Origin of the sequence: Phenylobacterium sp. (assembly GCF_030646615.1) — a bacterium.
GTDB lineage: Bacteria > Pseudomonadota > Alphaproteobacteria > Caulobacterales > Caulobacteraceae > Phenylobacterium.
In genome coordinates this window covers 1-55,616 of record NZ_JAUSLG010000088.1, presented here as the reverse complement: position 1 = coordinate 55,616, position 55,616 = coordinate 1, and the positions used below count along the sequence as shown (strand labels likewise).

Here is a 55,616-nt window from a genome sequence, read left to right as displayed (position 1 = left end):
ACGAAGCGGGCCAGATTGTCCACATGGCCATCGGTGTGGTCATTCTGCAGGCCTTCGCCCAGCCACAGGGTCTTGCGGACCCCCAGCGCCTCGCCAAGCGCGGCCTCGGCGGCGTCGGCGCTCCAGCCGGGATTGCGGTTGGGGTTCAGCAGGCACTGGCCGGTGGTGAGCACCGTGCCGAACCCGTCATGGTCCAGGGCGCCGCCTTCCAGGATGAAGTCGTTGAGCGCCAGTGGGACGCCGACATGATCGGCGATCTGGGCGGCCACGGTCTCGTCGTGGGGATAGACATACTTGCCGCCCCAGCCGTTGAACCGGAACCCGCGGGCGCTGAAGCCGTCCTCCTGGCGGGCGAAGATCGGGCCGGTGTCGCGAAGCCAGATGTCGCCAAAGGCGCCGGCGACGATCTCGATGCCAGCCACATCGCCCAGCATCCGCCGGGCCGCAGCCTCGCCGTCCGGCGAACCGGTCATCAGGCGGACAGCTTCCCGCCCCGGGCCGGCCATGGCGCGGGCCAGGGCGGCCACCTCGGCCTGGGCCTGGGCGTAGTCCTCGCCCCAGAGCTCGCCATGGCTGGGAAAGCCCAGCCACATGGCCCGGTGCGGCGCCCATTCGGCAGGAACGACAAGGCTCATCAACGATCCCTTCCAAGGGTCAGGCGCCGATCAGGCGGGACCGGCGCAGATGGGCGCACGCAGCCCGCAGGTCAAGCAGGGCCGCACCCGGGCGGCGCAACAAAAAAGGGGCGGCCCGAGAGCCGCCCCTTCCGTCTGGTCAGAATGATCCGATCAGAACTTGTACTTCACGCCGAACTTGACGCGCCACAGGGAGGCGTCCGGCACGACATAGGGTTCGATGGCCGAGGCGTTGCCCGAATAGAGGTAGGCCGCGTTCGGCGCGCCGCAGCTGGCGGCCGTGGTGGTGCCTGCAGCGACGCAGGACACGGTCGCCACCGGGACCGAGCGGTGGAAGTCGTACTGTTCCAGCACGCCCCACTCGTCGTTCAGCAGGTTGCCGAGGTTTTCGACGTCCATATAGACCTGCAGCTTGGCGCCGCCCGGGAAGAAGGCCGGGAGCTCCTGGCTGAGGCGCAGGTCGACCGTGGTGACGTCCGGGGTGTTGAAGGCGTTCCGCGGGGCGATGCCGCCCGCATAGGCCGACAGGCCGCTGGACTTCACGAAGGCGTCGAAGGCCGAGACATCGAAGCCGGCCGCGTACTGGACGATCGGGTCGCTGGTGGCGGTGATCGAACCGCCGGCCATCTGCGGCACGTAGAACAGGGCGTTCGACGAGGCCTGACGGCCCGAATAGGACGAGACGTTGTAGCCGAAGTCGTTGTCGAAGTTGCCCGTGCGGCTGCCAGCGAAGGTGTAGCTGAAGGGCAGGCCCGTGCGGTTCTGGGCGAACACCTGAACCGAAGTCTCGTTGTCGCCGAAGAACGAGCGGGCATAGCCGAAGTTCATCGTCCAGCGGTCGCGGACTTCATAGTCCGAGGTCGCCGACGCCGGCGCTTGCGGGTTCGACGTGCCGTAGCGGGTATAGCTCGACTGGGCGATGGAGCTGGTCATCGGGTTGGTGTCTTCGGCGTCGGTGTGGGTGTAGCCGACGCTCATCGACAGGCCGTCCCACAGACCTTCGCGCCAGACCTTGTCGACCACGAAGGCGACCGATTCCGAGCTGCCCTTGGAGGTGTTGGTCAGCAGGAAGTCGTTTTCATTGCCCGCGATGGAGCCCGCGGTGGACTGAGAGAAGACCGGACGGCCATCGGGCGCCACGCCGGTCTGGACCGAGCGCAGATTGTACCAGATGAGCGCATTCTCGTTGACCGACTTCAGATAGGCCGCCGTGAAGCGCCAGCTGTCGCCGAAGCGGCCCAGGTCCGCCTCGTAGGTCGCCGTCAGATTGCCCTTCCAGGCGGTCGGGATCTGCAGGGACGGGTCGATGGCGTTCACATTGCCGTTGCCCGGCGTGAAGGTGCAGCCGGCCGGGGCCTGGGTCAGGTCGACATTGGTGTAGGGGCCGGCGGGGCAGATGGCGTTGGTCTGGTTCACGCCGTTGTTGGAATAGGCGTTGGAGATCCAGACGTTCAGGCCGGTGGACGAGAACCGCCCGACGCCGCCCGAGATGGTCAGGTCCGTACGCGGCTCCCAGTTGAAGGAGACCCGCGGCAGAACCGCGTCCTTGCCGTCCAGGGTCGAGGTGTTGCTGAAGCCGTGACGCGAGAAGAAGGCGGCGTTCTCGCTGGGCGTATCGTCCATCGAATAGCGGTCGTAGCGAACGCCGGCCGTCACATCGAGGGTCGGGGTGATCTGCAGGCGGTCTTCACCGTAGAGGCTGGTCAGGCGATAGCCGAAGGTCGCCGCGCCGAGGCGGGCCGTGCCGATGGTCGCCGGGACCGTGCCCGCCGTGGGATCGACGCCGCCCGACAGGCTGAAGCCGCTGGCCCGACGGGCCAGGAAGTCGGCGTAGCTGGCGAAGGTGTAGGAGCCCAGGGAGTTGGAGACGAAGACATTGATGATGTCGTTCTGCTCGGTGCGGGCCCCGAACAGGAAGTCATGGTCGCCGACATTGTAGCGGCCGATGGCCTCGAAGGTCTCGGTCTGCACATTCAGATAGTTGTCGTGCCGGAAGGTGTCGGCGCCGAACTGGATCTGCGGCGTGCCCGAACCGGTGGCGACGCCGGGCAGGTCGCTCACGCCCACGATCACCTGGCCCACCGAGAGGCCGCTGAGCGGCATCTGGGTGGTGTCGGTTTCCTTGTTGGAATAGCGCAGCTCGGTGGAGAAGTTGTCGGTCCAGTCCGAGTTCAGCTGGGCGCTGTAGGTGATCAGCTCCTCGGTCTTGTCGTACTGGTTCGAGGCCAGGCCGACCCGCGGCTGGGTCGTGGAGTTGCCGTTGGCGAAGACGGAGTTGACCGAACCGTTGAGCGAGTTGCCGGTGGTCTGCTGGTAGGTGACCGAGGCGCGGTGATCATCGGTGATGACTAGGTCGAGCTTGGCCAGGTACTTCTCGTCTTCCACCGGGAAAGCCCCGCTCAGATAGGAGCCGGGATCGTAGCCATAGAGCGACTGGGTCGCCTGGCGGAAGGTCTCCACCGCATCGGCGCTGATGCGCGGAATGACCACCGCGGCGCCGGAGCCAACCGGGCCGGTATCGAAGCCGAGCAGGCCTTCGAACTTTTCATAGGCGCCGAAGAAGAACAGGCGATCCTTGATGATCGGGCCGCCCAGGGTCGCGCCCCAGGTCTTTTCCTCGAAGACCGTGCTGTAGTCGACGCCGTTGGCGGTGTCGCCGCGCAGGTCGTTGTCGGAATACTCGTAGAAGACCGAACCGGAGAAGGTGTTGCCGCCCGACTTGGTGACCGCATTGATCTGGCCGCCGAGGAAGCCGTTGTTGATCACGCTGTAGGGGGCCGAGGAGACGTTGACCGCCTCGATCGCGTCGATCGAGATCGGCGAGCGCTGGGTCGGGTAGCCGTTGTTGTTCAGGCCGAAATCGTCGTTCTGGCGGATGCCGTCGACGGTCAACTGGTTGAAGCGGGTGTTCACGCCGCCGAACGAGATGGCGTCCGAATTGGTCGGGTCGATGGTCGCGAACGGGTCGAGGCGGGCCACGTCCTTCAGGTCGCGGCTGATCGAGGGCAGCGAGTCGATGTCGGCGGAGGTGAAGTTCGAGGAGGGGCCGCCCTGGCTGGGGGCGCCGGCCGCGGCGGTCACGACCAGCTCGGCCACCTGGGCGTCGCCGGTGCGGCCGAGGCGGACGTCCACCTGGGCGGCGTCGCCCACGCCGACGGCCTGCAGGGTCGAGGCGCCGGCCTCGAACTGCGGGGCGGTGGCGGCGATGCGGTACGGGCCGCCGACCCGAAGGCCACGGGCCGAATAGATGCCGTCCATACCGGTGACGGAGGTGCTGGTGGCGCCGGTCGGGACGTGGGTGATGGTGACCGTCGCGCCGGCCACCGGAGCGCCCTGCGTGTCGACGATCTGACCGCGGATTGCGGCCGTGGTTTCCTGCGCGTAGACGGCGCTGCTCATGGCGCAGACGAGCGCCGTAAGAGCCGCGCCGCTGGCGAGCCGCTTCATAGACGTCATTGTGAGATTCCCCTCTCGATCGAGAATCGGAGCGGGCGAACGCACAAGCGCTCCGAAGTCCGGCGGTCTATACAGGCAACTTTCGGGCTTGTTGGTGATGGATTTATGACGAGGGCAACCTGTTGTTGTGGCGCCACACCCATAGGCGTCACGCCCTTTACATCGCCTGCTGGGGAAGCAACGTTCCCCAGCCGTTCCGGAGACTCCCTTGACTGACCCCGCCGCGCCCTCCGCCCTCGCCGCCTGGCGCATGGCCCTGTGGATCACCGTGGCCCTGACCGCCGTGCGCCTGGCGGCCATCTTCATTACGCCGCTCGAGCTCTATCCGGACGAGGCCCAGTACTGGCTTTGGTCCAGAACGCTGGATTTCGGTTATTATTCAAAGCCGCCCATGGTCGCCTGGAGCATCTGGGCGACCACCTTAGGCGGCGACAGCGAGCCGATGGTGCGGCTCTCGGCGCCGCTTTTTCAGGCAATCACGGCGCTTGGCGTTTTTGTGCTGGCCCGGCGGCTCTATGGCGCGCAGATCGCCCTGGCCGCCAGCGCCCTCTATCATGTGATGCCGGGAGTGCAGCTGTCGTCGGCGGTGGTGGCGACCGATGCGCCGCTGCTGGCCTGCCTGGCCTGGGGGCTGGCCCTCTACGTTTATCTTCCGCAGGCGGAGGGTCGGCGACGTTTGGTCGCGGCCGCCGGGGCCGGGGCGCTTCTCGGCCTGGCCTTCCTCTCGAAGTATGCGGCGCTCTACGCCCTGATGGGGGTGGCGCTTCATCTGGTCCTCGACCGGGACGCCCGCCGGATCTGGTCGCCGCCCATGATCACGGCGGCCCTGGGCGCCATGCTGCTGGTGCTGGCGCCCAATCTGATCTGGAACGCCGCCCATGGCTTCGCCACCGTTGCGCACACCGCGGCCAACGCCAACTGGAGCCCGAGCGATCTCTTTCATCCCGGCGAGATGCTGGACTTCATCGGCTCACAGTTCGGGGTGTTTGGTCCGATCCCCTTCGTGGTGCTGGTGGTCGGCGGGGGGCTCCTGGCCTGGCGTCGGCGACTCACCCCAGCCGACCTGCTGCTGCTCTGCTTCACGGCGCCGGTCTTCCTGATCGTCACGTTCCAGGCCTTGATCAGCCGGGCCAACGCCAACTGGACGGCGGCGGGTTATGTCACGGGGGTGATCCTGGTCGCGGCCTGGCTGCTGCGCTGGCGGGCCAAGGGTTGGTACATCGCCGCCCTGGCGACCCAAGGGGCGGTCGCGGCGCTGTTCCTGTCCTTCGTCATCTCGCCGGATCTGGCCGAGCAGGCGGGCATGGCCAATGGGTTCAAGCGCGCCAAGGGCTGGTCGCAGCTGACCGAGGCCATGACCGATCGCGCCATGCACGATCTGCGGGTCTCGGCCATCGCCGTCGATGACCGCTTCATGTTCAACGCGGCGGCCTATTACGGCCGGGACTACTTCGCCCGGCCCGACGCGGCGCCCCTGCGCATGTGGGTCCGCACCGCCCATCCGCAGAACCAGGCCGAGGCCACCGATCCCCTCACAACCGCCGAGGGCGAGCGGGTGCTGGCCATGAGCCTGGAGCCAGACTTCACGCCAGAGATGAAGGCCGACTTCGTCCGCACCGGCGAGACCGAGTTCGTCAATGTCTGGCTGGACGGCGAGCGCAGCCGCCGGGCCGAGATGTTCACCGGCGAGGATTTTCAGCCCCGGCCGAGAGATCCGCTCACCGGCCTGCCCACACCGCCTTGAGCGCCCGCTCGCGCCCGCAGCCGACCTTGTAGGCCTGGTAGCGACCGGGATTCTTCTCGGCGTAGTCCTGGTGGTAGGTCTCGCCCATCCAGAAGCGGGCGGCCGGGCGAATCTCGGTCGCCACCGCCTGGCCCAGGGCCTTGGCCACCTGCGCCTTCACCTTCTGGGCGGCGTCCCGCTCCGCCCCGGAGGCGTAGAAGACCGCCGTGCGATAGGACGGCCCCTGGTCGCAGATCTGGCCGTTGGGATCGGTAGGGTCGATGCGGCGGAAGAAGCCCAGGGTCAGCTGCTCATAGCTCAGCCGCGCCGGGTCATAGGTCACCTGCACCGCCTCCAGATGACCGTCATGGTTCCGATAGGTGGGATTGGCCTTGGCGCCCCCCGCATAGCCGACGACCACATCGACCACGCCGGGGATCTGCTCCAGTTCGTGCTCCACCGACCAGAAGCAGCCGCCGGCGAACACCGCCGTGGCCTTCCCCGAAGCTGCCGCAGGCGCCTGGGCCGGCGCTGGCGAGGCGCTGGCCAGAGCCAGGGGCGCCAGCACCATGGCGGCGAGCGTGTGGGTCTTCATCATCATCGCGCGTCCTTCATCCGGGCCATAGCCGCCCCGTCACGCCCCGATGATCCTACGCAGCGGCCGCCTCGAAAGACGCCTCCGTCTTGGCGCGAACCTCGTCCACAGTGACCCCGTCGGCCAACTCGATGAGACGCAGGGGCGCGCGCCCCCGGTTCACCTCGAAGACGGCGAGATCGGTGATCACCAGGTCCACCACCGCCTGCCCGGTCAGCGGGAGCGAGCAGGCCTTGACCAGCTTGGGCGCGCCGGACTTCTCGCTGTGCTCCATGACGATGACCACGCGCTTGACGCCCGCCACCAGGTCCATGGCGCCGCCCATGCCCTTGACCATCTTTCCCGGCACCATCCAGTTGGCCAGGTCGCCATTGGCCGCCACCTGCATCGCGCCCAGGATGGACAGGTCGATATGGCCGCCGCGGATCATGGCGAAGCTGTCGGCCGACGAGAAATAGGAGGACGAGGCCAGCTCGGTGATGGTCTGCTTGCCGGCGTTGATCAGATCGGCGTCCTCTTCCCCCTCGAAGGGGAAAGGGCCCATGCCCAGCATGCCGTTCTCGCTCTGCAGGGTGACCTCGACCCCGGCTGGAATGTAATTGGCCACCAGGGTCGGGATGCCAATGCCCAGGTTCACATAGAAGCCGTCCTGAAGCTCGCGGGCCGCGCGGGCGGCCATCTGGTCCCTTGTCCAGGCCATCAGACTTCCTCCCCGGCGCCGGCGCCCTCGAGCGCCCGCGGCCGCGTGGTCACCCGCTCGATGCGCTTTTCGAAGGCTGCGCCCTTGAAGATGGCGTCCACATAGATGCCCGGCGTGTGGATGTGATCCTTGTCCAGATCCCCAGGCGCCACGAGACGCTCCACCTCGGCCACCGTCTTGGCGGCCGCCGTGGCCATCATCGGATTGAAGTTCCGCGCGGTCTTGCGGAAGACCAGATTGCCGGCGGTGTCGCCCACATCGGCCTTGATGATGGCGAGGTCGGCGGTCAGGCCGCGCTCCATCACATAGGGCTCGCCGTCGAACTCGCGGACCTCCTTGCCCTCGGCCACCAGGGTGCCCACGCCGGTCTTGGTGAAGAAGGCCGGTATGCCCGCGCCGCCGGCCCGGATGCGCTCGGCCAAGGTGCCCTGGGGATTGAATTCCAGCTCCAGCTCACCGGAGAGATAGAGCTGCTCGAACAGCTTGTTCTCCCCCACATAGGAGCTGATCATCTTCCTGATCTGGCGGTTCTCCAGCAGGACGCCGAGGCCGAAGCCGTCGATCCCGCAATTGTTGGAGATCACCGTCAGGTCCTTCGCCCCGTGGGCGCGGATCGCTGCGATCAGATTCTCAGGAATGCCGCAAAGGCCAAAGCCCCCGGCCATGATGGTCATGCCGTCGAACAGGAGACCCTCAAGGGCCTCGGCGGCGTCTTTGCGAACCTTGTCTGCCATGGCCCATACTAGGCCGCAGCGCAGCAAGTGGGAAAGTCCGGAAAACCGGCGGCCCGAAGGCTAGGCCGCCGGTCTCAGGGGTTAAGTCAGATCAGCTGGTCAGGGGACGCAGGACGATCTCGACACGGCGGTTCTGGGCGCGGCCCTCCGGCGTGGCGTTGGTCGCCCGCGGCTCGTTGATCCCGCGGCCTGCGACATAGAGACGGTCGGGCATCACGCGGCCCCGGCTGACCAGATAGTTGGCCACCGAGCCGGCGCGGCGTTCCGACAGGGCCTGATTGTAGGCCGCAGCGCCCGTGGAGTCGGCGTGACCGATCACGTCCACCAGGGTCTGAGGATAGGCGTTGATGGTGCGCGCCACATCGTCCAGCACCGTAAAGAAGCGCGGCTGAATGTCGGACTGATCGACCGCGAAGGTCACGTCGCCGGGCATGTTGAGGATGATATTGTCGCCCTGGCGTATGACGTCCACGCCTGTGCCGGCCAGCTGCTGTCGAAGCTCGGCCTGCTGGCGGTCCATGTAGTTGCCGGCTGCGGCCCCGGCCAGGGCGCCGACGCCTGCGCCGATGAGCGCATTCTTGCGGCCCTCGGAGCTCTTGTTGGTGTTGGTCAGGTAACCCAGGGCGGCGCCGCCCAGGGCGCCAGCCAAGGCGCCGGTGCCGGTGTTGTTCCTCACTTGCTGGCCGGTATAGCCGTCGGTGGTGGTGCAGGCGCCCAGGGCGAACGCCCCGATAAGGCCCACAGAAGCGGCGGTCAGGTGACGCATCTGGTGTCTCCGATGAATTGTTATGACTACGGCAACGCTAGGCCTCCTTACGAAGTTCCGTTATGGCCGATTTAAGGCCCCCGCCCGTCCAACCCTGCGAGATGACCGCCCGTGAATTCTGACTCCATCCTGCCGGTCTCCTTCGGGGCCTATGAGGCGGACTTCGAGGGCTTCGCCCAGGCCCTGGGCGAGTCCTTCACCCGCTATGGCTTCGCGGTGATCAGCGACCATCGGCTTGAACAGGCGCGCATCGACGCAGCGCTTGCTTCGGCCAAGGCCTTCTTCGCCCTGCCGGAAGCCGCCAAGCGCGCCTATGTGGTCGGCCAGGGCGGCCAGCGGGGCTACACCCCGTTCGGCGTCGAAACCGCCAAGGGCGAAGCCCACCACGACCTCAAGGAATTCTGGCATATGGGCCGCGACCTGCCGGCGGGCCACCCGTATGCGCCGGTCATGCCGCCCAATGTCTGGCCAGAGGAAATCCCGGATTTCCACAAGGACGTGGCCTGGCTCTATGGCGCCCTGGACGCCATGGGCCAGAAGGTCCTGGAGGCCCTGGCCGTCTATCTCGACCTGGGCCGCAGCTTCTTTGATCCGACGGTGAACGACGGCAACTCCGTGCTGCGCCTGCTGCACTATCCGCCCACCGCCGGCGACGGCCCCCATATCCGCGCCGCCGCCCATGAAGACATCAATGTGATCACCCTGCTGCTGGGCGCCGAGGAGGCCGGGCTGGAGGTGCTGCGGCGCGACGGCAGCTGGCTGGCGATCAACCCGCCGCCGGGCGCCCTGGTGTGCAATATCGGCGACATGCTGCAGCGGCTGACCAACCACCGGCTGCCGTCCACAACCCACCGCGTGGTCAACCCCGCGCCTGAGCGCCGCGGCGTGGCGCGCTATTCGACGCCCTTCTTCCTGCACTTCAATCCGGACTACGAAATCTCGACCCTGCCCACCTGCGTCGATTCGGCCCATCCCGACCGTTATCCCGAGCCGATCACCGCCGACGGCTACCTTCAGCAGCGCCTGCGCGAGATCAAGCTGCTCTAGGCCCCAGGAAAATTGGCGCCCAGCCACAAAAATTTAACCGTGAGCGAGCGAGGTTGGCCGACAAGCAAAAGGCAGATCACGCGGCCATGGTCGAATATCCCGCCGCCCTCCAGGCCAAGGCCCGCCGGATCGCCGTCATGGGCGCGCTGGACCTGGCGGCGCTCAAACCCACCTTCGAGCGGATCGGAAATCTGGCGCGGTCCCTGATGGGCGGCGGCCTGGGCGATGTGATCCTGATCGATGGCGACCGCACCTGGCACGCCAGCGCCGACGCCGACTTCACCCGCCAGATCGATATCGACACCTCCTTCGCCGGTCTCGCCGCCCAGGCGCAGGATGTCCTGTGGGTCGCCGACGCCAGGCTCGACCCTACCTTGGCCCAGCACCCCTATGTGGCCGGCGCTCCGGCGCTGCGCTTCTTCGCGGGCGCGCCGATCGTGCTGCCCAATGGCATGGCCCTGGGCGCCGTGGCCGTCGCCGGCCCTGAGCCGCGGGACTTCGACGCCGCCCTTGCCGAATCCCTGCGCGACCTCGCCGCCATCGCCGCCCTGGAGTGCAGCCGCCATCAGGCGGTGTCTGATCTCGCCCAGGCGCAGATGCGGGTCGACGCCGCCCACACCCTGATGGCCGCCTTTGTGGAGAGCGCGCCGGTGGCCCTGTGCCTCACCGACACCCACATGCGTGTCGTGCAGGCCAGCCCCCTGTGGCGGCAGGAACGCGACATCCCCGACCCGATCGGCAAGATTCTCTACGACGTGAATCCGGGCGCTAACCGTTGGCGCGCCGCCTATGAGCAGTGCCTCAGGGGTGAGCCGGCCCACTATGACCGGGTGCTGGTGCAGAGGCGCGGGGCCCCCCGCTGGCTGCGGGTTGAGATCGCCCCCTGGCGGGAGGCGAGCGGAGCCGTCGCAGGCCTGCTGATCATGTCGGTGGACATCACCGACTCGGTCGCGGCCCTGGAAGAGGCGCGCCGTTCCGAAGAACGCCTGAAGTTCGCCCTGGAGATCGGCGAGCTGCAGATGTGGGAGATGGACTATCGTCGGGGCACGCTGACGGCGGCCGGGGCGCGCTCGCTCCATTCCGGCGCCACCTTCGATGAGGTCAGCCGCCATATCTGGGATGCGGTCCATCCCATGGACCGGCCGCGGCTGATGGCGGCCTGGGACCGGCATCTCCGCGACGGCGAGACCTTCCACGAGACCTACCGCCTCATGCCGCGGGGAAAGGGCGAGCCCCGCTGGACCACCGCGGCGGCCAGGGCCTTCAAGTCGGGTAAGGGCCGCGTCGAGCGGGTGATCGGCGTCATGCGCGATATCGATCAGCAACGTCAGGCCGAGCTCGAACTGGTGAAGGCCAAGGAGGCGGCCGAGGCCGCCAACCGCGCCAAGAGCGAGTTCCTGGCCAATATGAGCCACGAAATCCGCACGCCCCTCAATGGCGTGATGGGGGTGGCCGGCGCCCTGGCCCGCACCGAATTGGCGCCGCAGCAGGCTGAGATGGTCGCGTTGATCGAAACCTCGGCCCAGACCCTGGAGGCGCTGCTGAGCGACATCCTGGACCTGGCCCGGATCGAAGCCGGCCGCCTGGAGCTTCGCCCCGAACCCTTCGACCTCGCCGCGTCGGTCGACGCCTGCGCCGCCCTGTTCGCCCCGAGCGCCACAGCCAAGGGACTTGATTTCCAGGTCTCGATCGCGCCGGAGGCCTGCGGCGCCTATGAGGGCGACGCCGCGCGCCTGCGCCAGATCCTGTCCAACCTGCTGGGCAATGCGGTGAAGTTCACCAGCCAGGGCGGGGTCCGCCTGAGCGTCAGCGCCGAGCGCGGCGAAACCGGATCACGGCTGGTCTTCCAGGTCGCCGACACCGGCATTGGCTTTGATGCGGCCACGAGACGGCGGTTGTTCAGCCGCTTCGAACAGGCCGACGGCTCGATCACCCGGCGGTTTGGCGGCACGGGTCTGGGCCTGGCCATCTCCCGCTCCCTGGCCGAGGCCATGGGCGGCGCGCTCAGCGCAGCGTCCCAGCACGGCCAAGGCGCCATCTTCACCCTGACCCTCGACCTGCCCCGCTGTGTCGGCGGCGTCGAGATGTGGGACGCCAGCGCCAGGGAGGCGGCCGCCGAGCCGCCCCTGGAGGGCCTTCGGGTCCTGCTGGCCGAGGACCATCCCACCAATCGCCGCGTGGTCGAACTGATCCTCGGCGCCGCCGGGGTGGACCTGACCTGCGTGGAGGACGGCGCCCAGGCGCTGGAAGCCTGGGGCGCCGGCGCCTACGACCTGATCCTGATGGACATGCAGATGCCGGTCATGGACGGCCTGACCGCCATCGCCGAAATCCGCCGCCGCGAGCAGGCGGAGGGGCGCGGACGCACCCACATCCTCACCCTGACGGCCAACGCCATGCCCGAACACGGCCAGGCCTCGTCCGCCGCCGGCGCCGACGGCCACGTGACCAAGCCGGTGACGGCCGAACGCCTGCTGGCCGCAGTGGACGACGTCTGGTCGGAGTTGCGTCGCGAGCCTGCGGCGCCGGCCAGGCTGACCGCCGCCCGGGGCTGACCGGCCAAAGCCTCACGAGGGCGCGCTGGCGAGCGCACCGGCGCCGTCGCCTGCGCCTCTATTTGGTGAGCCGCAGATTGTCGATGGAGCCGGCGATGGCGTCGAAGGCCGCGCCCAGCTGGGACACGTTCTGGACGTCGAAGAACTTTTCGGAGTCGGTGGCGCAGGTCTTCAAAAGCTCGCTGGAGCCGGTCTTCACCTCGACCCGCACCGTATAGAGCACGATGTCCTTGGCCTTGATGTTTTCGCACAGCAGCTTCAGGCGGCCGTTCATCGCATTGGTTCGCGCGCTGCTTGAGCCCGACGTGATCCCAAGCAGGTTCTGCCAGATGTAGCCGATGCCGCTGTACTGGGAATCGTTGTCGTAATTGCCCGTGCTGGCGACGTTGTCGCCGTCGGTCATCAGGATGATGATCTTCCGGTGGTTCTTGGTCCCATAGGCCGCACCGTCCGAGAACGGCGCATTGGGCGACAGGGTGTGCCAGCCCCAGACGAGGCCCATGGGGATGTTGGTGTTCCCCACCGCCTTCATGTCGTCGATGGCCGACTTCAGCTTGGGCATATCGGTCGTCAGGCGCGTGAGGGGCTCAAGGTCGCAATCTCGGTTCGGGCCGCCGTTACTAGGGGTCGCGTCCTTGTACTTGGCGACATTGCCCTGCCGCTCCTTGAAAACGCCGGTGGATTTGTCTGGAATGTAGTTGTTGTAGTAGCGCGTCACCGACCACCAGCTTCCGCTGTCATCCGGTTCGTCTGGCGCGAAGTAGGGCACGAAATAGCTGTCGACCTTGGCCGAATAGGGCGCTGTGTCCTGGATATCGAAGGGCGGGCGCCGGCTCTCCACGCAGCCGCCCCAGACCTGATTGCCCTTCATCGACTTCAGGACGGCGAAGCGGTCGGTATTGATGGTGGTGAAGATATCCACGCCAGCGGCGCCGTGGCCCCGCGCGCGGCTGTCCACCCAGTTGGGGATGCCTGGCCCGGTGCGCGTCGAGGTGTTGTAGTTAGTGACGCTGACATTCTCATAGATCCGCACGGTGCTGGAGAACGGCACCAGGGAGATCTGGATGGGATCTGCGGCCGTGCTGCGCGAACCGGCGGCCTCGAGCTTGTCCACCAGATTCTTGGCGGCGGTCTTCAGGGTCGAGAGCTTGGTGCCGGCCATGGAGCCGGTATTGTCCAGCACCAGGGCCACTTCCAGCCGGTCCATGGCCCGCAGGACCTCGGCCCCGGCCTTGACGTTGGCGTGCTGGAAAAAGCCTGCGGACACGGCCATCGGGGTCATCTCGGCCGATCCGACGACCTTCGGGCCGTCGAGCACGAAGCTGGAGGTGACCAGGGCCGAGCCCGGGAAGGCGGAAAGATTGGCCTGCAGGGCCCGCTGGCCGATCTCGTTGATCTCTTTCTGGGTCTGGGCCGAGGAGCGCGCCGCATAGAGGGCTGCGGCGTCCAAGGCGTCCTGCAGCTTCTGCTTCTGGTTGGCGGCGATATAGAGGTCGAAGACGCCGAGCGTCAGAGGCGCCAACAGGACCAGCGCCACGGCGAAAATAATCGCCGCAGCCCCGCTCTCGTCGCGGGCTCCAGATTTCAGGCGGGCGGTCAGGCCCTTGAGGATAGAGGTTCGCACGTCTGCGCCCCGCTCGGTTCTCTGTGGGTGTCGAGCAGGCATGATGAAGCGTCAGGGTAAACGAACCCCCCGCAGAAGACGGTAAACGAAGGACGACCGCCCAGGGCTTGCGACCTGGGCGGCGGGCGCCTTCAGAGGGGATGCGACGGGGTTCTCACCAGCCGCACTGTTCGCCCTGGTTCTGCGCCGTCAGCCAGGTGTTCAGCGGGGCGAAATAGGCCGCCACGGCGCTGGCGTCGGTCTGCCGCTGGCCGGTAAAGGCTTCCAGCGCATCCGGCCAGGGCCTGGACTGGCCCATCTCCATCATGGCGTTGAACTTCGCCCCCATCTCGGCCTGGTCATAGACCGAGCAGCGATGCAGCGGCCCCTGCCAGCCGGCCTGGGCGCAGGCGGCCTGATGGAACTGGAACTGATAGATGTGGGCCAGGAAGTAGCGCATGTACGGGGTGTTTCCGGGGATGTGGTACTTAGCCCCCGGATCAAAGGCCTCAGCCGGCCGCGGGCCGGGCGGGGTGATCCCCTGGTACTGAGTGCGCAGCGCCCACCAGGCCTCGTTGTAGGTCTGTGGCGTGACCTCGCCCGCGAACACCTGCCAGCGCCACTTGTCGACCATCAGGCCGAACGGCAGGAAGGCGATCTTGTCCAGGGCGGTCTTGAGCAGGAACGGAATATCCTCCGCCTCGCCAGGTGCGGTCTCCAGAAGGCCGATCTGCTGCAGATAGGTCGGCGTCAGGGCGGAGAGCGCGGCGAAATCGCCGATCGCCTCGTGGAAGCCGTCATTGGCCCCGCCCTTGAACAGATAGGGCTGATCGGCATAGGCCCGCTGGTAATAGTTGTGGCCCAGTTCATGGTGAACAGTGAAGAAGTCCTCGCCATTCACCAGGGTGCACATCTTGATCCGGATGTCGTCCTTGCCGTCCAGGTTCCAGGCCGAGGCGTGGCACACCACCTCGCGATCCTCGGGCCTGGTGATCATCGACCGTTCCCAGAAGGTCTGCGGCAGCGGCGCCAGGCCGAGCGAGGAGTAGAAGGCCTCGCCGGTCTTCACCATCCGGGTCGGGTCATAGCCCGCCTTCACCAGCAGGTCGTCCAGGTCATAGCTGGAGCGGACCTCGGCCGGCGCGACCACGTCATAGATATTGCCCCAGCTCTGGGCCCACATATTGCCGGTCAGGTCGGCTCGGATCGGGCCGGTGCGGGGCTGGACGGCGTCGCCATAGCGATCATTCAGCCGGGCGCGCACATAGCAGTGCAGGTTCTTGTAGAAGGGCTCGACTTGGCTCCAGAGGCGGTCGGCCTCGCCGGCGAAGGCGTCGGGATCCATGTCGTACTTGTCGCGCCACAGGGCGCCGGCGTCCTTGTAGCCCAGGCCTTCCGACCCCTCATTGGCCAGGGCCACCAGCTGCGCATAGTCGTCCCGCATGGGCGGCGACACCGTGCGCCAGCCCTCCCAGACCGCCTTCAGCTCGGCCGGATCGCGGGACTCCCGCATGATCTCCTCGGCGTCGTTGAGGGTGATCGGCGCGCCCTTATGGCTGAACTTGCCGGTGGAATAGGCGGAGTCCAGGCGGGATTCCAGGCGGGCCAGCTCGGCCGCCGCCCCGGCCCGATCCGGCGCCGGCAAGGTCAGATAGAGCTTGAGCAGCTTCAGCTTGCGCGCCGTGACCGGATCGACCTGGACCCCGTCATACCGGGCCGCCTGCATGGCGAGCTGGGTGGCCAGCTCCTTTTCCTCGCCCACCGCCTTGGCCTCGAGCCACTGGGTGTCCTCGGTGATGTAGGTGGCCCGCACCCAGGCGGACTTGGCGACATAGAGGCTGAGCGCCTCCAGCCTGGCCTCGGCCTCATCAATGAAGGCCTTGGCCTGGGCCGGCGTGGGTTTCTGGGCCGAGGGCTGAGCCTGGGCCGCGCCGAGCGGGCCAAGCCCGATCAGGGCCACCGCCGTGGCGGCCAGAAGTTGGGTTTTCATGCGAAGAGACGTCCTTGCCATGGGCGCGACGCAGCGCGCCGATTGGCGCCGATGCAAACCCTGGCCGGCGGCGGCGTCAAGCCGCCGGCCCCCCGCCGGCCTTCGTGCGTTTGAAGAAGGCGTATTCCCCGATCCAGGAGACCGTCATGTCCGAACAGACATCCCCCCAGGCGCTGGCCAAGCTGGGCGCCGCCCTCATCATCGAGCAGGCCCTGGTGGACGGCCGCTGGATCTCCGGCTCTGGTGAACCCATCGTCGTGGAGGACCCCTCCGAAGAGACGCGCCTGGGCCAGGTCCCCAGCCTGTCGGGTGAAGAGGTGGAGACGGCGATCGCGGCCGCCGCCCGAGCCTTCCCTGACTGGGCCGCCCGCAAGGGCAAGGCCCGGGGCGAAATCCTCAGCCGCTGGGCCGGTCTCGTCACGGCCAATGAGCACGGCCTCGCCGCCCTGATCTCGCTTGAAAACGGCAAGCCCTGGAAGGAGGCCCTGGGCGAGGTCCGCTACGCCAATTCCTTCATCACCTGGTTCGCCGGCATGGCCGAACGGATGGACGGCCGCGCCATCGAGAGCGCCAAGGACGACGACCTGATCCTGGCCTTCCGCGAGCCCGTGGGTCCGGTGGCGGCGATCACGCCCTGGAACTTCCCTGCCGCCATGATCACCCGCAAGGTGGCCGCGGCCTTCTGCGCCGGGTGCACGGTGGTGCTGAAGCCGGCCTCGGCCACTCCGTTTACGGCGCTCGCCCTGGGCAGGCTCGCCCTGGAGGCCGGGGTCCCCGAAGGCGTTTTCTCGGTGGTCACCGGCGCCAACAGCCAGGTGGGCGCACGGCTGACGGGCTCGAAGCTGATCCGCAAACTCTCCTTCACCGGCTCCACCGAGGTCGGCCGCCAGCTGGCCGCCGACTGCGCGCCGACCCTGAAGCGCCTGTCGATGGAGCTGGGCGGCGCCGCGCCCCTCATCGTCTTCGAGGACGCCGACCTGGACGCCGCGGTGGAGGGCGCCATCGCCGCCAAGTTCCGGGCCGCCGGCCAGACCTGCGTCTGCCCCAACCGCCTCTATGTGCATCAGGCCGTGCAGGAGGCCTTCCTCGAGCGTTTCACCGCCCGGGTGGCCGGTCTGAAGGTCGGCAAGCCCTTCGAGGACGGCGTCGAGATCGGTCCGCTGATCAGCGCCAAGGGTCTGGACAAGGTCGAGGGTCACATCGCCCGCACCAAGGCCAGCGGCGGGCGGGTGCTGACCGGCGGCGGCCGCCACAGGCTGGGTGGCCGGTTCTTCCAGCCCACCGTCCTGGCCGGCGGCGACGATCGCCTGTTCGCCGCCGAGGAGACCTTCGGCCCCGTGGCGCCGGTCTTCGGCTTCCTGACCGAGGAGGAGGCGCTGTCGCGGGCCAACGCCTCGGAATTCGGCCTGGCGGCCTATCTGTTCACCCGAGACCTGGACCGCGCCATGCGGGCCGGACGGGCCCTGGAGGCCGGCATCATCGGGGTGAACACCGGCGTGATCTCCAACGCCGCAAACCCCTTCGGGGGCGTCAAGCAGTCGGGCTATGGCCGCGAGGGCTCGACCTATGGGGTGGACGACTATCTGCAGGTGAAGTCCCTCACCCTGGCCCTGGGCTGAGCCTCACCCGGGGGGTGATTGACGGTGACCCCGGCCTCGGTCTCCTCTAGACCGGCTGTCTAAAGCCATGCCGGGGGGAAGCTGATGACGCCGAGCGACGAGAGGCCAGACGAGGCCGTCACCCCGCCGTCCTCCCCTGAAAACGCCCCTGAAGCCGCCGGGGGCGCCCCGCCCAAGGCCCCCTGGTGGCGCAGGGTCAGGGACCGCATGTCGCACGGCCGGGCGCCGGCGGTGGTCGCCGCGGCTCTGATCGTCGCAGCCTTCGGCGGCGGCTTCCTCACCGCCAAGGGCGTGGACATCCTGAGTATTCCCCGCACCGTCGTGGCCGGCGGCGAGGTGGTTCCCGGCGGCTGGTCGCTGTTTGGCCGCCCCCGCGCCGCCGACGCCCCCCGTCGCGGCGTTCCCATGCCCGAGGGCTTCGCCGTCTGGCGCACCCGCATCGACACCAGCGGCGCCCAGCCCCGGGCCTGCGTGGAGATGAGCCGCCCGCTGGATCCCGAGGCCTCCTATGGCGACTACGTCCTGGTCTCCCCCGACCTGGGCGAAACGCCGGCCATCGCCGTGGAAGGCTCCGAGCTCTGCGTCGCAGGCCTGGGCTTCAATGATCGGCGGGTGACCCTGCTCAAGGGCCTGCCCGCCCGCGGCGGCGAGACCCTGGCGGCCAACGCCGATGTCGACTTCACCTTCGGCGAAAAGCCGCCCTTCGTGGGCTTCGCCGGCGACGGGGTCATCCTGCCGCGCGAGGACTCCGACGGCGTCGGCATCGAGACCGTGAATGTCAGCCGGCTGGCGATCGAGGTCTGGCGCGTGGCCGACCGCAACCTGGTCCGCACCTCGATCAGCGCGCCGGACCCCACCGCCGAGGGGGAGTATGCCTATGACTGGGGCTCCGACAGCCCCGACCAGGAGGGCCAGAAGGTCTGGACCGGCGAGGTCGCCGTCGTGGGCGAGGCCGGCCAGCGGGCCACCACGGTCTTCCCCCTGGGCGCCGTCCTGCGCGAGATGAAGCCCGGCGGATATGTGATCAAGGCCCGCGACGCCTCGGGCGGCCGCAGCCTCGCCGACAGCGACAATAATCCCCCGGCCCAGGCCCGGCGCTGGATCGTCTTCACCGACATGGCGCTCAGCGCCTATGCCGGGGCCGAGGCCACCGATGTGGTCGTGCGATCCCTGAAGAGCGCCCGCACCCTGTCGGGCATCCGCGTGGCCCTGGTGGCCGCCAATGGCGAGGACCTGGCCGAGGCCCGCACCGACGGTCAGGGCCGCGCCCGCTTCGACGCCGCCCTGACCAAGGGCGACGGCGCCCTGCGGGCCAAGATGATCATGGCCTATGGGCCGCAGGGGGATCTGGCCGTCCTCGACCTGGACCGCCCGCCGGCGGACCTGTCGCGCCTGGGGGTCGGCGGGCGCATCGAGGCCGCCGCCGTCAGCACGTCGGGCCGCACCGCAGGCGCGGTGGTGGACGCCTATCTCTACACCGACCGCGGCGTCTATCGCCCGGGCGAGACCGTCCATCTGAACGCCCTGATGCGCGACCGCGAGGCCCGGGCGGTCAAGGACCGCAAAGGCGCCCTCGTGGTGCGTCGCCCGTCTGGGGTGGAATTCCGCCGCTACGCCTTCGATGGCGCGCCCCTGGGATCGGCCGCCGCCAATATCGACCTGCCCCGCAGCGCGCCCCGCGGGCGCTGGCGCGCCACCCTTGAGATCGAAGGGCTGGAGACCCCGGCCGGCGAGGTGACCTTCGCCGTCGAGGACTTCGCCCCCCAACGCCTGGCCGTCACCGTGACCGGCCAGGCCGCGACGCCTGTGGCGGTGGGCCAGAGCCGCAATCTCGATATCAACGCACGCTTCCTCTATGGCGCGCCGGGCTCTGGCCTGCAGGCCGAGGGCGAGGCGCGACTGCGGGTCGATCCCGACCCCTTCCCCGCCTTCGAGGACTATCAGTGGGGCGACCAGCGCGAACCCTTCCAGGAGGTGTTCGTCGACCTTGGCCGTACGGTCACCGACGGCGAGGGCCGGGCGATCATCACCCTGCCGCCCCAGGCCGCCGAAAACGCCCAGCCCCTGGTGGCCGCCACGACGGTGAGCGTTTTCGAGCCGGGCGGCCGGCCGGTGCGGGACTCCCTGGACCTGAAGATCCGTCCCCGCTCGACCTATCTGGGGGTCAAGGTCGATCAGGCCGAGGGCGCCGGCGGCCGCGACCCGACGGTCAGCCTCGACCTCATCGCCGTCAATCCCGCCGGTCAACGCATCGCCGCCCCGGGGGTCACCTGGCGGCTGGTGTCGGAGAACTGGGACTATGACTGGTTCCAGCAGGACGGCCGCTGGCAATGGCGCCGGACGAGCCGCGACGCCCTGGTGGACCAGGGCAGCGTCAATGTCGCCGCCGGCGAGCCGGCCCGTCTTTCGCGTCGCCTGGGCTGGGGGGACTATCGCATCGAGCTGACCGGGCCAGATGGCGCCGCCAGCGTCATCCGCTTCACCTCCGGCTGGGGCGCGCCGGCGCAGGACGCCGAGGCGCCTGACATCGTCCGGGTCAGCGCCGGCGACAAGACCTATGCGCAAGGCGACACCGTCGAGATCACGCTGAAGCCGCCCTATGCCGGCGAGGTCCAGGTGGCGGTGGCCACAGACCGGGTGCTCGACTTCCGCACCCTGACCGTGGGCGAGAATGGCGGAACCGTGCGGTTCCAGACCGACGCCCGCTGGGGCGGCGGCGCCTATGTGATGGTCACGGTGGTCCAGCCCCGCGATCCCGTCCAGACGCCCAAGCCCCGCCGGGCCCTGGGTCTGGTCTATGTTCCCCTCGACCCCAAGGGCCGCAAGCTCGAGGTCGACCTGGGCACGGCGGAAAAGGCCGGCGCCCGCGACGCCCTGTCGGTGCCGATCACGGTCCGCGGCGCAGGCCTTGGCCAGCGGGTGCGCGTCACCCTGGCCGCTGTCGACGAAGGCATCCTGCAACTCACCCGCTTCGACAGTCCCGACCCCGCCAAGTGGTACTTCGGCAAGCGGGCGCTCGGCGTCGATTATCGTGACGATTATGGCCGCCTGCTGGACCCCAATCTCGGGGCGCCGGCCAATGTGAACTTCGGCGGCGACGAGATCGGCGGCGAAGGGCTGACCGTCACCCCGATCAAGACCGTGGCCCTCTGGTCCGGGGTCGTGGAGACCGGCCGGGACGGCAAGGCGACCATCCAGTTGCCGGCGCCGGACTTCAACGGCGAGCTAAGGCTGATGGCCGTGGCCTGGACCGACGACGCCGTCGGCTCGGCCTCCAAGCCCCTGGTGGTGCGCGAGCCGGTGGTGGCCGAACTGGCCCTGCCCCGCTTCCTGGCGCCCGGCGACACCGCCTTCGCCACCCTGGAGCTGCACAATATCGAGGGCCGGGCCGGCGAGTACATCGCCCAGCTCACCGGCGAGGGCGGCATTCTCGCCCCCTTCCGCAAGGCCTATGAGCTGGCCATCGGCCGGCGCCTGGCCGAACGGGTCCCCCTCGAAGCGCCGCGGGTCGCAGGTATCGGCAAGGTGAGCCTGGCCGTGACCGGACCCGGATTCTCCAGCACACGGGACTATCCGTTGCAGACGCGCCTGGGCTGGGGTCGCGAGACCCGCACCACCACGGCCCTGCAACAGCCCGGCGCGGCGTTCACGCCGACGCCGCAGCTGCTGGCCGGCCTGGCGGCGGGCGATGCGACCCTGCAGGTCAGCTATTCGCCCTTCCGCGGCTTCGATCCCGGGCCGATCGCGGTGTCCCTGCTGCGCTATCCCTATGGCTGCACCGAGCAGCTGGTGTCGGCGGCCTATCCGCTGCTCTACGCCAGCAACGTGTCCCAGGACCCCAAGGCTCGCCGCTCCAGCGCCGGTCTCAACCAGGCGGTCAGCCGTCTGCTGGACCGTCAGACCCTGGATGGCGCCTTCGGCCTCTGGCGGGTGGGCGACGGGGAGGCCGACGCCTGGCTCGGCGCCTATGCCACCGACTTCCTGATCGAGGCGCAGCAGGCCGGCGCCCTCGTGCCCGCCTCCGCCCTCGACCGGGCGCTCGGCGCCATGCGCCAGATCTCCCGCCCTGAGGGTTGGGCCAGCGTCTCCTACCGGCTGGAATATCCCGCCTGGTGGGCGGGCTCGCCCCAGGCCTCACAGACCGCCACGGAGTCCATGCGCCGAAGGGCGTCGGCCTATGCCCTCTATGTGCTGGCCAAGGGCGGCCGCGGCGACCTGGCCCGGCTGCGCTGGTGGCACGATGTCCAGATGAAGTCCGAGGCCTCGCCGCTGGCCAAGGCCCATGTGGGCGCGGGCCTGGCCCTGATGGGCGACAAGGCAAGGTCCCGCTCGGCCTTCCGCCAGGCGGTGCGATCGCTCAGCTATCGCGAGGAGGCCGACTGGTACCAGAGCCCGCTCCGCGACCTCGCCGCGGTGATCGCCCTGGCCTATGAGGCCGGGGAGCCCGAGATCGCCCGCGACCTGCAGGGCCGCCTCGAAAACGCCGTCGAGGACCCCGAGGCGCTCAACACCCAGGAACAGGCCCGCCTGCTGCAGGCGGCCCAGGCGATGATGAGCGCCGCAGGGCCCATAAGCATCGAGGCGTCCGGCGCCATCCCCCTGACCGCCGTCGCCGGCGGTCCTCGCTGGGCGGTGGGCCGGCTGGCGGACTCCCGCTTCGTCAATTCGGGCGAAGGCGCCGTGTGGCGGACGGTCACCGTCACCGGCGCGCCCGTCTCGGCGCCCTCGGCGGCCAGCAACGGCCTGACCCTGCAGAAGCGGATGCTCAGCTTCACCGGCGGGCCGGTGGACCCTGCCAGCCTGACCCAGGGCGACCGGGTGATCATCATCGTCTCGGGGCGCGCCCAGCAGGCGCGGTCCATGGCCCTGGTGATTGACGATCCCCTGCCCGCCGGCTTCGAGATCGAGACGGTGCTGGGCCCAGACGACGCCCAGAGCGGGCCGTTCCGCTTCCTGGGCGAGCTGTCCTCGGCCGATGTGCAGGAGGCCCGCGATGATCGCTACGTCGCGGCCATGGACCTGCCCGGCCGCGAGGACTTCGCCTTCGCCTATGTGGCCCGGGCGGTGACGCCCGGCGACTTCCTGCTGCCTGGCGCCCAGGCCCACGACATGTACCGTCCGGCGGTCAACGCCCGCACCAGCGTCGGCCGCACGGTGATCGCGCCCGGCCAGTGACAGGTCTGGCGTCCCTGAAGGCGAGGGCCAGGCGGGCGGCGAGTTCGCCCCTTGTGGTCCGTCGCCTGACCCAGGGCCTGCTGGTGGCCATGGGGCTGCAGGCGGTTGGGCTGGCCCTGGACGCCGCCCTGCCGCCGGACCTGTCGCGGGGCGCCCAGGCCTCGCCCGTGGCGCTCGACCGCCGCGGCGCCTGGCTGCGCGCCCTGCCGGTGGAGGATGGCCGCTGGCGTATCCGGGCCGATTTGACGAGGACCGATGAGACCTTCGTCGAGCGCCTGATCGCCGTGGAGGACGCCCGCTTCTGGCGCCATCCCGGGGTCGATCCCTTGGCCGTGGTCCGCGCTGCGGGTTCGGCGGCGATCACAGGCGAAGTCAGCTCCGGCGCCTCGACGCTCACCATGCAGACCGCGCGGTTGCTGACGCCGCGGCCGCGCACCGTGCCGGCTAAGCTGGTGGAGATGATTCGCGCGGTGCAGATCGAGGCCCGCCTGTCCAAGCGCGAGATCCTCGCCCTCTATCTGACGCTGGCCCCCTATGGCGGCAATCTGGAGGGGGTGCGGGCCGCCAGCCTCTCCTATTTCGGCCATGAGCCCTCGACCCTGACGCCTGGCCAGCAGGCCCTGCTGATCGCCCTGCCCCAGTCCCCTGAGGCCCGGCGGCCCGACCGACGACCCGAAGCCTCCCGCCGCGCGCGGGCCCAGGTGCTGGGCAAGATGGTGCGGGCCGGCGTGCTGAGCCCGGTGGAGGCCGCCGAGGCCGGCGCTGAGCCCATGCCTAGCCGCGCCCCCTTTCCGGCGCTCGCCTGGCACGCGGCCGGCGAACTGGCGCGGGCCGCTCGCGCCGATCAGGCCTCGGTGGTCTCCACCTTGGATGCGGGCCTGCAGGCACAGCTCGAACCCCTGGTGGCCCGCGCCGCCCGCGCCCAGGGGGCGGAGGCCAGCGCGGCGGTGATGGTCGTGGCGCTGGACGGCCGGGCGGTGCGCGCTTCGGTGGGGTCGGCGGGGCTGGACCGGGCCGGCGGCTGGATCGACATGACCCGGGCCCGGCGGTCCCCCGGCTCGGCCCTGAAGCCCTTCATCTACGCCATGGCCTTCGAACAGGGGCTGGCGGCGCCCGACACCCGCATGGCCGATGCGCCGCGGCGCTATGCCGATTACCAGCCGGAGAATTTCGACCGGGTCTTCCACGATCAGGTCACCGCCCGGGAAGCCCTGACCCACTCCCTGAACGTGCCGGCCGTCGACACCCTCGCCCGCCTGGGTCCCGCGGCGTTCGAGGCCCGGCTGGAGGCCGCTGGCGTGCGCCTGTGGCGGCCCAGATCCGAGACCCGCGACGCCGGTCTGGCCATCGCGCTGGGCGGCGTCGGCGTGTCCCTGCGGGATATGGCGGTGCTCTATGGCGCCCTGGGCGACGGGGGCCTGGCGCGGCCTCTGGCCTGGACCGAGGCCGAAGCCCACGATCGGCGAGAACAGCGCGGTGTGCGGCTGGTGAGCCAGACGGCGGCCGACGAGGTCCTGGCCATCCTGCGGGAGACCCCGCCGCCCGCCGGCGTGACCCCCGCGGCTCTGGGCCGAGGCCGGCCGCTGATGGCCTACAAGACCGGCACCTCCTACGGCTTTCGCGACGCCGTGGCCGCAGGCGTCGTCGGCGGCCACGTGATCGTGGTCTGGAGCGGCCGGGCCGATGGCGGCGCCCGGGCCGGCCTGACCGGACGCAACGCCGCCCTGCCCTTGCTGTTCGAGGTCGCCGACCTGCTGCAGAGCCCGCCCGCCGCCCCGCCGCCGCTCGCCCCCCGCAACGCGCCGGTCGCCCTGGACGATCAGACCCGGACCACCGAAGGCCCGCGCCTGATCTTTCCCCCCGACGGGGCGGTGGTGCAGGTGGACGCCTATGGCCCCGGCTCCCGCGGCCTGGTCCTGGCGGCCAGTGGCGAGGAGCTGAACTGGTATGTGGCCGGCCAGCCGCTCAGCCCCGATCCCTTGAGCGGCCAGGTGCTCTGGCGGCCGGAGGGACCGGGCTTCTACGATCTCAATGTGGTCGACGGGCAAGGCCGCGCCGCCCGCGCCCAGGTGCGTATCCGCGGCGGCTGAGAATCTCTAGTAGAGCCGGGCCAGGTCCTCGGGTCCGCTGCAGGTGACGTTCATGTCGTTCACCAGGCCGTTGGACAGGGAATAGACCCAGCCGTGGATGCTGATCGGCTGGTCCCGCAACCAGGCTTCCCGGATGAAGACGTCGGAGGCCACATTGCGCACCTGCCGGATGACGTTCAGCTCGCACAGGCGGTCATGGCGGGCATGCTCGTCCATGGCCTCGAGCTCGGCGCGGTTGGCGGCGTAGACCTCGCGGATCGGATGCAGCCAATGGTCGACGAGCCCCCGGCGCTGGCCATCGATGGCGGCGACCACCCCCCCGCAGCCATAGTGACCGACCACCATGATGTGCTTCACCTTCAGCACGTCCACGGCGAACTGCAGCACCGACAGATAGTTGGCGTCCTGGGGCGGGGCGAGATTGGCCACGTTGCGGTGGACGAACAGCTCGCCGGGATCGAGGCCGACGATCTCATTGGCCGGCACGCGGCTGTCGGCGCAGCCGATCCACAGATATTCGGGGCTCTGCTGGCCGACGAGGCGCTGGAAGAAGCCGGGGTCGACCGCGAGCTTGCCCTGCGCCCAGGCCCGGTTGTTGTCCTTCAGGTGGTCGAGCATCGGTGAGAACCTCCCTGTACGTCGCTTAGGCGCGCCTAACCCCGCGCAGGCGCGTCGGGCTGCTGGTCCGGGTGGGCCGTGGCGAAGGCGGGATGCGCCCGCCCCCGTTCGGCCGCAGCCCTTATGGCCGGATAGGGCGAAAGGTCCACCCCGAAGCGGTCGGCCGAATAGACCTGGGGGACGAGGCAGCAGTCGGCCAGACCGGGCTCGGCCCCATAGGCGAAGCCCTGGCCGTGGCGGGCGATCATCGGCTCCAGGGCGTCGAAACCCTCGGTCATCCAGCGCGCCACCCAGGCCTGCCGGTCGGCCTCGCCGACTCCCAGAGCAGCCAGTTGCTGCTGGATGCGCAGATTGTTGAGCGGGTGAATGTCGCAGGCGATGATCCCGGCCATGGCGCGAACCACCTGGCGGCCGGCGGGATCGGGCGGCAGCAGGGGCGGCGAGGGGTGGGTCTCCTCCAGCCATTCCATCAGCGCCAGGCTCTGGGTCATGGTCGCCTCGCCCTCGACCAGCATCGGGGTCAGGCCCTGGGGATTGCGCGCCAGATAGGCCGCCGTTCGCTGCTCGCCCTTGGGCAGGTTGACCGGGATATAGTCGTAGGCGAGCCCCTTGAGCGCCAGGGCGATGCGCACCCGATAAGGCGCGGTGGCCCGCCAGGAACTGTAGAGGGTCAACGCCATGGTCAGAGCACCCTGAAGCTGAGCTCGCCGACGCCGTCCACGGCGCCCGCCACCTGGTCGCCGCGGGCGAGGGGACCGACGCCCTCAGGCGTCCCGGTGAAGATCAGGTCGCCGGGCGCCAGCGCCCACAGCTTCGAGGCCTGGGCGATGATCTCGGCGACATTCCAGATCATGTCGGACACCAGGGCGTCCTGTCGCGGCTGTCCGTTCACCGTCGCAGCGATGCGGCCCTGGGGCGCGGGGCCGCTCCAGCGGCGGATGGCCGAGATGGGCGCCGACTGGTCGAAGCCCTTGGAGGCGTCCCAGGGGTGGCCCTTGTCCTTGGCGGCGGCCTGCAGGTCACGGCGGGTCAGGTCGAAGCCGACGCCGTAGCCGAAGACGAGGTCGAGCGCCTGGTCCACCGGCACGTCCGCGCCCCCGGCGCCCAGGGCCACCACCAGCTCGATCTCGTGATGCAGGTCGGCCGTGGCCGACGGATAGGCCACGTCGCCGCCCGGGCGCACGAGGGCGTCGGCCGGCTTGGCGAAGAAGAACGGCGGATCGCGGTCGTCCCCGCCCATCTCCCGACGGTGGGCGGCGTAGTTGCGCCCCACGCAGAGAATTCGGCGAACCGGGAACTGCCCGTCCTCGCCAAGGACAGGCACGGCGACGACGGGGGGCGGAGCCAGGACATATGCGGTCATGGTCAAGGCCGTACTCCCACCACCGGCCAAAGAAAAGGCTCCCGCGGGATGCGGGAGCCTGATCTCGATCGGTCGTTGGGTCGGGGCGCCTTAGGTGGCGTTGGCCAGGCGGTCCTGCAGCGCCTTGGCCTGGTCCAGGTGCTGCTGGATGGCCGGCGCGGTGGCCGCGGCGAAGGCCTGCAGACCCGGCATGTCGCCATCGCCGGCATAACGCTGCATCAGGTTGAGCGCCTTCTGGTGAGTCTCCACCTGCAGGTCGATATACGCCTTGTCGAAGTCAGCGGCCGCGGTCTCACGCAGATCGTTGAGTTCATCGGTCACCTCCTGGTCGGCGGTGGTCGGGGGCGTGAGCGGCTGGCCGGTGGCTTCCACGGCCGTCTTCAGATCCCGCGTGGTCTTGGTGTGGGCGTCGACCATCATCTGGGCGAAGGCCTTGACCTCGGCGTTCTGGGCGCGCTCCACGGCCATCTGCGAGGACTGGATCTCCAGCATGTCGTTCTGGGCGGCCAGGCGGACGAAGTCAGGGGCCGAGGCTTCGTCGGCCATGGTCGGGACGGTGGCGGCGGGGTTGGCGTCGGGGGTCACGCTTTCGGCCGGGGCGGTGGCGGACCGGTCAGCTGGCTGACCGCAGGCGGCGAGCGAGAGGGCGGCGATCGCGGCGCCCGCGATAAGCAGGTGGCGGGTCATGTGAACTCCTGAGACGTTGACAAATTCTGGCGTCGCACCTGTCGATGCGTCGGGTCTACAACTCACGCGCTCGTGATCTGTTCCAAGAAACTGGGGAGAGCCCAATGGCTGACACAACCGCGCAGGGGCCCTTGGCGGGCCTGCGGGTCATCGAAATGGGCTCGCTGATCGCAGGCCCCTTCTGCGGTCAGATCCTGGGCGACTTCGGGGCCGAGGTGATCAAGCTGGAGGATCCCCGCACCGGCGATCCCATGCGCCAGTGGGGCCGCAGCCTGCCCAAGGGCCAGTCGCCCTGGTGGCCCGTCATCGGCCGCAACAAGAAGTCCGTCGGCCTCGACCTGCGCCAGCCCGAAGGCCAGGACCTGGCCCGGACCCTGATCGCCTCGGCCGACATCGTCATCGAGAACTTTCGCCCCGGCGCCATGGAAAAGTGGGGCCTGTCCTATGAGGCGCTCTCGGCGTCCAACCCCGGACTGATCATGGCCCGGGTCTCGGGCTTCGGCCAGACTGGCCCCCTGTCGCACCGGGCCGGCTATGGGTTGATCGGCGAGGCCATGGGCGGCCTGCGCCATATCACCGGCGAGCCAGACCGCCCGCCGGCCCGGGCGGGCATCTCCATCGGCGACAGCCTGGCGGCCATGCATGCGGCCATGGGGGTGATGATGGCGCTGCAGTCGCGGCACGCCACCGGCCGCGGCCAGGTGGTGGACGCCGCCCTCTATGAGAGCGTGCTGGCGGTGATGGAGAACCTGATCACGGAATACGACCTCACCGGCTATGCGCGGGAACGCTCAGGCTCGGTCCTGCCGGGGATCGCGCCGTCCAATGTCTATCCCTGCGCCGGCGACGAGATGATCCTGATCGGCGGCAATGGCGACACGGTCTTCGCCCGCCTCTGCGAGGTCATGGGCCAGCCCGGCCTGGCGCAAGATCCCCGATTCGCCACCCATGCCGCCCGCGGCGAGCGCCAGGGGGAGCTGGACGCGCTGATCAGCGCCTGGACGGCGACCTACAGCCTGGACGACCTCCAGGCGCGCCTGGAGGAAAAAGGCGTGCCCTGCGGCCGCATCTATCGGGCGCCGGACATGCTGACCGACCCGCACTTCGCCGCCCGGGAGGCCATCGTCACCCTGGATCACCCGGTGTTCGGCCAGGTGAAGATGCAGAACGTCTTCCCCAAGCTCTCGGCGACCCCGGGCCAGGTGCGCTGGCCAGGACCGCCCTTGGGCGCCCATACCGATGAGGTGCTGCAGGCCCTGGCTGGGCTGTCGCCGCAGGAGTTGAGCGATCTCCGAACGCGGGGCGTCATCTAAGCCTTGCCGCCGGTTCGCAGCAAATCGGCCACCGCCGCGGTGACCTGGGTCACGTCATAGGGCTTGCGGATCACCGGCGCCCCAAAGCCGCTCGGCGCGCCGCCGGCGTCGCCATAGCCGGTGGCGAAGACGAAGGGCACGCCGCGCTCAGCCAGGATATCGGCCACCGGGCTGACCGAAAGACCGTTGAGATTGGCGTCGAGAACCGCAGCGTCGATCCTCTGGTCCAGAAGCGCCAGGGCCTCCTCCAGTTCATAGGCCGGCCCGATGACGATGGCGCCGGCCTCCGACAGGCCCGTCTCCAGCTCCATGGCCAGCAGAGCTGCGTCCTCGACGATCAGGACCCGGGCCCCGGCGAGATTCGCCGGGCCGGCCGGTCCAGAGGCGGTCTCGGCGGCGCGGCGGGTCGGGGCCTCGGGCACATTGTCCGGACGCGCCACCAGGGCGGCTGGGCCCGCCTCGAATCTGGCCCGAGCGCCGGTGGGCGGGAACTCCAGCGAAGTGGCCCCATTCAGCTCGCGCCCAGTCACCTGACTGAGCAGCGTGGCGCCGAACCCAGTCCGCAACGGCTGCGTGGCCACCGGCCCGCCGGACTCGGTCCAGTCGAGGACGAAGCCGCCGTTCGGCGTCGTCCTCCAGGACACCAGGACCTGGCCGGTCTCCACCGACAGGGCGCCATATTTCAGGGCGTTGGTGGCCAGTTCGTGGAAGGCCAGGGACAGGGCGTTGGCCGCCCGCGGCGTGAGGAACAGGTCTGGCCCCTCCCACCGCGTCTGGCCCGGCGCCAGGCCCCCCAGCTCGGCGGCCGCCAGATGATCGATGGCCGCGCCGCGCCACCGGGCCGCCGTCAGCAGCTCATTGGCCGACCCCATGGACTTCAGCCGGCCCGAAAAGGCCTGCAGGAAGCTGCCCATCGACGAGGTCCGTCGCGCCGTCTGAACCGCCAGCGCCTGGACCGTGGCCAGGACATTCTTCACCCGGTGGTCGATCTCGGCCATCAGGGCCTGGCGCTGACCCTCCTCGATCTTGCGGCTCGTGATGTCCTCGACAATGCCGATAACCCCCTGGACCTCACCGCTGGGGTCGCGAATCCTCTGGCCCACGACTCGCAGCCAGACCTGAGGCTGGCCCGGGCGCGGCGCGGCGCGGCACTCGATCTCGTAGCGGTCATGAGCGTCGAACCCGGCGCGGATCTGACGAAGGGTCTCTTCGAAGTCATCGGGATGGATGCGCGGCCACAGCGCCTTGCCGCCCTCGGCCGGCAGATAGCCGGCCTCGCCGCCGGTGATGGCGGCCATGCGCTCGCTGATCACATAGAAATCACCGGGCACATCGTACTGGAATTCCCCGAGGCCTGCGGCCTGGAGAGCCAGTTCGAGGTGCTCGATATCCAGGCGAGCGCGCCTTGCGTCTGCGACCATCCATCGACCCTAGCGCCGGGATTGTGCCGAAGCGACAGGAACTGTGGAGGTATTGCGAAGTTTTGCCGCAGGGTGGCCTGGAACCGGGAACCGCCCTGGCCTATGTCACGTTCAGGCAGAGCCCTGTGCGAGGCGTGCGGGGACCTCGAACCTGTGGAGAACCTTCATGACGAATGCTGCCGACCGAGCCACGAGCGAAGCCAAGGCGGCCGCCAGCTCCGCGGCCACCTCCGCCCAGGTGCTTGCTGACGACGCTCAGCGCACCTTCCGCGACGCCGCCAAGCACTTCGAACGGGCGGTCCAGGAGGGCGTCGAACAGATTCGCGCCCAATCGCGCGCCTATGCCGACACGGCGGGCGAGCAGATGGAAGAAGCTCAGCGCTACGTGGTCGAACACGTGCGCGAACGTCCCCTGGCTGCCACGGGCGTGGCTGTCGGCGTGGGCGTGGTGATCGGCCTTCTGCTCGCCGGCGGTCGCCGTTGATTGAAAAGGCGCTCACCGCCGTCATCGGCCTGGCCGCCATCTGGGCGCTGACCATGCTCTGCGTCGGGGCGGCGGGGTTCGCCCTGTTTGCGCTGCTGGCAGGTCCGATCGGGCCGGCCGGGGCCGCGGGCGTCCTAGCCCTGGTGACCGGCCTGCTGCTGGTGGTCGCCGTTTTCGCCGTTCGGGGGAAGGGTCCGACCCTGCCCGTTCTGCACGAGGACGACAGCCTCACCGCCCGGGCGTTTGACCTGGCCCGCCAGCATCCCCTCGCCGCCGGCGCTGCGGGTCTTCTGGCGGTGCTGACCGCGGGAACCCTTGCGGTCAAGAACCCCAAGGTGATCGCGGCGGCGCTCAGCGCTTTCCTGGCTGGCCGTTCGGCCGGCCGACACTAGCTTTGTCGATCCCGACCACGGGATCGCAAATGAAGCCCGCCAGGCGCGTCCCTTCGGGGGCGCGCTGCTTCACGTGACCACCCCACGACCCCAAGGACCGCCATGTTCAAGCTCCCTGACCTGCCCTACGCCTATGACGCCCTGTCGCCGGTGATCTCCGCCGAGACCATGGGCTATCACCACGACAAGCATCACGCCAAATATGTGGACACCCTCAACGACCTGCTGAAGGCGTCGGGCGAGAGCCCCGCCAGCCTGGAAGAAGTGGTCAAGGCCGCAGCCGGCGATCCGGCCAAGAAGAAGCTCTTCAACAACGCAGCCCAGACCTACAACCACACCTTCTTCTGGACCTGCATGATCGGCGAGAAGCAGACGCCGCAGGGTGATCTGGCCGCGGCCATCGACCGGGACTTCGGTGGCATGGACAAGCTGAAGGAAGCCTTCGTCACCGAGTCTGTGAACCATTTCGCGTCCGGCTGGGGCTGGCTGGCCGCCGAGGGCGATAAGCTGAAGGTGCTGTCGACCCACGACGCCGACGACCTCCTGACCCATCAGGGCCTGACGCCGCTGCTGACCTGCGACGTCTGGGAGCACGCCTATTATCTGGACCACCAGAACGACCGTAAGGCCTTCGTCGAAGCCTGGTTCGACAACCTCCCGCATTGGACCTTCGCCGCCGCCCAGTATGACGCCGCCCGCGGCAAGGGTCAGGCCTGGCGTCACCCCGTGCCCACGGCCTGATCGCCGGGCTGGGAACAGCTTACAGTCAAGCACGTTGGAATCCCGCGGCCTTTCAGGTCGCGGGATTTTCTTTGGCGGCGCCGATCGCCACCTTCAAGAGGAACGTGAGACGTTGAGCTGGGCTCTGGTATTTCTGGTGGTCGCACTGATCGCCGGTGTGCTTGGATTCACCTCGATCGCCGGCGCCGCCGTCGGCATCGCCAAGATCCTGTTCTTTGTCTTCCTGGTGCTGTTCGTGGTCTCGGCCATCATGCACATGGTGCGCGGCCGCCGGGTCTAGCACCCCCCTATCGCCTTCGGTCCACCGACCAGGTCCGGTAGGCCTCGAAGGTCGAGCCGGTCCAGGTCAGGGCCTTGATGCGAATGGCCTCCTCGTCAGCCTCGATCATGTTGAAGCTGGCGGGGACACCCCGCTCGCGCACCGACAGGGTGCCGCAGCCGATGGCGTAGGTCCGTCCGTCGGCGAAGGCGTAGGGCAAGGCGAAGGGGGCGTGCACATGCCCCGACAACACAAGATCCACCCGCGCCTCGCTGAACGCCCGCGCCGCATCCACCCCGCCCCACACCTTGGCCGTCATCGGCCCGCCGATCATCTCCGTCAGGGGATGGTGGACCGCGACGATGCGCAGATGGGTGGGCGACGCCCCGTCCAGGAAGCTCACAGCCTCGCGCACCTGGCTGCGGGCGATCTGGCCCTTGGACCAGTTCATCCGCCACTGGGCGCCCCGGGCCGTATTGATCCCCGCCACGGCCACCTGATCGTCCAGGTGCGCCTGGCTCCAGGCTGGCCCGATGATCCGCTCAAAGCGCGAGAACGGCGCGAAAATCCGTTCGATCCAGGCCAGATAGGGGGCGTCGTGATTGCCGGGCGTGACCAGCCAGGGCCGGGGGAGGCTGTCCATCCACGCCTTGGCCGCCTCAAGCTCGGCGACCTGAGCGAAGCGCGTGATGTCGCCCGTGATCAGGGTGAGGTCGGGCGGATCGGCCTGGAGCATCTCGGTGGCCGCGTCGACGGCGGCCTGGTTCTCATCGCCGAAGTGGACGTCGGAAAGCTGCGCGATACGGATCATGCGGCGTCCGGATTCAGCACGCTGGCGGCCACGTCCTTTTCGGCTCCGGCCGGTTCGTCCGGGGGCGCCAGGATGCGGGCCACATGCGGCACGAAGGCCACCTCGGCCAGGGGGCCCAGCTGAACGCTCTCACCGTCCAGGAGGGCCGGTATCCCTCGGGCCGCCCAGACGCGGGCCTTCAGGCAGAGCCCGAGATCCACAGCCGGATCGTCACGCCAGTCGCCGACCGCCGCATGGAGCCCCAGGCGAAAGGCCTCCATCGCCCCATGCAGGTCCAGGCCCGCAGCTTCCAGGGCCTGCTCGTCGTCGGACAGATGGCGGCTGGCGGTCGGGCACATGAAGATCACCGCCTCGCCCTTCTCCCGCTGCCCGTCGCCGATGACGTAGCGAAGCCGGCCGGAGAAGGCGCGGGACCAGGCGGTCTGCGCGCGCTGAAGGGCCAGCCGCGCCTTGCCTTCGCGCATGGCTTCCCGGGCCGGGGCCCAAAGAGCCGGCGCGCCGAGGATGGCGGCCACCAGGAACAGCTTCCCATCGACCGAGCCGCCGGCCAGGGGGCGCTCCACCCCGTTGTCGAGAATATCGACCAGGGCTTCCTGCCAGGGGCGGGCGCCATAGATGGCGTGGGGCAGCATGTTCATCGTGCCGCCGGCCAGGGGCGCAAACAGCGGGCCGTGCGGCCCACAGAGTTCGGCGGCGCTCCGGGCGGTTCCGTCCCCGGCGACCAAGGCCAGCAGGTCGGGCTTCGCCTCCAGGGCGTTGCGCAGGCAGGCCTCTACGTCGCCGGACGAGGAGGCGCACACCCGGGCGCGCACATTGTAGCGCGACAGGATTTCCTCCGCCTCGGCCGGCGCGTCCTTGGAGACGCTGCCCGAGGCCAGGTTGAGCACCATTTCAATCTTCTGAACGCCCTGGATCACCGGCCGACCCTAGCGATCTTGACCGGACGAGGCCGGCGCGGGAGCCGTCGCGTCAGGCGCTGTCGAGGGGGACGGGGCCGGCTCGGTATTGGCCTGCAGATCACGCCCCGCACCGCTGATGACCGCCCCGGCTTCGTCGGCGGCGGCGCGCAAGGTGGGTTCGGCGCGATCTGCGGCGACGGCCAGGTTCTGATCGACCACCGCGCCGCCTTCGCCAAACGACCCGTGCCAGGCGGCCACGCCCAGGACGACGGCGCCGGCCAGCGCGACCAGGCCGATCATGAGGTTGCGGATGGGGTGGCTGTGACGGCGGCGCTCCTCGCGGCGGCCTTCGACCAGGCCCCGCTCATAGGCCAGCTCCAGGTCCCGCTGATCGACCACAACGGGATCCATCGCTTCGGCCGGAATGCCGTCATGGCGACGTCGTCCAAATCGAGGCCACATTCTGGGCGCTCCATGTTCATCTGCGGCCAAGCTAACGGCGGGGCGCGGGCGCCGGTTCCCCTTCGGGCGCCGGCAATGATCGAGCTGATCCTCAAGGGTCGGGAACCTGACCAAGAGGACCGGCGTTTTGAATTCGGCACAAGCTCAAGGAGAGCCTGAAATGATGAAGTCGCTTATTGCTGTCGCGGGCGCGGGCCTGCTGGCCGCGGCCTGCACCTCGACTGGAACCGTCGAACGGAACGCCGCCGGCGGCGCGGCCCTGGGCGCCTTGGCCGGCGCTGTGATCGGCAACAATGTCGGGTCGGGCAGCGCCTCCACGGGGGCGGCCATCGGCGCTGTCGCGGGCGGCGCGGCCGGCGCCTACAAGGGCTGTCGTGAAGATGGCGGCTGCGGCGCCAATGTGCCCAATCGCCGTCAGTACTATGATGAACGCGCGGGCCGCTATTACTTCTACGACTCCGCTAGCCAGCGCTACTACTGGGAAGATGGTCAGCCCCGCTCCTGATCGGCGCGGTGATCGTCTAACAAAGAGAGCGGCCAGGACTCCTGGCCGCTCTTTTCGTTTATGGCTTTGGCAAATGCGCGGCCGTCGCGACTAGAGCCTGATGCGATCAGACGGAACCGTCTGGGCGGAATCAGGCTCCAACTAGGTCTTGAGCGCGTTTCTTCCGATAACGGTTCTAGGGGATGTAGATGATGATGGATCGGCGAGGATGGGGGCTGCGGGCCGCGGCCCTGGGGGCGCTGTTGGCGTTGGGGGGTTGCCAGACCTGGCTCGACCGCCCCCTGGTGGAAGACACAAGCTGCGCCGATGTGAGCGCCGAGATCTATTTTCAACCCGATTCCGCTGATCTGGGGCCCGACGCCCAGCGGCTGATCAACGCCGCCGCCGAGCAGGCGCAGGGCTGCACCGTGACCCGGGTGGATGTGCTCGGTCTGGCCGACGCCCCCGGAACGGCGAGCGCCAACCTCACCTTGTCTCAGGCCCGCGCCGAGGCCGTGACAGCCGCCCTGGCCGCCGCCCGGCTGCCCGCCGCTCAGTTTCACGTTCAGGCTGCGGGCGATGCTGGCGCCGTCACACAGGACGGACTGACCCGGCCCATGCGCCGCCGGGTCGAAATTGTTCTTCGCCTGGGGACCCCCGGCTAGCTTGTCCGGGCGCCAAAAGGAACGGCGGATCTCATGAGATCCGCCGAGTTGGCATCATCGAGAAAAAGGGGGGTGCGGAGGCGGCAGGCTGGCCTTGGGAGACCAGCCTCAAGTCGGGGGGGGGGCGTCGCCGCCTCCGCACCATATGAACTCGCCGCCCGCATCTCCGTTCCCGGCCCAGGCGCATTTTTCTCAAATTTTCGCGCCCAAATTGGTCAGGCCGACCTCGGCGAAAACAAGCGTCGCCATTGAAGGAACGCCGCCGCACCCCCCGCGTTGATTTGGCGAGGCGAAGCACAGGCTTCGCACCACGGAAAAGGGGCAGGATATGACCAGCCGCCATCAGATCGCGCGCCTGGGCGGGGCTCAGGCGGCCGTTCGGCCGCGCCAGGGCCAATCGACTCATGGTCGTCTTGCGGCGTTGGCTTCCGTTGCGGCCATGGCCAGCGCCATGGCCCTGCTGAGCAGCATGGCCGCCGAAGCTGGCCCACCTTCCGGTTCCCCGGCTCCTGCCACCGCCGGCATCATCAACTTCTAATAGGAGAGCGCTCATGGCTGACTCCCCCCCTGAACCCGAAACCAAGATGGCCGCTACCCCGGCTCGACAAGGCAGGCTGGGCAAGCCGATGCTGCTCGTCCTGGTGGTCTCGACCGCCCTGGCGGGGATTGCGCTGATCAGCGCCTGGCTCTTCCGCGCCGACGACCTGGCCGATGTCGAGCCCCATGCCGGCCGCCAGGCCACCGACGCAGCCACGTTCCAGCAGGATGCGCCTGCGCCGCTTCAGAACCCTCCTCCCGAAAACTGACCTATGGTCTCGCCCATGAGAAAGGGCCGCTGGGGAAACCCGCGGCCCTTTTTTGATAGGTCATCAGAGACGGCGGCTAGACCACCGACTGGCCGCGGACCGCCCGGATCACAAAGCTCGCCACCAGCAGCACCAGGAACAGCACAAAGAGAATCTTGGCGATGGTGGCCGCGACGCCGGCCAGTCCCATGAAGCCGAGATAGCCGGCCGCGAGGGCCAGAACTGCGAATACGATCGCCCAACCGAGCATGGGGTGCCCCTCCAAGGGATTGATCAGGCGGGCTTTCGCCCGTCCCATCCCAACGCCCTGGAAGCGCCGCCGTTCCCTCCGCCCGGTCGCCCAGGCGGAGGTCAGAGGCGGTGTCGCCCGCCTCAGGCGGCGGCCTTGGCCTTGCGACGCGGATGGAAGAACAGCGCCTGGCCGATCGCCGCCTTCACCGTTTCCGGCTGGAAGGGCTTGGTGATCAGGAAGGTGGGCTCCGGGCGCTCGCCGGTCAGGAGGCGCTCGGGGAAGGCGGTGATGAAGATCACCGGCACGTCGAGTTCGGCCAGGATGTCCTTGACCGCGTCGATGCCCGAGGAGCCGTCCGCCAGCTGGATGTCGGCCAGGACCAGCCCCGGCCGGCTACGGCCGACGGCGTCCACCGCCTCGGTGCGGGTGGCGGCGATGTCCACCACCGTGTGGCCGAGCTCCTTGACCAGGGCTTCGATATCGGCGGCGATGACCGGCTCGTCTTCGATGATGAGCACTTCGGTGGCCAGCTCGGCGTCGATCTCAGCCTGGGCCTCAGCGATAAGGCCTTCGACCTCTTCGAACTTGGCGCCCAGAATCTGCGCCGTCTCGCTGGGGGTGAACCCTTCCAGAGCGGTCAACAGGAAGGCCTGGCGTGACCGGGGGGCGATCCGCATCAGGCGTGAATTGGCGTCTTCACCGGCCGCCTCCTCTCCGGTGCGCGATTCGAGCTGCGCGCCGGTGGAGCACCAGATGGTGTGGAACACGTGATACAGGGCCACCCGCGGCGTCAGGTTGGCCTCAAGCACCTTTTCGCCCGCCGCCAGCGCTTCGAGCGCAACGCGGACATAATGGTCGCCCGTGGTTTGATCGCCGGTGAGCGCACGTGCATACCGCCGAACATAGGGCAGATGCGGCGCCAGTCGGGCTAGAAGACTCAATGACCCCTCCCGTAGAGACAAGAACAGACACGCGGCTGCGTCCTGTGCCGCCGCGTTTGATCCAACATCCGCACAAAACGCGGCCGAAGGGAACCGGTTCCGCCCATCGGACGTTTTCATCATCCACAAGGCCGGTTTCGCATCTGGAACCGGTTGGGAACTCGACGGGGGGGCCGATCGTTGAGCGATCAGAATGACAGTATGAAAGGGCGTCCGCCGCAAGAGCCGGACGCCGGGGATATGATCGAACAGCAATCGCAACACCCCGTCTCGGGTTCCGAAGCGAACGCCGCCTTGGACGAGGCCCGCCTGCGCCAGCAGGCGATCGGCGTACGCCTGCGCCAGATGTTTGACGAGGTGGTCAACGAGCCGGTGCCGGATGATTTCCTCGACATCTTGCGTCGCGCCGACAAGTCGGCGGAGCGGGATTGATGATCGACCGCAGTCCGCGAGACCCCGCCCTCGACGAAGCCTTCAAACTCGAGCTGGTCACCCTCATTCCGCATCTGCGGGCCTTCGCCCGTACACTCTGCGGCGACGCCACGGCGGCCGATGATCTGGCGCAGGACGCCATGATGAAGGCGTGGGACGCCCGGTCCAGCTTCCAGATGGGCACCAACATGAAGGCCTGGACCTTCATGATCCTGCGCAACCAGTTCTATTCCGAGAAGCGCCGGTCCTGGCGCCAGACCCAGCTGGATCAGGAAGCCGCCGAGCGGACCCTGGTTGCGGTGGACGATCCCGAGGCGCCCGTCGCCCTGGACGAACTCCGGCTGAGCCTGGGCATGCTGCCGCCCGAGCAGAGGGAGGCCCTGATCCTCGTGGGCGCCGGCGGGTTCGCCTATGAAGAGGCCGCCGAGATCTGCGGCGTGGCGGTCGGCACAGTGAAGAGCCGAGTCAGCCGGGCGCGCAAGGCCCTGCAATCGATACTCGAAGACGGCGCCTATGACCGCGATGGCGGCGCGGCGGGCGACGCGATGCGGTCTATCCTGGCCGACGCCGAGCGACTCAGCACCGTCCGCTGAGCGCCCAGGGGGCGGCGCCGTGAACACTGATCCATGGGCTTCCCTCAGCACCATTCGGGTGCGGCTGATCGCAGCCATGGCTGCGGCGCTGCTGCCCGTCCTGATGCTGGGGGCTGTACAGACCGCCGTCGCCTTCAATCGCGAGGCCGAACTCCTGCGCGAGAGCCTGGGCTCTGCGGCCCAGCGCAGCGCCGCCGACGCCCGCGCGCGGATGGAGTCGGCCGATATCCTGCTCGAGACCCTGGCGCCCGGATCGGTGGGATTTTCCTGCGCCCAACGTCTGGCCGAGGTGACCGGGCGTATCCCCGGTTATGACAATCTGATCCGTTTCGATCGCAACGGCCGGGTGGCCTGTGCGTCCGGAACCGTGCCGAGCGATCCTGGCCGCGGCGCGCGGCCCTGGTTCGAACAGCTACGCACCGCAGACGACATGATCATCACCCGCGACCCGGGCGTGAGCTATTCCGACCAGCCCGCCCTGGTGGCCGCCGTGCCCGCGCGCACAGCCGCCGGGGAGTTCGACGGCGCCCTGGCCGCCGTCATCGCGCTGTCCAGCCTTCAGCCCGGCAGCGCCGCCTCGGCCCTGCCCGAGGGCGCCGAGGTCGCCCTGGTGGACAATGCCGGCCGCTATCTCAGCATGACCGACGCCGCCGCCTTCGCGCCCCCTCCGGACGACTGGCTGAGGCGCACCCGGGCGAGCGGATCCTATGTCTGGTACGCCCCGGCCGGGGGCGAGCGACGGGTCCACATCGCCGCGCCCCTGGTGGGCGAGAGCCTGTACGTCATGCTGTCGGCCCGGTCCCCAGGCCTGTTCTCGTGGGCGCGGCTGAATCCCCTGACCGGGCTTGTCCTGCCGCTAGTGACCTTCGCCGTCGTGCTGGTCACCGTCTATATCGCCGCCGATCGGGTGGTGGTGAGGTGGCTGATCTATCTGCAGCGGATCGCCGCCCTCTATGCCCGTGGCCGGCTGACCGTCCGTCCGGCGCGGGCTGAGGACATGCCGGCCGAGATTCGGGACCTCGCCGAAACGCTGGAGGACATGGCCGACGCCATCGTCGGGCGCGACGCCTCCCTGCGGGAATCGCTGGCCCAGAAGGACACGCTGCTGCGCGAGATCCTCCACCGGGTGAAGAACAACCTCCAGGTCATTTCCAGCCTGCTGAGCATGCAGCAGAGGGCCCTCTCCGATCCCGGAGCCCGCGCGGCGATGTCCGACACCCGCCAGCGGATCTCAGCCCTGGCCCTGGTCTACCGCGCCCTCTACCAGGGGCCCGACCTCAAGCGGGTCGATCTTCGCCCCTTCCTGGAAGAACTCACCGCCCAGCTGGTGGCCGGCGAGTCCATGCGCGGCCCCACGGTCCGCACTGAGCTCCACGCCGACACCCTGATGATCGACCCGGATCGCCTGGCGCCCCTGGCCCTGTTCGCCGTCGAGGCGATCACCAACGCCCAGAAGCACGCCTTTGCAGAGCGGGGTGGGCTGCTCAGTGTCGATTTCCGAACGGCCGACGGCGAGGCGGTGCTGGAAATCGCCGACGATGGGGTGGCCACAGACCAGGCCCTGGCCGGGACTGGCGTCGGCCGCACCCTGATGACCGCCTTCGCCCGGCAGCTGCGGGGCCACGCCGAAGTGTTGAGGAACGCCGCCGGAGGGGTCACCGTGCGGCTTGTCTTCCCGACTCCCCCGACCGATGCTTTCGAAGCGCCGGAGCGGAACCATGCCGCAGCTTGAACGTTGGATCACCGACGCAGACAAGCCTCACAATGGAGCCCCCCAAGATGCGCAAGATTTTCCTTCTCGCCGCCCTGACCGCCAGCCTCGGCCTGACCGCCTGCAACACCATCTCCGGCGCCGGTCAGGATGTGGGCGCGGCGGGCGACGCTGTGACCCGCACCGCTGAAGACGCCAAGAACTAAGAAAACACCTTCGCGCGAGGCTGTGCCTCTGCGCCAGGTTTCAGACCAGAAGCCCCGCCCGGCAAACGCCGCGGCGGGGTTTCTTTTGGGGATCAGGCTGCGACCCGAGCGTTCGCTGAGGTCTGGAAGACTCCGGCGTGCGCCCCGGCCTTAAGGCCCTGGGCGTCGAGCACCTGGGCCTCGTTGGCGTCCACGATCAGATAGCCGCCGGGGCTCAGCGCCGCCGTCAGGTTCTCGATCACCCGCTGCTGAGCCGGTTCGATCATCGCCTCAAGCACGTGGCGACAGAAGATCACGTCGAAGCCCCGCACCCGCGACAGGTCGCCGATCAGGTTCAGACGGCGCCAGCGGATGGCCTGGCGGATACGGGGCGAGATCACCCAGGCGTCGTCGATCTTGTCGAAGTGCCGGATCAGACTGCGGATCGGCAGGCCCCGCTGCACCTCGAACTGGGTGTAGAGGCCGCTCTGGGCCTTTTCCAGGGCGCGCTCCGACAGGTCGGAGCCGAAGATCTCAAACTGGGCCCCAGGATGCTCGCCGGCCATCTCGTCCACCAGCATGGCCAGGGAGTGCACCTCCTGGCCGGTGGCGCAGGCTGCGCTCCATATACGGATGGGCTGGTCGGCGCGCAGTCGGGACAGCGCCGGCGCCAGCTCATCGCGGAAGAGGTTGAAGGGCGTCTGATCGCGGAAGAAGCTGGTGTCGCCCGCCGCCATGGCCTCCACGATGGCCCAGATCAGCCGGTCTTCCCGGCGCGTCCGCAGACCAGAGATCAGGTCGGCGATGCTCTCGAAACCTTCGCGGCGCGCCACGGGGCCCAGCCGGGTCTCCAGCAGATAGTCCTTCGCTGGGTCCACCCTCTGGCCTGAACGGGCGGCGCAGAGCTGGGCGACGAGATCACGATCCTCCGGCCTCATACCAGGCCTGCCTGGGCGAACTTGGCCGCCATGATCTCGCTGTCGAAGGGCTTCATGATGTATTCGTCCGCCCCGCTGTCGAGCGCTTCGCGGATAGCGGCGACCTCGTTCTCGACCGTGCAGAAGACCACCTTCGGCGCCCCGCCGCCGGGCTCCATCCGCAGGCCGCGCAGGAATTCCAGCCCGTTCATGACCGGCATGTTCCAGTCGAGCAGGACCACGTCGGGCATGGCGGTGCGGCACCAGGCCAAGGCCTCGGCGCCATCTGCGGCCTCGGCTATGTCGAAGCCGAGATCCTCCAGGATCCTGCGGGCGACCTTCCGGATCACCCGACTGTCATCGACGATGAGGCAAGTCCTCAACGGAACACTCCCAACTTGAGAGCCAAGTTGTCGCGCCCTGCTGGTTAAGGAGCCGTATGGTTTTGGGAGAACGCCCCGGCGGAGCGCCCGATTTGGGGGGCGGGCTCAGCCGGCGGGCAGGGTCGCGGCGAAGGTGACCTTTTCATCGTCGGCCTCGGCGAACACCCGGCCAGAGGCCTCGGCCACGAAGAGGTGGACATAATAGGCCTGCACCCAGTGACCATGCATCATGCCGTCGGGCAGCTTCTCGCCCGCCAGGCCCGCGGCGATGTCAGGACGCAGGCGCGCCTTGGGACCGACCGCCTCCACAGCGATCACAGTGCCCCCGCCGTCGTGAACCGCCTGCAGGCGGGCCTTGCCCCCCAGGGGCAGCGCCGCGCCGGCCAGTTGGGCGAGGTTCAGGGCTGTGCGGGCGGCGGCCTTGTCGAGGGTCGGCGCCTCGACGGCCCATTCCAGCTCGGCCCGCTGATACCGGAAAATGCCCTGGGCCAGGGCTTCCAGGTCCCGGGGATCGAAGGTTTCGGCTGAGGCCGAGGCGCCGAACGCCACGCGGGTGAAGGCCAGCATCTCAGCCAGCTTTCGCCCCGAAGCCGCGATCAGGCCCAGGGCGTCTTCGCGCATATCCTGGGCGTCGGGGTCTTCCAGCAGATCGAGGCCGGAAACGATGGCGCTGACGGGGCTGATGAAGTCGTGGCACATCCGCGCCGCCAGATAGGCGGCGATCTGCGCCGCGCCCGGTGAAGCCTCTAAGGCGACCGGTTCGGGATCGAGGGGTATGAGGGCGTCTGTCATCGCCTGGTGAGACTGGCGTGATTTGGCCTGGGCTGAACAGGAAAAGCGGCGGCTCAGATCGCCTTTTCGAACGCCCAGGGCTCAGACGGCGGCGCCAGCCGGGCCGGCGTCGCATAGGCGTCGCCGCGGACCTCCAGACTGAACTGCTCGGCCCGGCCGTGAGGCCCCAGCTGAACCGCCAGATATCCGGTGAAACCGGCGAAAAAGGCGAAAATCGCCACCCAGAGGACGACCCCCAGGGAAGCCTGAGGCAGAGCGGCGGCCGGGGCGTGAGCGGGATCCATGGAGTCTGAAACCCAGATCAAGGCCCCAGGTTGCGTGGCGGTCTCATTTTCGATACCGCGCCTTCTTGCGAATTATTCTCATTGCGCGATGGCGACGCATCTCCTAAGAATTATTCGCAACTGGAGAGTCCGCATGCCCCTGCGGACCTCCTGGATCGCCCCCCTTGGCGTTTCCTCCCCGCCAAGCCTTCGCCCCGCCCGGCTCCCCGCCTGGGCGGGGCCTTTTTTTGGGTTCGGGTCGTCAAGGGCGGACCTGCCCGCACGCAAACCCGACTGTAAAACCCATGGAATTGGGTTCATAACCCAGGCTCAGATTTCAGACGTCGCAGATCAAGGAGGCCCGCCATGGCGCTCGATTCCGGTGAGACCCCAAAGACCTTCCGCTGGGAGGATCCGCTGGATCTCGTCTCGCGGCTTTCAGAAGACGAGCGGATGATCTGGGAGGCGGCCAGGGCCTATGCGCGGGACAAACTCCTGCCGCGGGTGGTCTCGGCCTATGCCGAGGAACGCTTCGATCGCGATATCATGAGCGAGATGGGCGCCCTGGGCTTCCTGGGGGCCACCATCCCCGAAGAATACGGCGGCGCCGGCGTCAACCACGTGGCCTATGGCCTGATCGCCCGGGAGATCGAGGCGGTGGATTCCGGCTATCGCTCGGCCATGAGCGTGCAGTCGTCGCTGGTCATGTATCCGATCTTCGCCTTCGGCTCCGAGGCCCAGAAACAGAAGTACCTGCCCGGCATGGCGCGGGGCGAGATCATCGGCTGCTTTGGCCTGACCGAGGCCGATGGCGGCTCCGATCCAGCCTCCATGCGCACGGTGGCCAAGAAGGTCGATGGCGGCTTCGTGCTGAACGGCGCCAAGATGTGGATCACCAACAGCCCGATCAGCGATGTGGCCCTGGTCTGGGCCAAGCTCGACGGGGTGATCCGCGGCTTCCTGGTGGACCGCGGCTCCGAGGGCCTGACCACGCCCAAGATCAACAACAAGCTCTCCCTGCGCGCCTCGGTCACCGGGGAGATCGCGCTCTCCGACGTCTTCGTGCCCGAGGACCACATGCTGCCCGGCGTCACCGGCCTGCGCGGGCCCTTCTCCTGCCTGAACAAGGCCCGCTACGGCATCGCCTGGGGCGCCATGGGGGCGGCGGAATTCTGCCTGCACGCCAGCCGCGACTATGTGTCGAGCCGCCAGGTGTTCGGCAAGCCGCTCGCCGCCCGCCAGCTGGTCCAGAAGAAGCTGGCCGACATGCAGACCGAGATCGCGCTCGGCTTCGAAGGCGCCCTGGCGCTGGGCCGGCTGATCGACCAGGGCGCCTGGGTGCCCGAGGCCATCAGCCTGATGAAGCGCAACAACTGCGGCAAGGCCCTGGCCATCGCCCGGGAGGCCCGCGACATCCACGGGGGCAACGGCATCAGCGGCGAGTACCACGTGATGCGCCACGCGGCGAACCTCGAGACCGTCAACACCTATGAAGGCGCCCACGATGTCCACGCCCTGATCCTGGGCCGCGCCATCACCGGCGAGAACGCTTTCTAGGGCGCCGCCGCGGCGCCAATGGCGGCCCGGGGCGTTTATGGGCCACGCCCCCGGAGCCGCCATGCCTGACAGTCCACGCAGCCTCGACGATGTCATCCTCTGTGTCTGCGACACCGCGGCGGCTTCGGATGGCAAGGTCAGTCTGGAAGAGGTGCGCGACGCCATCGGCGGGCGCGCCTATGGGCCTTTACTGTTCATGGCCGGCCTGATCACCATGACGCCGGTCAGCGCCGTGCCCGGCGTGCCGACCCTGCTGGCCTTCACCGTCGTCCTGATCGCCGGCCAGATGCTGGTGGGGTGCGAAACCGTGTGGCTGCCGCGCTGGCTGCTCCGACTCAAGGTCAAGAGCGCCAGCCTCGAAAAGGGCGCCCGCAGCGCCCGCCGGCCCGCCCAGTTCCTCGATCGCCTGATCCGGCCGCGCATCGCGGTCATGACCGAGGGCGCGGGACGCAAGGGCGTCGCCCTGGTGTGCATCCTGGTCGGGGTTCTGACCCCGCCCCTGGAGCTCATCCCGTTTTCCACCGCCATTCCGGCGGCGACCATCACGGTATTCGGACTGGGGCTGACGGCCCGTGACGGGGTGGTCGTCCTGGCCGCCCTGAGCGTGGGCCTGACCGCCATCGGCCTGGTGGCCTGGGCGGTGCTGGCCTAACCCTCCGCCGCCTCACCAGCGCGGCCGCCAGATGAGCCCCCCGGCCAGCATCATGGCAAGCGCCCCCAGGAGCGGCCAGTAGGCCAGGATTGGCGGGGCGACCGGCCGGACCTGACCTGTCGTCATTCGCACCTCCTCCATAAGCACCCCCTGGAGCGGCGGCGCAGGCGGCGTTGGCCGGGCGGCTGACGATCCGGACGGTGCGGCCGGGGTGGGATCGCGATCGCCCGGGGCGGCGCCGGCCGCCGCATCGCGCGCCGTGCCTGGCGAGGGGGACGATATCCGCTGACGAAGCTCGGCGAGGGTGGCCGCATCGGCCTGCCAGTGACCGCGATCGGCGGCTTCCAGCAGGGTCTCGATCAGCTTGCGGCCCGCCGCCGGATTCTCGCGGGCGAAGTACTCGGCCAGTCCCAGATTGTAGCGGTCGCGCACATAGACGTCGCGAACCGCCTCCCACTCCTGGTCCGTGACGAGGTCAGGGGTGGTCACGTCCCAAAGCAGCAGGTGCTCGGTGAAGCCGGCCAGGTAGCGCGCGCCGTTGTAGCCGTCGGCCTGCATGCCGGCGATCCAGTTGGGATTGAGATAGCGGCTGCGCATCTCCCGCCCCAGGGCCTGGGCGATGGGCTCCACGCGCGCCTGCTCGGGGGAGGCGAGCTGGCTGATATAGGTTTCAATCCGCCGGCCAGACTGATGGCGAACCGCCATGTTGAGGCCTCCCAGGTAGGCGGCCGGCATGGGGGTGTCGAGGAGGCCGAAGACGTTGGAGCTGCGGCTGAAGACCGCCGCGTCCACCGTGTCCAGATTCTCCGCGAAGGCCTGGCCGTCGGCGGCGCCGCCGTCGGCCTCGTCCCCATAGGCGTGCGCCAGGCGCCGGGCATAGAGGTCGGCCAGGGCCTGGTCGGTCCAGCGGGGCTCCTGGTCGATCGCGAACTCGGTCGCCGGCGAATAGGCGCCGGGCGCGGTGGAGAAGATGCGGCGCAGGGCGCGGGCCTGGGCCACCTCCACCGGCACGCCGTCCGCGACGAGGCGCCGGGTCGTCTCGGCGGCGTTGCGGCGGACCATGTTGTCCGGTTCATCGGCGGCGGCGGCCAGCGCCACGGCCTTGTGCATCAATGCGAGCTTGTCGCCGAAATGGTCCCGGTAGGTGCCGGAGGTGGTGACCAGCACGTCGATGCGGCCCCGCCCCAGGGCGCCGGGGGCCTCCAGCTCCACATCGATGACCTGGCCCTTGCCGTTCCAGACTGGGCGCGTCCCCAGAAGCCGAAGGATCTGGGACTCCAGCACGCCCTCATTCTGCACGGTCTCGCCTGACCACAGGACGAAGGCGGCCTTGCGCGGCGGCGCGCCGTGCGTCTCGGCATAGGCCTGCACCATCTCGTCGGCCAGCCGGCTGCCGATCGCCCAGGCCTGCGGCGTCGGCAGGCCGCGGGGATCGAGGGTGTAGGGGTTGCGCCCGCCTGGCAGGGCGTCGGGGTTGCGGATCGCATCGGCGTTCGGGCCGGGATCCACATACCCCCCCGACAGCGCGGCCATGACAGCGTCCATCTCGCGGCCGGCCAGGGCGATGCGGTCCAGATAGGTCTTCACCTGGGCTGCGGTGTCTGCGGCCGGGTCGACGGCCTCGCCCCGCGCCAACGCCCGGACTTGATCAAGGCTCGGGGCGTCCGGCGCATCAGCGGCCATGGCGTGCGCCATCCGCGCCGCGGTCTCAAGCTCCGGGGCCTCGCCCAGGACGTGGCCCCCCTGGGTGATAGGCGCCCGGTCGATCTCATCCAGATGACGCTTCAGGGCCTCCGCCAGGGCCGACCAGGGCGCACGCGCCGGATCGAGGGCCAGGACCCGGTCCACGCCGAGGCCCGCAGCCTTCGCCCTGACCTCGGCCTGAAGATCTGGATCGCTGTCCGCCGCCGCGAGATCGGATTTCAACTGGGCGAGGTCCGGCGCCAGACCCGCCTGGGCCAGTTCCGGCATGAAGCCGATCAGCACCGCATTGGCGCGGCGCTTGTTGGCCACCCCGCCATTGGCCTGCAGAGGCGTCGGTTGGATATGCGGCATGGCGCCGATCAGCAGACCGATCCAGTCGGTGCTGGACGGCCCCTCCTGTTTGCCGGGCATGAGGCTGAGCTGGGTGAAGAGCGGCAGAAAGGCGTCAGCCCGCCAGACCTTCTGGGCCCACATATAGAAGGCGACGTACTGGTGATGCGGCGTCAGGGCGCCTTCGCTCGCCAGGCCGCGGGCTTCCTGCATGCCCCAGATGGGATGCGGCGCCAGGGCCACCTTGCCAAAGCGCAGGAGCGGAAAGGCGATGACCCGTCGACCGTCCGCATCCGTCGTCACCATGACGTCGCCGGGCGGCGGCCCCCACTGGGCCTCCACAGCCTGTCGGGCCTCGGCGGGCATCGTGGCCCACCAGGCGAGGTAATCGGTCTCGGGTATCGAGGCCATGAGCCCCGCCCGGGCGCGGGTCTCCAGCGCCGCAGCCGTGGGGGAATTGGAGCCATAGGCCGCCATCAGCCGCGAAAGCTCGGCCTTGTCCGGCAGCGGCGCGTCGCCCACATCATAGCCTTCGGCCTTCAGGCGGTTGAGCAGGGCGATCAGCGTGCCCTGCGCATCGAGATAGCTGTCGGGATCGGAGCCCACGTCAGCCTCGCTGCGCCCTTCGCTGAAATAGGGGATGAGGATGTGCTTCTCGCGGTTCTCAAGGCGCGACAGCCGCGCCCAGGCCATGGCCCGGGCGGTCCGCCAGCGGATCTGGTGATCGATCGGCTCGATCACAGCGGTCCCATCGGCGCCGATGGTCCGCGCGCCCACCATCATGGGCTCCACCAGGCCCTGCAGCTCGCTCATCGCCAATTGGCCCGAGCGCCCGGGGGCGAACCCGCCATGGGCGCGCTCCCACTCCTGGGGCGTGCGGCTATAGTCGTTGGTGCAGTTGAGCAGGGGCGCATTCAGGGCCTGGGCGGCGCGGACGCCGGCGGCGTGGTCCTGGTAGTCGATCCAGTTGGAGCAGAGGATGATGGCGTCCACCCCGGCCGAACCCGGCGGCGCCAGGACCTGCAGGGACTCCGCGCTGTCCTTGCGCCACAGGGGCAGGGGTAGACCGCCCTGGCGCTCGACCTCGGCGATCAGGGCGTCGATGACCCTGGCGTTCTCCCCCAGGACCAGGCTGCGATAGAAGACCACGCCGATGCGCGGCCGGGCTGCGGCGTCGGCAAGCCGCCCGCTGGCCCAGGCCTCATAGGCGGCGAGGTCGGAGAAGGGCCCTTCGGCCTGCGGATGGTAGAAGGCGGTCTCGGGATAGATGATGGGCGCCGCGGCGGCGACCTGCGCCCCAAGCACCCGGGCCATCAGATAGTCGAGGAGCCGGGCATAGTTCTCCGTCGTGGCATTGGTCCAATAGGCCTGGAGGTCCGGCAGGCTGGCCGGTGGCACATTGCCCTGGATCCAGCGCTCCCCATTGACCACCAGCACCTTGGTCTCGCCCTTGGCGGCCTCGATGATCTGGGCGAACTGGGCGAGCTGCGGCCCGACCCCTTCGATCAGCACGAGGTCATATGACGAGAGGTCGGCCTCGCCCACGCTGGGAATGAGGCCGCCGCCCAGGCCGAACAGATCGACCTCCACCTGCTCGGCTCGGGCCTGCGCCGCCGCCAGGGCAAGGTTGGGGGACTGGGCCAGTTCGATGGAGACGATGGCGATGCGCGGGCGGGGCGCGCCGTCGGCCGCCTCAGCGCCGCTGGAGAAAAGTCCGAGGACCAGGGCGCAGGCGAAGACCAGCCACGCCCTCATGGCGCGTCCGGCTCGCTGGCTTCGTCCCCATGCTCGTCCTCAGGCACATAGATCACCCGGCCGTCGGCCAGTTCATAGGCTATGCCCAGACGATCCCCGTCGCCCGATAACTGCTGGTCGGTGACCCGCTGGACCTTGATGTCGCGGCCCTCCTTCTGGACCACTTCCAACGCGCCATCGGCCGCGCGGTGGGTCAGGGTCCAGCTGGCGGACTCGTCGAACAGGTTCCGGGCGCCGAACACCGAGAACAGGGCGACGCTGAGGGCGACGATGAAGGCCAGGCTGACATCGAAGAGGTTGGCCACGCCAGACAGGGGGTCCTCCTCCCAGGCCGGCTGCTCCTTCTGGCGCATGAAACGCAGGCGGCTCATGCGGGCGTCTCCACGGTCCGCAGCGCCCGTTCGGCATGCAGCCGGACGGCGTCCAGGTCGCTGCGCACCCAGGCTTCCCGCACCAGCGAGAGCATGTAGGCCGCGACGCCGACGGCGATGCCGACGACGGTGCTGGAGAAGGCGATGACCATATTGTTGGCCAGGCTCGGGAGGTCCCCATTGGCCAGGCCGCTGAGCGCCGCCGACATCGGGATCAGCGTCGCCATCAGGCCCAGCGAGGGGCCGACGCGGACGGCGAAACGGATGCTGTTCAGCATTCGGCTGGCTTCGGCCTCGGCGCGCTGGACGAGGCTCTCCAGGACGATGTCCAGATCCTGCGGCGCGCTCCCCCGGGCCTGGTCGATCGCCGCGGTGAAGCGGGCCCGCGCCGGCGCGACGCCCCGCGCCCGCTGGACGCCGCTGCGAATGAGGAGACCCGCCTGGATGACGATCCAGGCCGCCGTCGCCAGGAGGAGGAGCGAGACCGGGCCAAACAGCAGGTCGCTGACGCCGGTGAGGACGGTCTTCTGCCACATGGCCTAGAAGCTCCTCTGGTAGCGGACATAGGCCGCCCGGCCCGGCATCGGATAGTCCGCCTTCTCGAAATAGTCCTCGTCGAAGAGGTTGGAGACCTCGAAGCGGAGCGCATCCTTCGGCGTCACGTCCCAGCGCAGGCTGGCGTCCACGACCGTGAAGGTGGGGTACTCAAACAGCCCCCCCTGCCCGCCGGTGAAGATGCGGCCCGAGCTGTTGTCGGTGTCCCAACGCTCACCATTGTAGCGCGCGGTCAGGGTGAGGGAGAGGTTGTCCCCATTGGTCGCCGTGGCCGAGACGAAGCCCTTCCAATCGGCCACGTTGCGGATCGGCGTGGCGACGCCAGCGACCCGTTCCTCGGCGTCGAAGATCCGCGTCAGGCTGGCCTTCACCGTGAGGCGGCCGGCCTCGTAGCCCGCCGCCGCGCCGGCGTCGGCCCAGAATTGCGCCTCCAGGCCGCGCATCTTGGCCTCGTCGGCGTTGACATAGGTGGTCTCGCGCAGCGTCGGCGTGTTGGTGCGGATCACCGTGGTGATGCGGTCCTCGGTCTTGGAATCGAAATAGGCCACATCGGCCGTCAAGAGCGGGGACGCGTAGCCCACCCCGATGTCGTAGGTGACGTTGGATTCGGGCTCGAGGTCCGGATTGCCATAGACGAGGCGTCGCTGCGCGCCGGCGATCTCCTCGCTGACCCCGGCGATCTGGTTGCCCTGCGGCGGCGCAAAGCCGGTCCCCGCCGTCCCGTGGATCCGCCAGGCTTGGTTGAGCTTGAACACGAACCCGCCCCGTGGGCTGAACACCTCGAATTCGCTCTCGCCCGGGGTGAAGCTCGTCAGCAGCGGCGTCGAGAGCGTTTCGGCGGTGATCCAGTCCTGGCGGCCGCCGATATTGACGATCAGCCGGTCCTCGAACGCCCGCAGGACGCCTTCGGCGAAGATCGCGCGCGTCTCCCGCCGCTCATTGGGGCTGAAGGGCGCGCGGGGAACTTCCCCGGCTAGATAGGAGAAGCGCTCCATCTCGACCGTCTGCCAGTCGGCGCCATAGGTCAGGGTGAAGGCCGGCGAGAAGGTCCAGGCGTCCTGCAGGAGAAGGCCGCGATAGTCCGACTCGGTGCGGCTGGATCGATAGCGCGCGCCGGTCGCGGGGATGGTGATGTACTCGTAGAGATCGGACGAGCCATAGAGGGTGGCGCTCACCTGGTGCGGGCCCAGGTCAAGCTCGGCCCGCAGGTCGCCGCCGAAGCGCTCCAGCTCCGTGCCGTTGGCGGTGGGCGGATCAAAGGAGAAGGCGCCCGAGGCGTTGTTGCGGAGCTTGGCCCCGTCCACCGAGGCGTCGATGCGCAGGCGCTCGCTGACGTCAGCCCCCAGCCGCAGCCGCCCCGACAGGCGCTCGGAGTCGCTGTTGGGACGCACCGTCCCGCCGCCGATCTCGAAGTCGCCGGCCTGGTTCACATAGCCAAGGCCCAGGTCGAAGTCCGTCTGATCGGTCAGGGATCCGCCGGCGCTCCCCTCGGCGCGGAACGTCTCGAAGGAGCCGTAGCCGACGCCGACCCGGCCCTGGATCGGCCCCGTGGAGCGCCGGGTGATGATGTTCACCACACCGCCGATCGCCGAGGCGCCATAGAGCGACGAGGCCGGTCCCTTCAGCACCTCGATCCGCTCGATGCTTTCCGGCGCGATCGTGGTGAAGCTTGTGGAGCCCGAGGGCCGGCCATCCACGAGGGTCAGGGTCCGCGGGTTGATGCTGAACTCGAAGTCGGGGCGGAAACCGCGAAGACCGACGCCGGCCAGGCCATTGGGATACTGAATGACATCGACGCCGGAGGTCTTCTTCAGCATGTCGGCGAAGGTGACCGCCACCGTATTTTCAAGCTGCCGGGCGCTCACCACCTCGACGACCGAGGGCACGTCCTGGGCCGCCTGGGCGCGGCGGTTCGCCGTCACGACCAGCTCATCGACACTCGTGGCCGATTGCGCCCAGACCGCCGATGGCGCCGCGATCGCCAGCAAGGCCGGCCAGAAAACAAGCTTCATTTCAATCCCCCAAGACTAAGGCGTCGGGGAATTGGAACATTATAACATAACATACAAGGGTATTGTTATGTTATAACAATGTTCGCCCGCGGATGCGCATGGGCGCGGTCAGGTCGAGGTGGAGCCGCAGGCGCCTGGCGCACCCCCTAGAGGGCGGCCTGGTAAAGGGCTTCGAAATCGGGCCTCCCGATGGGCCGCGGGTTTGACAGGTTCACCCCGTCGGCGGCGGCGTCCTCGGACAGTTGAGGGATCATGTCGGCGGTCCCGCCCAGGTCGGTGATGGAGCGGGCGATGCCGATATCGGCCCGCAGGGCCTCGACCGCCCCAATCGCCGCCTCGGCCGTCGGCGAGGCCCCCAGGACGGCGGCCACCTGGGCATACTTGTCGGCGCTGACCGACAGGTTGAATCCCATGACATGGGGCAACATGGTCGCCAGGGTCTGGCCGTGGGCGGCGTTCAGGCGCGCCGACAGAGCGTGTCCCGTGCCGTGGGCCGCCCCCAGGCCGGCGACGTTGAAGGCGATCGCCGCCATGGAAGAGGCCAGCATCATCTGCGCCCGGCCCTCCAGATTCGCGCCATCGGCCACCACCTCGCGCAGGTGGGCCGCGACCATCTCGATGGCCTTCAGCGCCACGGCGTCGGAATAGGGCGTGGCCCGCAGGGAGGTGAAGGCCTCCAGGGCGTGGGTCAGCACGTCAAAGCCGCAGGTGGCGGTGGGATAGGCCGGCAGGCCGAGGGTCAGTTCCGGGTCCAGCACGGCGAAGGCCGGCACGATGCTGGGGTGCATCACATAGGTCTTCCGACCGAGCGCCGTATTGGTGATGACGCAGGCCGAGTTGGTCTCCGAACCCGTGCCCGCCGTGGTCGCCACCGCGATGACGGGCAGGCCCGGCGTCTTGGGACCAGGCTTTTGCAGATCGGCCAGCTCTCCCGGATTGGTGGCCAGCAGGGCGATGGCCTTGCCGCAATCCATGGACGACCCGCCGCCCAGGGCCAGGACCGCCGCATGGGGCAGGCCGGCCAGCCGCGCCGCCCCGGCGGTGACATTGCGATCGGTGGGATTGGCCTCGACCCCATCGAACACCTCGACCGTGATCCCGGCGGCGCGGAGCGCGGCCAGGGCTTCGTCGGCGGCGCCGCTCGCCATCAATCCCTTGTCGGTGACCACCAGCACGCTCTGGCGCCCCAGCGCCTGGACCTGCGCCGCCAACTTGCGGGCCGAGCCTGCGCCGAAGATCAGGGTCGGGAGGGGGCGGATCTGGAAGGTCTGGGCGGCAAGCGACATGGGCGTTTCCTTGGGTTCTTCTTTATGGGGGTGGTGTTCAGGCGCGGTCAGGCGTCGGGCCGCTCACGGGGCCGCGCGCGGATCCAGGCGGCATGGCGCTCCAAGGCTTCGGCGGCGCGGTTGGGATGAGCCAGGCGCAGTGCGATCTCTCCAAGGGCCAGCGCCAGGGCGTCGGCCACCGCGTCGGCCGGCGCCCACTCGGCCTCCGCCGCCTGCAACGCCTTGTCCAGATGGGCGCGAACCCGGGCGATATCTTCAGCATGCACCTGAGCGACCAGGCTTTGGGCGGCGCAGGGGTCGAGCCGGGATTGAGCGGACATGGGGACACTCCTTATCACCCCCAACATATGAAATGTTATAACATCACGCAAACCGCCTTGACGCGCACGCGCCACACCTAGATGTTATAAGATAACATTTATGAGGGTTCCGCACATGGATCGCCGTCTCCCCGTCACTGTCCTGTCAGGCTTCCTCGGCGCCGGCAAGACCAGCTTGCTCAATCACGTTCTGCGCAACCGTGAGGCCTGCGCGTCGCGGTGATCGTCAACGACATGAGCGAGGTGAATATCGACGCCGCCCTGGTTCGCGATGGCGGCGCTGAGCTGTCCCGGACGGACGAACGCCTGGTGGAGATGAGCAACGGCTGCATCTGCTGCACCCTGCGGGAGGATCTGCTCGCCGAAGTGCGCCGCCTGGCCGCCGAGGGACGGTTCGACTATCTGCTCATCGAGTCCACCGGCATATCCGAACCCATGCCCGTGGCCGCCACCTTCGACTTCATCGAGGAAAATGGCGCTTCCCTGCGGGACGTGACCCGTCTGGACACCATGGTCACCGTGGTGGACGCCCTCAACTTCCACAAGGACTATGCCAGCTACGACAGGCTCGCCGATCGCGGCGAAACCCTTGGGGAGGAGGACGCCCGCAGCATCGTCGATCTGCTCGTCGACCAGGTGGAGTTCGCCGACGTCATCGTGCTGAGCAAGACCGACCTGGTGAGCGAAACGGTGGTCGGGGAGGTCGAGGCGGTATGCCGGGCGCTCAATCCGCTGGCCCGCATGGTCCGCGCCGTAAAGGGCGCCCTGCCCCTGAAGGAAATTCTCGCCACCGGCCTCTTCGACATGGCGCGGGCGTCGTCGGCGCCGGGCTGGCGCCAGGCCATGGAGTTCGGCGCCCCCTCCGAGAGCGAGGAATACGGCGTCTCCACCTTCGTCTACCGCGCCCGCCGCCCCTTCCATCCCGAGCGACTGAAGGCCCTGTTTGAACAGGAGTGGCCCGGGGTCTGGCGCTCCAAGGGCTTCCTCTGGCTGGCCACCCGCATGTCCAAGGCTGGAGCCTGGAGCCAGGCCGGGGCGGCGATGACCTTTGAGTGGGGCGGCTATTGGTGGGCCGCCATTCCGCCGGAACGGCGCCCGACAGACGAGGAGAGCCGGCAGGCCATCTCCCAGCATTGGCGCGCGCCCTATGGCGACCGGCGCCAGGAACTGGTCCTGATTGGCAAGGACATGGACGAGGCGGCCCTGACCGCCCTGTTCGACGCCGCGCTCCTGACACCTGAAGAAACCCGCCGCGGCCCGGCGTGGTGGCGGCGGCTGCCCGATCCTTTCCCCGAGTGGGGTGCGGCGCCAACCCCTGAAGTCGCGCTCGCCTGAGCTGCGGCCATCCCTTAACGAGTAGCCTCATGAAGCTTTCCACCGCCCGCCTGCTGGATGGTTCGGCGATCGGCCTGTCTGGCCTCTGCCTCATCCACTGCCTTGTTCTCCCGGTGGCCGCCGCCTTCGCCCCCCTGCTCGGCCTGTGGGGTGAGGCCGAATGGGTCCACCTGGCCTTTGTGGTCCTGGCAGCGCCCCTCTCGGTCGGCGCCCTGCTGCTGACGCAGCCGCGGCGCCTGGGGCCGATCAGCCTTGCCGCCGCCGGGCTTGCGCTGCTGGTGGTCGGACTGCTCTATCACGAGGCGGAGACCTTTCTGACGGTCGCCGGCGGGCTCGCCCTGGCAAGCGCTCACCTCATGAACTGGAAGGGCCGGGCCTCTCGCCATCATCATGCCCATTCGACCTGAGCCTGGGATCGCCCTGGCGCTGCTCGCGCTTGCGGCCTGTGGGCCGCCGCCTGAGGCGCCCGAGACTCCCGAGACCCCTCAGCCGCAGGCGGCGGTGATCGCTCCGCCGGAGGCGCCGGCCGCGCCGCCAGGCGACGACACAGGCGACGACATGTGGGCCGAGTTCGAGTCCGGGCAGGACCCCGCGGCCCAGGAGCTGGCCGGCGAGCGCGCCCTCCAGCTCACCCTGCCCACGGCCGATGGGCCGCAGTGGGAGAAACTCCGGCAGACCCGGGTGTGGGTGGACGAAGAGAGCCAGCTCTTCCAGGCCAGCCACCCGGCCGCCGTGCGTGAACTGGCCGGCAAGCCATTCAAGATCCTGGGATTCATGCTGCCCTTGGAGATGGCCGAACAGACCCGACGATTCCTGATCTCGCCCTACACGCCGGTCTGCTTCTATCACCCGCCGGCCGAGCCCAATGAGGTCATAGAGGTCTGGCTCAAGCGCCCGATCCGCGCCGGCTACCACCTGATCGAGGTGCAAGGGGTGCTGGCCCTGGCCAATGACGGCGAGATGGGCCTCTTCTTCCAGATCCACGACGGCCAGGCCCGGATCGTCCAGGCGGTGGATGAGGGCGCTGAGGGCTTATAGGTCCGTCGGCAGGCGCGCGCGGCCATGGCCTTGACGCCGAAACGCCCGCCGGGGGGTTTAGGTCCTGGCGGGCGTTATGGGATGTATGGGTGCGGGGACAGGATTTGAACCTGTGACCTTCAGGTTATGAGCCTGACGAGCTACCGGGCTGCTCCACCC

Annotated in this window: 52 protein-coding genes (1 of these 52 running past the window's edge); 24 read left to right on the top strand and 28 right to left on the bottom strand. The window is 68.9% G+C overall.

The features are described from left to right. Nucleotides 1-635, bottom strand: the 5' portion of a protein-coding gene (locus Q7S93_RS15590; protein ID WP_304714861.1) for an agmatine deiminase family protein. 370 nt of this gene lie to the left of the window's left edge; the window shows 635 of its 1,005 coding nt (coding positions 1-635); the start codon lies at nt 633-635; its stop codon lies off the left edge, out of view. A 153-nt stretch (nt 636-788) separates the two neighbouring features. Continuing rightward, the gene (locus tag Q7S93_RS15585; RefSeq protein WP_304714860.1) at nt 789-4,091 is read right to left on the bottom strand and encodes a TonB-dependent receptor; all 3,303 of its coding nucleotides are present in this window, start codon (nt 4,089-4,091) and stop codon (nt 789-791) included. A 208-nt stretch (nt 4,092-4,299) separates the two neighbouring features. On the opposite strand from Q7S93_RS15585, the gene Q7S93_RS15580 reads away from it, so the two are divergent. Further along, complete coding sequence (locus tag Q7S93_RS15580) at nt 4,300-5,835, top strand: ArnT family glycosyltransferase (RefSeq protein WP_370652183.1); 1,536 nt, start codon at nt 4,300-4,302, stop codon at nt 5,833-5,835. Here the strand turns inward: Q7S93_RS15580 and msrA are convergent. The 4 genes from msrA to Q7S93_RS15560 all read right to left on the bottom strand — a co-directional run bounded on the left by msrA (nt 5,810) and on the right by Q7S93_RS15560 (nt 8,609). Then, the gene (gene msrA / locus Q7S93_RS15575) at nt 5,810-6,415 is read right to left on the bottom strand and encodes a peptide-methionine (S)-S-oxide reductase MsrA (RefSeq protein WP_370652182.1); all 606 of its coding nucleotides are present in this window, start codon (nt 6,413-6,415) and stop codon (nt 5,810-5,812) included. The genes Q7S93_RS15580 and msrA overlap by 26 nt on opposite strands. 49 nt (nt 6,416-6,464) lie before the next feature. Further along, a complete protein-coding gene (locus tag Q7S93_RS15570; RefSeq protein WP_304714859.1) occupies nt 6,465-7,109 on the bottom strand; it encodes a 3-oxoacid CoA-transferase subunit B in 645 nt (214 codons plus the stop codon). Continuing rightward, nucleotides 7,109-7,843 carry a CoA transferase subunit A gene (locus Q7S93_RS15565; RefSeq protein ID WP_304714857.1) on the bottom strand — a complete coding sequence of 245 codons (735 nt, stop codon included), beginning with the start codon at nt 7,841-7,843 and terminating at the stop codon, nt 7,109-7,111. The genes Q7S93_RS15570 and Q7S93_RS15565 overlap by 1 nt, the downstream gene beginning before the upstream one ends. A 91-nt stretch (nt 7,844-7,934) precedes the next feature. Then, nucleotides 7,935-8,609, bottom strand: coding sequence for an OmpA family protein (locus Q7S93_RS15560; protein ID WP_304714855.1), 675 nt, complete (start codon nt 8,607-8,609; stop codon nt 7,935-7,937). Nucleotides 8,610-8,720: 111 nt separating this feature from the next. Here Q7S93_RS15560 and Q7S93_RS15555 point away from each other — a divergent pair, with 111 nt between their 5' ends. Together Q7S93_RS15555 and Q7S93_RS15550 are read left to right on the top strand one after the other, a co-directional pair. Further along, nucleotides 8,721-9,656, top strand: coding sequence for an isopenicillin N synthase family dioxygenase (locus Q7S93_RS15555; protein ID WP_304714854.1), 936 nt, complete (start codon nt 8,721-8,723; stop codon nt 9,654-9,656). Between the two features lie 53 nt (nt 9,657-9,709). After that, nucleotides 9,710-12,211, top strand: coding sequence for an ATP-binding protein (locus Q7S93_RS15550; protein WP_304714853.1), 2,502 nt, complete (start codon nt 9,710-9,712; stop codon nt 12,209-12,211). 58 nt (nt 12,212-12,269) lie between these two features. Here Q7S93_RS15550 and Q7S93_RS15545 read toward each other — a convergent pair whose 3' ends face one another. Both Q7S93_RS15545 and Q7S93_RS15540 read right to left on the bottom strand, forming a co-directional pair. After that, nucleotides 12,270-13,835 (bottom strand): TadE/TadG family type IV pilus assembly protein, encoded by a 1,566-nt coding sequence (locus Q7S93_RS15545; protein ID WP_304714852.1) that lies wholly within the window; start codon nt 13,833-13,835, stop codon nt 12,270-12,272. 154 nt (nt 13,836-13,989) lie between these two features. Further along, nucleotides 13,990-15,804 carry a M2 family metallopeptidase gene (locus Q7S93_RS15540; RefSeq protein WP_304714851.1) on the bottom strand — a complete coding sequence of 605 codons (1,815 nt, stop codon included), beginning with the start codon at nt 15,802-15,804 and terminating at the stop codon, nt 13,990-13,992. A 146-nt stretch (nt 15,805-15,950) separates the two neighbouring features. On the opposite strand from Q7S93_RS15540, the gene Q7S93_RS15535 reads away from it, so the two are divergent. From Q7S93_RS15535 to pbpC, 3 genes are all read left to right on the top strand, one after another. Next, entirely contained in the window at nt 15,951-17,423 is a 1,473-nt protein-coding gene (locus Q7S93_RS15535; protein WP_304714850.1) for an NAD-dependent succinate-semialdehyde dehydrogenase, read from the top strand. 84 nt (nt 17,424-17,507) lie between these two features. Then, nucleotides 17,508-22,598: an alpha-2-macroglobulin family protein gene (locus Q7S93_RS15530; protein WP_370652181.1), complete on the top strand. Its 5,091-nt coding sequence runs from the start codon at nt 17,508-17,510 to the stop codon at nt 22,596-22,598. An 89-nt stretch (nt 22,599-22,687) separates the two neighbouring features. After that, complete coding sequence (gene pbpC / locus Q7S93_RS15525; RefSeq protein WP_304714868.1) at nt 22,688-24,688, top strand: penicillin-binding protein 1C; 2,001 nt, start codon at nt 22,688-22,690, stop codon at nt 24,686-24,688. 6 nt (nt 24,689-24,694) lie between these two features. Here pbpC and Q7S93_RS15520 read toward each other — a convergent pair whose 3' ends face one another. The 4 genes from Q7S93_RS15520 to Q7S93_RS15505 form a co-directional block, all read right to left on the bottom strand. Further along, complete coding sequence (locus tag Q7S93_RS15520; protein WP_304714849.1) at nt 24,695-25,306, bottom strand: carbonic anhydrase; 612 nt, start codon at nt 25,304-25,306, stop codon at nt 24,695-24,697. A 35-nt stretch (nt 25,307-25,341) separates the two neighbouring features. Then, the gene (maiA, locus tag Q7S93_RS15515) at nt 25,342-25,986 is read right to left on the bottom strand and encodes a maleylacetoacetate isomerase (protein ID WP_304714848.1); all 645 of its coding nucleotides are present in this window, start codon (nt 25,984-25,986) and stop codon (nt 25,342-25,344) included. Between the two features lie 2 nt (nt 25,987-25,988). After that, the gene (locus Q7S93_RS15510; protein WP_304714866.1) at nt 25,989-26,669 is read right to left on the bottom strand and encodes a fumarylacetoacetate hydrolase family protein; all 681 of its coding nucleotides are present in this window, start codon (nt 26,667-26,669) and stop codon (nt 25,989-25,991) included. A 90-nt stretch (nt 26,670-26,759) separates the two neighbouring features. Beyond that, on the bottom strand, nt 26,760-27,356 hold the full coding sequence (locus Q7S93_RS15505; protein WP_304714846.1) for a DUF4142 domain-containing protein: 597 nt from the start codon (nt 27,354-27,356) through the stop codon (nt 26,760-26,762). A gap of 104 nt (nt 27,357-27,460) precedes the next feature. On the opposite strand from Q7S93_RS15505, the gene Q7S93_RS15500 reads away from it, so the two are divergent. Then, on the top strand, nt 27,461-28,669 hold the full coding sequence (locus Q7S93_RS15500) for a CaiB/BaiF CoA transferase family protein (protein ID WP_304714845.1): 1,209 nt from the start codon (nt 27,461-27,463) through the stop codon (nt 28,667-28,669). Here Q7S93_RS15500 and Q7S93_RS15495 read toward each other — a convergent pair. Beyond that, nucleotides 28,666-30,090 carry an HWE histidine kinase domain-containing protein gene (locus Q7S93_RS15495; RefSeq protein ID WP_304714844.1) on the bottom strand — a complete coding sequence of 475 codons (1,425 nt, stop codon included), beginning with the start codon at nt 30,088-30,090 and terminating at the stop codon, nt 28,666-28,668. The two genes, Q7S93_RS15500 and Q7S93_RS15495, sit on opposite strands and share 4 nt — an antisense overlap. Before the next feature lie 166 nt (nt 30,091-30,256). On the opposite strand from Q7S93_RS15495, the gene Q7S93_RS15490 reads away from it, so the two are divergent. From Q7S93_RS15490 to Q7S93_RS15475, 4 genes are all read left to right on the top strand, one after another. Then, nucleotides 30,257-30,574 carry a glycine zipper domain-containing protein gene (locus tag Q7S93_RS15490; RefSeq protein WP_304714843.1) on the top strand — a complete coding sequence of 106 codons (318 nt, stop codon included), beginning with the start codon at nt 30,257-30,259 and terminating at the stop codon, nt 30,572-30,574. Continuing rightward, nucleotides 30,571-30,966 (top strand): hypothetical protein, encoded by a 396-nt coding sequence (locus Q7S93_RS15485; protein ID WP_304714842.1) that lies wholly within the window; start codon nt 30,571-30,573, stop codon nt 30,964-30,966. Before Q7S93_RS15490 ends, Q7S93_RS15485 begins: the two co-directional genes overlap by 4 nt. A 102-nt stretch (nt 30,967-31,068) precedes the next feature. Next, complete coding sequence (locus tag Q7S93_RS15480) at nt 31,069-31,707, top strand: superoxide dismutase (protein ID WP_304714841.1); 639 nt, start codon at nt 31,069-31,071, stop codon at nt 31,705-31,707. Between the two features lie 112 nt (nt 31,708-31,819). Next, the gene (locus tag Q7S93_RS15475; RefSeq protein WP_304714840.1) at nt 31,820-31,987 is read left to right on the top strand and encodes a DUF1328 domain-containing protein; all 168 of its coding nucleotides are present in this window, start codon (nt 31,820-31,822) and stop codon (nt 31,985-31,987) included. A gap of 7 nt (nt 31,988-31,994) precedes the next feature. Here the strand turns inward: Q7S93_RS15475 and Q7S93_RS15470 are convergent, their stop codons facing one another. From Q7S93_RS15470 to Q7S93_RS15460, 3 genes are read right to left on the bottom strand one after another with little or no spacing between them, the layout of a single operon-like run. Next, nucleotides 31,995-32,777: a metallophosphoesterase family protein gene (locus Q7S93_RS15470; RefSeq protein WP_304714839.1), complete on the bottom strand. Its 783-nt coding sequence runs from the start codon at nt 32,775-32,777 to the stop codon at nt 31,995-31,997. Beyond that, nucleotides 32,774-33,694, bottom strand: a complete 921-nt coding sequence (locus tag Q7S93_RS15465; RefSeq protein WP_304714838.1) for a diacylglycerol/lipid kinase family protein — start codon at nt 33,692-33,694, stop codon at nt 32,774-32,776. The genes Q7S93_RS15470 and Q7S93_RS15465 overlap by 4 nt, the downstream gene beginning before the upstream one ends. Before the next feature lie 9 nt (nt 33,695-33,703). Next, complete coding sequence (locus Q7S93_RS15460; RefSeq protein ID WP_304714837.1) at nt 33,704-34,138, bottom strand: hypothetical protein; 435 nt, start codon at nt 34,136-34,138, stop codon at nt 33,704-33,706. A 160-nt stretch (nt 34,139-34,298) separates the two neighbouring features. Here Q7S93_RS15460 and Q7S93_RS15455 point away from each other — a divergent pair, with 160 nt between their 5' ends. From Q7S93_RS15455 to Q7S93_RS15445, 3 genes are all read left to right on the top strand, one after another. Further along, complete coding sequence (locus tag Q7S93_RS15455; protein ID WP_304714836.1) at nt 34,299-34,643, top strand: YMGG-like glycine zipper-containing protein; 345 nt, start codon at nt 34,299-34,301, stop codon at nt 34,641-34,643. A gap of 188 nt (nt 34,644-34,831) precedes the next feature. Then, on the top strand, nt 34,832-35,287 hold the full coding sequence (locus Q7S93_RS15450; RefSeq protein WP_304714835.1) for an OmpA family protein: 456 nt from the start codon (nt 34,832-34,834) through the stop codon (nt 35,285-35,287). Between the two features lie 551 nt (nt 35,288-35,838). Beyond that, nucleotides 35,839-36,093 (top strand): hypothetical protein, encoded by a 255-nt coding sequence (locus tag Q7S93_RS15445; RefSeq protein WP_304714834.1) that lies wholly within the window; start codon nt 35,839-35,841, stop codon nt 36,091-36,093. Nucleotides 36,094-36,169: 76 nt separating this feature from the next. On the opposite strand, the gene Q7S93_RS15440 is transcribed toward Q7S93_RS15445, so the two are convergent. Both Q7S93_RS15440 and phyR read right to left on the bottom strand, forming a co-directional pair. Continuing rightward, nucleotides 36,170-36,343, bottom strand: a complete 174-nt coding sequence (locus tag Q7S93_RS15440; protein WP_304714833.1) for a DUF1328 domain-containing protein — start codon at nt 36,341-36,343, stop codon at nt 36,170-36,172. 122 nt (nt 36,344-36,465) lie between these two features. Then, the gene (gene phyR, locus Q7S93_RS15435; protein ID WP_304714832.1) at nt 36,466-37,266 is read right to left on the bottom strand and encodes an anti-anti sigma factor/receiver protein PhyR; all 801 of its coding nucleotides are present in this window, start codon (nt 37,264-37,266) and stop codon (nt 36,466-36,468) included. A gap of 240 nt (nt 37,267-37,506) precedes the next feature. Between phyR and nepR the strand changes: the two genes are divergently transcribed. Genes nepR through Q7S93_RS15415 form a run of 4 tightly spaced genes read left to right on the top strand, consistent with a single transcriptional unit; the run spans nt 37,507 to nt 40,208 of the window. Then, a complete protein-coding gene (nepR, locus tag Q7S93_RS15430) occupies nt 37,507-37,698 on the top strand; it encodes an anti-sigma T factor NepR (RefSeq protein WP_304714865.1) in 192 nt (63 codons plus the stop codon). Beyond that, nucleotides 37,698-38,291: a sigma-70 family RNA polymerase sigma factor gene (locus tag Q7S93_RS15425; protein WP_304714831.1), complete on the top strand. Its 594-nt coding sequence runs from the start codon at nt 37,698-37,700 to the stop codon at nt 38,289-38,291. The genes nepR and Q7S93_RS15425 overlap by 1 nt, the downstream gene beginning before the upstream one ends. A 19-nt stretch (nt 38,292-38,310) precedes the next feature. After that, nucleotides 38,311-40,023 (top strand): sensor histidine kinase PhyK, encoded by a 1,713-nt coding sequence (phyK, locus tag Q7S93_RS15420; protein WP_370652180.1) that lies wholly within the window; start codon nt 38,311-38,313, stop codon nt 40,021-40,023. A 47-nt stretch (nt 40,024-40,070) separates the two neighbouring features. Continuing rightward, nucleotides 40,071-40,208 (top strand): entericidin A/B family lipoprotein, encoded by a 138-nt coding sequence (locus tag Q7S93_RS15415; protein ID WP_304714830.1) that lies wholly within the window; start codon nt 40,071-40,073, stop codon nt 40,206-40,208. Nucleotides 40,209-40,300: 92 nt separating this feature from the next. Here the strand turns inward: Q7S93_RS15415 and Q7S93_RS15410 are convergent, their stop codons facing one another. From Q7S93_RS15410 to Q7S93_RS15395, 4 genes are all read right to left on the bottom strand, one after another. Then, nucleotides 40,301-41,125, bottom strand: coding sequence for a CheR family methyltransferase (locus Q7S93_RS15410; protein ID WP_304714829.1), 825 nt, complete (start codon nt 41,123-41,125; stop codon nt 40,301-40,303). After that, on the bottom strand, nt 41,122-41,487 hold the full coding sequence (locus tag Q7S93_RS15405) for a response regulator (protein ID WP_304714828.1): 366 nt from the start codon (nt 41,485-41,487) through the stop codon (nt 41,122-41,124). The genes Q7S93_RS15410 and Q7S93_RS15405 overlap by 4 nt, the downstream gene beginning before the upstream one ends. Before the next feature lie 105 nt (nt 41,488-41,592). Beyond that, entirely contained in the window at nt 41,593-42,279 is a 687-nt protein-coding gene (chpT, locus tag Q7S93_RS15400) for a histidine phosphotransferase ChpT (protein ID WP_304714827.1), read from the bottom strand. Between the two features lie 53 nt (nt 42,280-42,332). Continuing rightward, the gene (locus Q7S93_RS15395) at nt 42,333-42,563 is read right to left on the bottom strand and encodes a hypothetical protein (protein WP_304714826.1); all 231 of its coding nucleotides are present in this window, start codon (nt 42,561-42,563) and stop codon (nt 42,333-42,335) included. 345 nt (nt 42,564-42,908) lie between these two features. Here Q7S93_RS15395 and Q7S93_RS15390 point away from each other — a divergent pair, with 345 nt between their 5' ends. Next, nucleotides 42,909-44,099: an acyl-CoA dehydrogenase gene (locus tag Q7S93_RS15390; RefSeq protein ID WP_304714825.1), complete on the top strand. Its 1,191-nt coding sequence runs from the start codon at nt 42,909-42,911 to the stop codon at nt 44,097-44,099. A 61-nt stretch (nt 44,100-44,160) separates the two neighbouring features. Further along, nucleotides 44,161-44,751, top strand: a complete 591-nt coding sequence (locus tag Q7S93_RS15385; protein WP_304714824.1) for an exopolysaccharide biosynthesis protein — start codon at nt 44,161-44,163, stop codon at nt 44,749-44,751. A 12-nt stretch (nt 44,752-44,763) separates the two neighbouring features. On the opposite strand, the gene Q7S93_RS15380 is transcribed toward Q7S93_RS15385, so the two are convergent. The 6 genes from Q7S93_RS15380 to Q7S93_RS15355 form a co-directional block, all read right to left on the bottom strand. Further along, the gene (locus tag Q7S93_RS15380; protein ID WP_304714823.1) at nt 44,764-48,540 is read right to left on the bottom strand and encodes a cobaltochelatase subunit CobN; all 3,777 of its coding nucleotides are present in this window, start codon (nt 48,538-48,540) and stop codon (nt 44,764-44,766) included. Continuing rightward, the gene (locus Q7S93_RS15375) at nt 48,537-48,911 is read right to left on the bottom strand and encodes a DUF2149 domain-containing protein (RefSeq protein ID WP_304714822.1); all 375 of its coding nucleotides are present in this window, start codon (nt 48,909-48,911) and stop codon (nt 48,537-48,539) included. Before Q7S93_RS15375 ends, Q7S93_RS15380 begins: the two co-directional genes overlap by 4 nt. After that, nucleotides 48,908-49,447 carry a MotA/TolQ/ExbB proton channel family protein gene (locus Q7S93_RS15370; protein ID WP_304714821.1) on the bottom strand — a complete coding sequence of 180 codons (540 nt, stop codon included), beginning with the start codon at nt 49,445-49,447 and terminating at the stop codon, nt 48,908-48,910. Before Q7S93_RS15370 ends, Q7S93_RS15375 begins: the two co-directional genes overlap by 4 nt. A gap of 3 nt (nt 49,448-49,450) precedes the next feature. Next, on the bottom strand, nt 49,451-51,478 hold the full coding sequence (locus Q7S93_RS15365) for a TonB-dependent receptor (protein WP_304714820.1): 2,028 nt from the start codon (nt 51,476-51,478) through the stop codon (nt 49,451-49,453). A gap of 146 nt (nt 51,479-51,624) precedes the next feature. Beyond that, nucleotides 51,625-52,764 carry an iron-containing alcohol dehydrogenase family protein gene (locus Q7S93_RS15360; RefSeq protein WP_304714819.1) on the bottom strand — a complete coding sequence of 380 codons (1,140 nt, stop codon included), beginning with the start codon at nt 52,762-52,764 and terminating at the stop codon, nt 51,625-51,627. 47 nt (nt 52,765-52,811) lie between these two features. Further along, nucleotides 52,812-53,084, bottom strand: a complete 273-nt coding sequence (locus Q7S93_RS15355) for a hypothetical protein (protein WP_304714818.1) — start codon at nt 53,082-53,084, stop codon at nt 52,812-52,814. A 115-nt stretch (nt 53,085-53,199) separates the two neighbouring features. On the opposite strand from Q7S93_RS15355, the gene Q7S93_RS19120 reads away from it, so the two are divergent. From Q7S93_RS19120 to Q7S93_RS15335, 4 genes are read left to right on the top strand one after another with little or no spacing between them, the layout of a single operon-like run. Further along, complete coding sequence (locus Q7S93_RS19120; protein WP_441339432.1) at nt 53,200-53,307, top strand: GTP-binding protein; 108 nt, start codon at nt 53,200-53,202, stop codon at nt 53,305-53,307. 11 nt (nt 53,308-53,318) lie between these two features. Beyond that, the gene (locus Q7S93_RS19115) at nt 53,319-54,419 is read left to right on the top strand and encodes a GTP-binding protein (RefSeq protein WP_441339431.1); all 1,101 of its coding nucleotides are present in this window, start codon (nt 53,319-53,321) and stop codon (nt 54,417-54,419) included. Nucleotides 54,420-54,448: 29 nt separating this feature from the next. Continuing rightward, nucleotides 54,449-54,826 (top strand): MerC domain-containing protein, encoded by a 378-nt coding sequence (locus Q7S93_RS15340; RefSeq protein ID WP_304714816.1) that lies wholly within the window; start codon nt 54,449-54,451, stop codon nt 54,824-54,826. Continuing rightward, nucleotides 54,810-55,457, top strand: a complete 648-nt coding sequence (locus Q7S93_RS15335) for a DUF3299 domain-containing protein (protein ID WP_304714815.1) — start codon at nt 54,810-54,812, stop codon at nt 55,455-55,457. Before Q7S93_RS15340 ends, Q7S93_RS15335 begins: the two co-directional genes overlap by 17 nt. Nucleotides 55,458-55,616: the final 159 nt, after the last annotated feature.

Bases quoted from the DNA above. Each gene is read 5' to 3' on its own strand.
- Q7S93_RS15445 (WP_304714834.1), top strand. From the start codon at position 35,839: ATGGCTGACTCCCCCCCTGAACCCGAAACCAAGATGGCCGCTACCCCG.
- Q7S93_RS15335 (WP_304714815.1), top strand. From the start codon at position 54,810: ATGCCCATTCGACCTGAGCCTGGGATCGCCCTGGCGCTGCTCGCGCTT.
- Q7S93_RS15380 (WP_304714823.1), bottom strand. From the start codon at position 48,540: ATGAGGGCGTGGCTGGTCTTCGCCTGCGCCCTGGTCCTCGGACTTTTC.
- Q7S93_RS15370 (WP_304714821.1), bottom strand. From the start codon at position 49,447: ATGTGGCAGAAGACCGTCCTCACCGGCGTCAGCGACCTGCTGTTTGGC.
- maiA (WP_304714848.1), bottom strand. From the start codon at position 25,986: ATGGCGTTGACCCTCTACAGTTCCTGGCGGGCCACCGCGCCTTATCGG.
- chpT (WP_304714827.1), bottom strand. From the start codon at position 42,279: ATGACAGACGCCCTCATACCCCTCGATCCCGAACCGGTCGCCTTAGAG.
- Q7S93_RS15570 (WP_304714859.1), bottom strand. From the start codon at position 7,109: ATGGCCTGGACAAGGGACCAGATGGCCGCCCGCGCGGCCCGCGAGCTT.
- Q7S93_RS15490 (WP_304714843.1), top strand. From the start codon at position 30,257: ATGACGAATGCTGCCGACCGAGCCACGAGCGAAGCCAAGGCGGCCGCC.
- Q7S93_RS15540 (WP_304714851.1), bottom strand. From the start codon at position 15,804: ATGAAAACCCAACTTCTGGCCGCCACGGCGGTGGCCCTGATCGGGCTT.
- Q7S93_RS15340 (WP_304714816.1), top strand. From the start codon at position 54,449: ATGAAGCTTTCCACCGCCCGCCTGCTGGATGGTTCGGCGATCGGCCTG.
- msrA (WP_370652182.1), bottom strand. From the start codon at position 6,415: ATGATGATGAAGACCCACACGCTCGCCGCCATGGTGCTGGCGCCCCTG.
- Q7S93_RS15395 (WP_304714826.1), bottom strand. From the start codon at position 42,563: ATGGATCCCGCTCACGCCCCGGCCGCCGCTCTGCCTCAGGCTTCCCTG.
- Q7S93_RS15510 (WP_304714866.1), bottom strand. From the start codon at position 26,669: ATGACCGCATATGTCCTGGCTCCGCCCCCCGTCGTCGCCGTGCCTGTC.
- Q7S93_RS15565 (WP_304714857.1), bottom strand. From the start codon at position 7,843: ATGGCAGACAAGGTTCGCAAAGACGCCGCCGAGGCCCTTGAGGGTCTC.
- Q7S93_RS15365 (WP_304714820.1), bottom strand. From the start codon at position 51,478: ATGAAGCTTGTTTTCTGGCCGGCCTTGCTGGCGATCGCGGCGCCATCG.
- nepR (WP_304714865.1), top strand. From the start codon at position 37,507: ATGATCGAACAGCAATCGCAACACCCCGTCTCGGGTTCCGAAGCGAAC.
- Q7S93_RS15410 (WP_304714829.1), bottom strand. From the start codon at position 41,125: ATGAGGCCGGAGGATCGTGATCTCGTCGCCCAGCTCTGCGCCGCCCGT.
- Q7S93_RS15585 (WP_304714860.1), bottom strand. From the start codon at position 4,091: ATGACGTCTATGAAGCGGCTCGCCAGCGGCGCGGCTCTTACGGCGCTC.
- Q7S93_RS15495 (WP_304714844.1), bottom strand. From the start codon at position 30,090: ATGGTCGCAGACGCAAGGCGCGCTCGCCTGGATATCGAGCACCTCGAA.
- Q7S93_RS15460 (WP_304714837.1), bottom strand. From the start codon at position 34,138: ATGTGGCCTCGATTTGGACGACGTCGCCATGACGGCATTCCGGCCGAA.
- Q7S93_RS15355 (WP_304714818.1), bottom strand. From the start codon at position 53,084: ATGTCCGCTCAATCCCGGCTCGACCCCTGCGCCGCCCAAAGCCTGGTC.
- Q7S93_RS15535 (WP_304714850.1), top strand. From the start codon at position 15,951: ATGTCCGAACAGACATCCCCCCAGGCGCTGGCCAAGCTGGGCGCCGCC.
- Q7S93_RS15520 (WP_304714849.1), bottom strand. From the start codon at position 25,306: ATGCTCGACCACCTGAAGGACAACAACCGGGCCTGGGCGCAGGGCAAG.
- pbpC (WP_304714868.1), top strand. From the start codon at position 22,688: ATGGGGCTGCAGGCGGTTGGGCTGGCCCTGGACGCCGCCCTGCCGCCG.
- Q7S93_RS15450 (WP_304714835.1), top strand. From the start codon at position 34,832: ATGATGATGGATCGGCGAGGATGGGGGCTGCGGGCCGCGGCCCTGGGG.
- Q7S93_RS15470 (WP_304714839.1), bottom strand. From the start codon at position 32,777: ATGATCCGTATCGCGCAGCTTTCCGACGTCCACTTCGGCGATGAGAAC.
- Q7S93_RS15385 (WP_304714824.1), top strand. From the start codon at position 44,161: ATGCCTGACAGTCCACGCAGCCTCGACGATGTCATCCTCTGTGTCTGC.
- Q7S93_RS15440 (WP_304714833.1), bottom strand. From the start codon at position 36,343: ATGCTCGGTTGGGCGATCGTATTCGCAGTTCTGGCCCTCGCGGCCGGC.
- Q7S93_RS15425 (WP_304714831.1), top strand. From the start codon at position 37,698: ATGATCGACCGCAGTCCGCGAGACCCCGCCCTCGACGAAGCCTTCAAA.
- Q7S93_RS15500 (WP_304714845.1), top strand. From the start codon at position 27,461: ATGGCTGACACAACCGCGCAGGGGCCCTTGGCGGGCCTGCGGGTCATC.
- Q7S93_RS15505 (WP_304714846.1), bottom strand. From the start codon at position 27,356: ATGACCCGCCACCTGCTTATCGCGGGCGCCGCGATCGCCGCCCTCTCG.
- Q7S93_RS19115 (WP_441339431.1), top strand. From the start codon at position 53,319: ATGAGCGAGGTGAATATCGACGCCGCCCTGGTTCGCGATGGCGGCGCT.
- Q7S93_RS15530 (WP_370652181.1), top strand. From the start codon at position 17,508: ATGACGCCGAGCGACGAGAGGCCAGACGAGGCCGTCACCCCGCCGTCC.
- Q7S93_RS15560 (WP_304714855.1), bottom strand. From the start codon at position 8,609: ATGCGTCACCTGACCGCCGCTTCTGTGGGCCTTATCGGGGCGTTCGCC.
- Q7S93_RS15360 (WP_304714819.1), bottom strand. From the start codon at position 52,764: ATGTCGCTTGCCGCCCAGACCTTCCAGATCCGCCCCCTCCCGACCCTG.
- Q7S93_RS15455 (WP_304714836.1), top strand. From the start codon at position 34,299: ATGATGAAGTCGCTTATTGCTGTCGCGGGCGCGGGCCTGCTGGCCGCG.
- Q7S93_RS15415 (WP_304714830.1), top strand. From the start codon at position 40,071: ATGCGCAAGATTTTCCTTCTCGCCGCCCTGACCGCCAGCCTCGGCCTG.
- Q7S93_RS15480 (WP_304714841.1), top strand. From the start codon at position 31,069: ATGTTCAAGCTCCCTGACCTGCCCTACGCCTATGACGCCCTGTCGCCG.
- Q7S93_RS15375 (WP_304714822.1), bottom strand. From the start codon at position 48,911: ATGAGCCGCCTGCGTTTCATGCGCCAGAAGGAGCAGCCGGCCTGGGAG.
- Q7S93_RS15390 (WP_304714825.1), top strand. From the start codon at position 42,909: ATGGCGCTCGATTCCGGTGAGACCCCAAAGACCTTCCGCTGGGAGGAT.
- Q7S93_RS19120 (WP_441339432.1), top strand. From the start codon at position 53,200: ATGGATCGCCGTCTCCCCGTCACTGTCCTGTCAGGCTTCCTCGGCGCC.